The organism is Streptomyces sp. CB03234, from assembly GCF_001905885.1.
Classification (GTDB): Bacteria; Actinomycetota; Actinomycetes; order Streptomycetales; family Streptomycetaceae; genus Streptomyces.
This window is the reverse complement of record NZ_LIYH01000001.1, coordinates 456,881-498,163: the sequence shown is the minus strand read 5'-3', so window position 1 is coordinate 498,163 and position 41,283 is coordinate 456,881. Positions and strand designations below refer to the sequence as shown.

Genomic DNA, 41,283 nt, shown 5'->3' with positions numbered 1-41,283 from the left:
TCGCGAAGAGCGGCTCGTCCCGGTGCCGGAACACGGAGACGATCTCCACCTCATGCCGTCCGGCGAGCTCCTCGGCAAGGTTCAGCGTGGTGCGGATGGTGCCGCCGATGCCGTAGATGGTGTGGATGAGGAAGGAGACCTTCATCAACGCTCCGTTCAAGTCAGCCGGGGCGCCTGCGGCCCCACCCCCACGGAGAAGACGGTGATCCTTGGCCACAGGTTGTCCGGCTGGAGCGACGTAAACGGTATTTCTTACGCTTTTTCGACGCGCGCCCCTTCCCGAAACCGGGGCCCAGCCCCGGGCCCCCTGGCGGGGGCTGACGCCCCACGCACCGGGACGCGGCAATTTCGCGCGGCGGGGCGTCTGGGACCGGTGCTTTGTCCCCCACCCCGCCCCTTCCCGAAACCGGGGCTCCGCCCCGGACCCCCTAGGAGTTGTACGTGGGGGCTGACGCCCCCACACCCCCAGCGCGGCGGCTTCGCGCCGCGCGGTGGCCGAGCGCCGGGGGTTCGCCCCGCCGCGTCCCGGTACCGGGGCGCCGCGACGCACGTGCACGGGGCCTCGGCTCGCCCCCGAGGGGGGACGCGCAGTGGGGCGTGTTCTGGGCGTAAAATGACTGAGCTTGCGAAGGAGAGCCCAGGACACGCCCCACGGAGCGGACCCCAACGGCACGCCCCCGCGCACGGGCGCACCCCGCCGGAGCGGCGACCGGCCCGGGGCGTGGGCCTGGAGCAGGCCACAGCACGCCCCCGCACACGGGCAACCCCGCAGGGCACGCCCCCGCGCACGGGCATCCCCGCAGGGCGCACCCCACCGGGACGGTGACCGCACCCAGAAGCGGCGAGCCGCGCGGAACACGGGCCCGCCCCGAGGGCCACGCCCCCACCGGCGCGGCAATCGCCCAGGAGGCGCGCCACGCCGCGCCGGGCGCCCCGCAGGGCACGCCCCCGAAGGGCACGCCCCCATGGGGGCAAACCCCACGCCACCCCGCCGGACGGCGACCGGAAGCGCGCACGGGGTGCGCCGACAGACGGGGGCGGGGGATCAGAAGGGCTCGAAGCCCTCGAACTCGCGCTGGGCCTCGTCCCGCTCCGCCTCGCGGTCCTTGCGGCGCTGTGCCGCAGGACGCGGGGCCTCCATGCGGTGGTCCTCGCCCCGGCGGCCGAGCATCTCCGCGCCCGCCATCATCGTGGGCTCCCAGTCGAAGACGACCGCGTCCTCCTCGGGGCCGATGGCCACGCCGTCGCCCGCGCGGGCTCCGGCCTTCATCAGCGCGTCCTCGACGCCGAGGCGGTTGAGGCGGTCCGCCAGGTAGCCGACGGCCTCGTCGTTGTTGAAGTCCGTCTGGCGCACCCAGCGCTCCGGCTTCTCGCCGCGCACGCGGAAGAGGCCGTCCTCCTCCTGCGTGACCGTGAAGCCCGCGTCGTCGACCGCCTTCGGGCGGATGACGATCCGGGTCGCCTCCTCCTTCGGCTTGGCGGCCCGCGCCTTGGCGACGATCTCGGCCAGCGCGAAGGACAGCTCCTTCAGGCCCAGGTGGGCGACGGCCGAGACCTCGAAGACGCGGTAGCCGCGCGCCTCCAGGTCCGGACGGATCATCTCCGCGAGGTCCTTGCCGTCCGGGATGTCGATCTTATTGAGGACGACGATCCGGGGACGGTCGTCGAGGCCGCCGTACTGCTTGAGCTCCTCCTCGATGACGTCCAGGTCGGTGACCGGGTCACGGTCGGACTCCAGCGTCGCCGTGTCCAGGACGTGCACGAGGACCGAGCAGCGCTCCACGTGCCGCAGGAACTCCAGGCCCAGCCCACGCCCCTGGCTGGCGCCCGGGATGAGCCCCGGCACGTCCGCGATCGTGTAGACGGTCGAGCCGGCCGTGACCACACCGAGGTTCGGCACCAGCGTCGTGAACGGATAGTCCGCGATCTTCGGCTTGGCGGCGGACAGTACGGAGATCAGCGAGGACTTGCCGGCGCTGGGGTAGCCCACCAGGGCCACGTCCGCGACCGTCTTCAGCTCCAGGACGATGTCGCCGGACCGTCCCGGCTCGCCCAGCAGCGCGAAGCCCGGCGCCTTGCGGCGGGCCGAGGCCAGCGCCGCGTTGCCGAGCCCGCCGCGGCCGCCCTCGGCGGCGACGTACGACGTGCCGTGCCCGACCATGTCGGCCAGCACGTCGCCGTTCTTGTCGAGGACGACCGTGCCGTCCGGCACCGGCAGGACCAGGTCCTGGCCGTCCTTGCCGGAGCGGTTGCCGCCCTCGCCGGGCTTGCCGTTGGTGGCCTTGCGGTGCGGGGAGTGGTGGTAGTCCAGCAGGGTGGTGATCGACTGGTCCACGACCAGGATCACATCGCCGCCACGGCCGCCGTTGCCCCCGTCGGGGCCGCCGAGCGGCTTGAACTTCTCCCGGTGAACGGAGGCACAGCCGTGGCCTCCGTTACCCGCGGCGACATGCAGCTCGACGCGGTCCACGAAGGTGGTCATGTCCTGTGCCTCCAGTTACGTAGGAAATGTCTTCGGTGCAACAAGCGAAAGGCGGACCCGCTTCCCGTACGGGAAGTGAGGTCCGCCTCCGCGAAAGTGGCTTAGGCAGCCGGAACGATGTTCACGACCTTGCGGCCACGGAAGGTGCCGAACTGCACCGCACCGGCCTGCAGCGCGAACAGCGTGTCGTCGCCGCCACGCCCGACGCCCGAGCCGGGGTGGAAGTGGGTGCCACGCTGGCGGACCAGGATCTCACCGGCGTTGACGACCTGACCGCCGAAGCGCTTCACGCCGAGCCGCTGAGCGTTGGAGTCGCGACCGTTCCGGGTGGACGATGCGCCCTTCTTGTGTGCCATGTCTCCTCAGTCCCTTACTTCGCAGCCGTGGGGATCGCCGTGACCTTGATCGCCGTGTACTGCTGGCGGTGGCCCTGACGACGGCGGTAGCCGGTCTTGTTCTTGTAGCGCAGGATGTCGATCTTGGCGCCCTTGTGGTGGTCCACGACCTCGGCCTGGACCTTGATGCCGGCCAGCACCCACGGGTCGCTGGTCACAGCGTCGCCGTCGACAACGAGCAGGGTCGAGAGCTCGACCGTGTCGCCAACCTTGGCAGTGGAAATCTTGTCAACCTCAACGATGTCGCCGACAGCAACCTTGTGCTGGCGACCACCGCTGCGCACGATGGCGTACACGCGGATCTCTCTCTCGCTCGGAACGGAAACCCCTGATGCCAGCCGCTCGCACGGGCCGGCGGGCCCGTGACTGTTCCGGAAGGATGAGCGGCCTCTCCCGACCAGGCGGGAGGGAGGTGCTCAGGAGCTGGCGCGCATGGAAACACGCCGACGGTCAAGGTTACGGGCCCCGCTTGCGGGGGTCAAACCAGCCCGTCCGGACCGCGCCGGGGCCACCGCCCGTATGCTCACCGGGCAAGCCGCACACCGGAAGGCAGAGCACAGTGAACTACAGGGTCCAGCCCACCGCGCAGGTCGCCGACACCGCCGAGATCGGCGCCGGGAGCAGCGTCTGGGAGCTCGCGCAGATCCGCGAGGACGCGAAGCTCGGCGAGGGCTGCGTGATCGGCCGCGGTGCGTACGTCGGCACGGGCGTGCGCATGGGCGACAACTGCAAGCTCCAGAACTACTCCCTGGTCTACGAGCCGGCCGAGCTCGGCGACGGTGTCTTCATCGGCCCCGCCGTCGTCCTCACCAACGACCACAACCCGCGCTCCGTCGACCCCGACTTCAAGCAGAAGCGCGGCGGCGACTGGGAGGCCGTGGGCGTGAAGATCGCCGACGGCGCCTCGATCGGCGCGCGCTCGGTGTGCGTGGCACCGCTGGAGATCGGCCGCTGGGCGATGGTGGCCGCGGGCGCGGTCGTCACCAAGGACGTCCCGGACTTCGCGCTGGTCGTGGGCGTTCCGGCACGGCGGATCGGCTGGGTCGGCCGGGCCGGCGTACGGCTGGTGGAGCGGGCCGGCGAGCCGGGTGTGTGGGAGTGCCCGAAGACGGGTGAGCTGTACGTGGAGAAGGACGGCGCCCTCACCGAGCGCGCCGCCTGACGTCCCCGGGGCTACGTCACCACGGCCCGCACCCGGCAGACGGCCGGGTGGGGCCGTGCAGGGTCGCCCCCGCAGAGGATGGGCGGCGACGTACGGTCACCGAGCCGGTCGGGGCCCCGCCGGCCGCGAGGAGGCGAGCCCGGAGGGGCCCCGCCCCCGCAAACGGCCCGCAGGCCCCGCGCTCACACCCGCGCCCACGCCTCCAGGGCCAGTCCCGGTTCCGGCTTCTGGCGGGCGACGCGCAGGGTGCCGTCCGTGCCGAAGGCGGCCATGACGACCCGGCCGCGGCCGTCGAGCGCGAGCGCGGGTGCGCCCACGCACGGTTCGCCGGTGAGCGTCCAGGTGGCGCCGAGCGCCTCGTCCTCCGTCGGGTAGGCGGCGAGCGCGGGGCGGCCGGTGGCGGCGTCCCGGCGGGCCATGATCGTGCAGTCGTGGCCGTCCACGGCGGTACGGAGGGTGGCGACCGGGCCGGTGCCCGCGCCGGAGCCGAGGACGGACGGTGCCTTGTCGGAGGGGCGCCAGGACCGGACCGTACCGTCGTCGGCGTCGTGCCAGAAGTGGGTGACGCGGCCCGCGCCGGTGCGCTCCGAGGAGAGGGAGCCCGCCTCGGCCCTGGCCGGGATGTCCTCGGCGCGCTGGAACTTCACGCCCTTGGTCTCCTGCGTCCAGCGCAGGACGTGCTCGGCCGTCGGCGCGACCAACTCCATCAGCCCGTCGGTGGTGATCGACGCCGTGATGGTGTGATCGCCGACGATCCCGCTGCCCTTGAGGTCGGCCCACTTGTTCCACTTGCCCGACGGCACCGAGGAGCGCCCGCAGATCCCGCCGCCCACATTGCGTACGAAGACGTGCAGCGAGCCGTCGGAGTCGATGACCGCCGCGGGCAGGCCGATCCGCGCGGCGAGCGCCGGGTCGTTCGGGTACGGGTTGCCGACCACGGCCCAGTCGCGTACCGCCAGGCCCGACTGGTACTGGAGCGCGAAGACCACGTCGGTGGCGGGGGTGCCGTCCGCGAGGCGGGTGCGGCGCAGCGACACGAGGTGGACGTAGCCGTCGGGACCCTGGGCTATGGAGAGGTGCGGCACGATGTCCGGCGCCGGGATGGTCTCCGGGCCGGTCCACTCGGGGCCGCCCGGGTGCTTCTCGGTCCAGCGCAGCACGGCACCCTCGACCGGGGCGTACGCCGTGAGGCGGCCGTCCTTGCCGCGCACCAGCCAGTCGGTGGTGGCCGGCAGGGAGGCGTCGGGGAGCGGGGCACCGCCCGTGGCGGCGCTACGGCGCGCAGGGGCGTCCGCAGGACGCTTGGATTTCCGCGCGGACCACACCGCCATGGCTCACCGCCGACCTTCCCCTGAACAGTTCAAACAGTGCAAACAGTTCACGCACAGTTCCCCCAAGCTTGCGCGACGATAGCATTCTGGCGCGTGTTCCCCAGTCCCCCGAAAGGCCCACGCGGCCGCCGGCGCGTGGGACCCTCGTAGCGTGCTCACTCTCCTCGTCGTCGATGCCGCGAACGTCGTCGGATCGGTGCCCGACGGCTGGTGGCGGGACCGCCGCGGAGCCGCCGAGCGGCTGCGTGACCGGCTCGTCCCGTACGCCTCGGGCGGGGTCGCCGGGCATCCGGGCCCGCTGGACGTCGTGCTCGTCGTGGAGGGGCAGGCCCGGGGCGTGGAGCCGGTACCGGGGGTACGGGTCGACGCGGCGCCCGGCAGCGGCGACGACCGGATCGTGGAGCTGGCGGGCGAGGCGGCCGAGGCGGGGCGTACGTGCCTCGTGGTGACGGCCGACCGGGAGCTGCGCCGGCGCGTGGCCGCGCACGGTGCCGAGAGCCTCGGCCCCCGCTCCGTACGGCCCTGAGACCCCGTCCGCACCGCCGCGAAACCTCGCCGTCAACTGTTCATGGAATCGTTATCCCGGCCGTTCAGCGCTGCGCACGCACCTTCTGACCATGTCTGACCACGGCCGTCGGACCGTGCCGTTCCACCCCGTGCTCCGGCCGCGGGCCTGGTCATCCCGGCCATTGCCTACGATGGCACGGCACGCCTCCCTCATTGACCTGTCCCAGTAGAAGAAGAGTGCTCAGTGAAAGTCATCAGCATCGTCGGCGCACGTCCCCAATTGGTGAAGCTCGCCCCCATCGCGGCCGCGTTCGCCGAGACGGAGCACGAGCACTTCATCGTGCACACCGGGCAGCACTACGACGCCGACCTCTCCGACGTCTTCTTCGACGGTCTCGGCATCCCTGACCCGGACGTCCACCTGGGTGTCGGATCCGGCAGCCACGGCGTCCAGACCGGTGCCGTGCTCTCCGCGCTGGACCCGGTCCTGGAGCGCGAGAAGCCGGACTGGGTGCTGGTCTACGGCGACACCAACTCCACCATCGCCGGTGCCCTTTCGGCCGTGAAGATGCACCTGCCGGTCGCCCACCTGGAGGCGGGTCTGCGCTCCTTCAACCGGCGCATGCCGGAGGAGCACAACCGCGTCCTGACCGACCACTGCGCCGACGTCCTGCTCGCCCCGACCGAGGAGGCCATGCGCCACCTCGCCGACGAGGGCCTGAAGGACCGTGCCGTACTGGCCGGTGACGTGATGGTCGACATCTGCCTGAAGATCCGGGACGACGTCCTGGCGGGCAAGCACCCCGCGCCGGCGCTGCCCGAGGGCATCGACCCGTCGAAGCCGTTCCTGCTGGCCACGCTGCACCGGCCGGACAACACCGACGACCCGGAGCGCCTGCGCGCGATCATCGACTCGCTGGCCGGCCTGCCGGTCCCCGTCGCGCTGCTCGCCCACCCGCGTCTGGTCTCGCGTGCCCAGGCGCACGACATCGAGCTGAACACCGGCTCCGTGCACGTCGGCCGTCCGCTGCCGTACGCCGGTCTGGTCGCCGCCGTGCTGGCCTCGGCCGGTGTGGTCACCGACTCGGGCGGCCTGCAGAAGGAAGCGTTCCTGCTGGAGCGCATCACCACCACCATCCGTCCCGAGACCGAGTGGGTGGAAACCGTCGACACGGGCTGGAACGTCCTTGTTCCCGATCCGCACACGCTGCCGGCCGACGAGTGGGCCGCCACCGTGACCCGTGCGGTGCCCACGGCCGACCCGGGCACCCCGTACGGCGACGGACAGGCCGCCCGCAACGTTGTCCGGATCATGGAAGAGTGGAAGGGAGGCAGCCGGCACGCGTGACCGGAAACGTCCTCTCACGAGGCACTTATCCGTACATGTCACCGTGCTAGCGTCACCGGTTATGTCAGCGTCTCCCAGGTCCGGGCTGCCCGCGGCAGGCAAGCGGCCCCATGTGATCTACCTCGCCATCGGTTTCCCGCCCGCGGCCAAGAGCTGCGCGTACCGCATGCGCGAGACCGCGAACCAGTTCATCAACCAGGGCTGGGACGTCACCGTCGTCACCATCGCGCAGGAGTCGTGGGAAAGGGACTCCGGCGTCGACCTCACCCTTCTGGAGCAGGTCGACCCGAAGATCAGGATCGTCGAACTGCCGTTGGTGCGCGAGGACCTGGAGACGGACATCCGTCTGTACAGCGAGGAGCGCGCACTCAACCCGAACGGATGGGTGACGCGGCTGCGCCGTCGCCAGATGGAGCCGTTCCCCGAGCCCAACTTCGGTGAGTGGCGCGAGGATCTGGAGCAGGCCGTGCTCCGTATCCACGGCGAGCACCCGGCCGACCTGCTGCTCGCCAGCTGCGTCCCCTACGTCAACCTCGCCGCGGCGTGGAAGCTGTGGGAGGAGGCGAAGGTCCCGTACGCGGTGGACTTCCGCGACGGCTGGTCCATCGACGTCATCGACGGCGTTGAGGCGTTCTCCCGCGACTCCGCCGAGGGCCGCTGGGAGCAGAAGATCCTCGACAACGCGCTGTCCCTGTGGGTCGTCAACGACCCTATCGCGGAGCACTACCGCACCCGCTACCCCGACTTCGCCGACCGCGTCCACGTCGTGCGCAACGGCTACGACGCCGACAGCTCGCCCGGCAAGGCGCACCGCGCCAACCCCGAGGCGGGGCTCGCCTTCGGCTACCTCGGCACCGTCAACTTCACGGTCCCGCACCTGGAGACCGTGCTCAACGCCTGGCGCGCCGCCCGCGCGAAGGAGCCGCTGCTGGCCAACGCCACCTTCGAGGTGCGCGGCCACATCGGCAACGGCTCCGGCCGCGAGGCCAACCGGCACGCCGAGGTCCTCAAGCAGGCCGAGGTCGACGGCGTACGCTTCGGCGGCCCCGCCGCCAAGGCCGAGGTGGCGTCCATCTACGCCCGCTGGGACGCGATGGTCCTCATCCTCATCGGCGGCCGTTACGTCACCTCCGGCAAGGTGTACGAGTACATGGCGACCGGCCTGCCGATCGTCTCGGCGCACGTCGTCGAGCACGACGCCTCCAACGTGCTGCGCGGCCACCCGCTGTGGACGGGTGCCGTCGGCATCGACGAGGAGGGCCTGACCGAGTCGTTCATCAAGGCCGCGCACATGGCGGTGGAGACGAGCGACGAGGTCCACGCCGAAGCCATGGCGCACGCCGACCAGTTCACCCGCGAGGCGCTGATGACCTCCGCCGTGAAGCAGCTGATCGACGACTACGCCGCGCTCAGGCCGGACAGCACGGACGCGGCTTCCCTCGCCGAGAACCAGATCGCCGCCGGAGGACCGTCCCTGTGACCAACGTCCTGTTCATCGCCAGCGTCCGGCCCCAGCTGGGCGTGTTCGCCGACTCGGTGCGCAAGTTCCGCGCCGCGGGCGCGAAGACGTTCCTCGCCGGTACGTTCCACCTCGAGCCGGTCGCCGAGGAACTCGCCGCCATGGAGCTGGACGGCACGCACCAGCTCCCGCGCAACCTCAACGTCCGCAGCGCGGCGCTGCGCCGCAAGGCCCGTATGGCGCCGGGCGGCATGAAGGTGTGGATGCAGGCCCAGCGGGACAGCCGGCTGCGCAGGCAGGCCCGCACGGCGGACATCCTGGTGGCGCTCGACGCGGGCGCCGTCTACACGGTGTGGCGCCTCGCGCAGTACTACCGGATCGAGGAGGCCCACTTCGGCCTGGCGCCGGCGCTGAAGGCCGTCGACCGGGTCAAGGAGAAGGGCTCCACCGGCGGCCGGGGCGTCCTGCCGCCGCTGGACGTCGTCAAGCAGAACGTACGCCGCTCCGTGGACGGCCTGCCGGCCGCCGTCATGCGGCGCGCCACCGCCCGCCCGGTGATGCGCTCCACGGTGGGTGCCCGGATGTGGCGTACGGCCGTCACGGCGCCCGGCGTGCCGCCCAAGGTGCGCATCGCGACGTCCCGGTACGTGGCCGAGGGCATGCAGTGGGCGGGCCGCACCAGTGGCGCCGCCCTGGCGCTCGCCGCCGCCGCGTCGAAGATCTCCGACCTGGGGCTCAAGGCGCAGCTGCTGGACGAGGCCGTGATGAAGGAGCTCGGCAAGGGGCTGAACCCGCGCGACCTCGACAAGGCGGTCGCCGCCCAGCTGGCGCACGCCGACGCCCAGTTCGCGGACGGCAACCACGAGAAGGCGTCCTTCGCGCTGGACCGTGCGCTGTTCCTGGGCTTCCACCGGGTGCTGCACATCGACCAGCTGTCCTCCCCGCTGGCCAAGGACGCGCAGGGCTTCGTCAAGCCGCTGTACCGCTCCAAGGTCATGGACGTGCTCAGCCGCCCGCAGGGGCGGAAGACCCCGGCCGCGCCGGCGCCCAAGGACCGGCCGCTGCGGCTGCTGGTCACCACCAGCGCCAACGACAACTTCCTGCACCACATCCTGGACCGGTACGGCAACCACGAGGGCGTGGAGCTGCGCTACCTGGACCTGGCGGCGCAGAAGGCGCTCAAGCGGATCGCGTGGGCGGGCCGCCGGGTGCTGGAGGACCGCCTGGCCGGCGGCACCAGCAGCTACCAGGAGGAAGTCGAGCGGCTGATGCGGCCGTACCTGGACTGGGCGGACACCGTCTTCCTGGACTGGTCGGTCGGCCCGGCGGCGATGCTGACGACGATCGACCCGGGCGACACCCGGATCGTCGTACGCCTGCACAGCTACGAGGCGTTCACGCGCTGGCCGCACATGACGGACTTCTCGCGGATCGACGACCTGGTCTACGTCGCCCCGCACGTCAAGGACCTCGTCGAGTCGCTGGTGCCGATGCTGCGCGGTGACAGCGCGCCGCGTGCTCACCTCATCGACAACGCCATGGACCTGTCGGGCTTCGCCCGCCCGAAGCCGGCGGAGGCCCGCTTCAACCTGGGCCTGGTGGGCATCAGCCAGGTCGCCAAGGACCCGATGTGGGCCGTGGACGTGCTGCGGCGGGTGCGGGAGCAGGACGAGCGCTACCGGCTGCTGCTGGTGGGCGGCGACATGAACCCGAAGACCAGCCGGGCGACCCGCGACTACCGGCGCCAGTTCGAGAAGGAGATCGCCCCGCTCGTCGAGGAAGGTGTCGTGCTGCGGCTCGGCCCGACCGACGACGTGCCGTCGGCGCTCACCGACATCGGTGTGATCCTGTCCTCGTCGGTGCGTGAGGGCTGCCACGTGGGCCTGATGGAGGGCGCGGCGAGCGCCGCCGTCCCCGTCGCCCGTGACTGGCCGTTCTACGCGGGCAAGCCGAACAGCGCCCGCACGCTGTACCCGGAGGGCTGGGTCGTCGGCTCCACGGAGGAGGCCGCTCAGCGGATCCTGGAGACGACGGCGAGCGAGGAGGCGTGGCAGAACGCCGGGAAGCTGGCGTCGGAGTACGCGCTGTCGGCGTGGGACTGGCCGGTCGTGAGCAAGGCCTTCGACAAGCTGTTCCTCGAAGACCGCTAGGCGGTACGACGGAAGGGCCCCGGGAGCGATCCCGGGGCCCTTCTTTCGTACGTACGGTGCTTACGGGTGGCGCAGCTGCCAGCCCGCCCACGCGGACTCGACCATCTCCCGCACGCCGTACCGCGCGCTCCAGCCCAGCTCCTCGGCGATGCGGTCGGCGGAGGCCACCACCCGGGCCGGGTCGCCGGGGCGGCGGTCGGTGACGAGCGGCTCGATGTCGGTGCGGCCGGTGACGTCCTGGATGATGCCGACCATCTCGGTGACGGAGACGCCCTCGCCGCGCCCGATGTTCAGGACCAGCGAGGCGTCCGGGTCGGCGGCCAGCCGGCGGGCGGCGGCGACGTGCGCGGAGGCGATGTCCTCGACGTGGATGTAGTCGCGGATGCAGGTGCCGTCGGGCGTCGGGTAGTCGTCGCCGAAGATCCGCGGCTGCTCGCCGGCCGTGAGGCGTTCGAAGACCATCGGTACGAGGTTGAAGACACCGTCGTCGCCCAGTTCGGGCGTGGCGGCACCCGCCACGTTGAAGTACCGCAGCGACGCGGTCGCCATGCCGTACGTCCGGCCCGTGGCCGTGACCAGCCACTCGCCGGCCAGCTTGGTCTCGCCGTACGGGTTGATGGGCGCGCACGGGGTGGCCTCGGTGACCAGGTCCACGTCGGGCATGCCGTACACGGCGGCCGACGACGAGAACAGGAACCGGGTCACCCCGGCCTCCACGGCGCCCTCCAGGAGCGTACGGAGGCCCTCGACGTTCTCGCGGTAGTAGTGCAGCGGCTTGGCGACCGACTCGGCGACCTGCTTCTTGCCCGCGATGTGCACGATGCCGGTGACGGCGTGCTCACGCAGGACGCGGTCGACGACGTCACGGTCCAGGACGGTGCCGACCTCCAGGGGGACGCCGTCGGGGAGCCGCTCGGCGCGGCCCGTGCTCAGGTCGTCGAGGACGACGATCCGCTCGCCGCCCTCGGCCATCGCCTTCACGACGTGGGAGCCGATGAATCCGGCGCCGCCAGTAATCAACCAGGTCATGGGGAAACCTTCTGCGCGTCGGCCCCGCCCCGCGGGTGTGCGGGGCAGGGCCACGGTCGGGTCGTGCGGTGCTGCGGGGGTGCTCAGCCGCCGATGACGACGCGGCGGACGCCCTCCCAGCGGGCCGGGTCCGTGGTGCGGCGGCCGTCGACCAGGACGGTGACGTCCGGCAGGTCGGAGGCGGCCAGCTCGCGGTACTCGGCGTGGTCGGCCTGGAGGATCGCGGCGGTGACCTTCTCGCCCTGGTGGGGGGTGAGGCCGTGCGCGGCGAGCTCCTCGGCCGTGTACATCGGGTCGGAGACGTACGGGACGGCGCCCCGGGCCTTGAGGGCCTCGACGGTGCCGAAGACGCCGGAGAACGCGGTCTCCTTGACGCCACCGCGGTAGGCGGCGCCGAGCACGAGCACGTTCACGTCCTTGAGGTCGCCGTAGGCGGCGGCCAGCAGGTCGACGGCGTACTCGGGCATCGCGGCGTTGGCCTCGCGGGCCGAACGCACGACGGTCGCCTCCGGGTCGTTCCACAGGTACATCCGCGGGTAGATCGGGATGCAGTGGCCGCCGACGGCGATGCCCGGCTGGTGGATGTGGCTGTAGGGCTGGGAGTTGCAGGCCTCGATGACCTTCAGGACGTCGATGCCCTGCTTGTCGGCGAACCGGGCGAACTGGTTGGCCAGACCGATGTTGACGTCGCGGTACGTGGTCTCGGCGAGCTTGGCCAGCTCGGAGGCCTCGGCGGTGCCCAGGTCCCACACGCCGTTGGCGCGCGGCAGGTCGTCACGCTCGTCGAAGTCGAGGACCTGCTCGTAGAACTCGACGCCGTGCTTGGCCGACGCCTCGTCGATGCCGCCGACGAGCTTGGGGTAGCGGCGCAGGTCGGCGAAGACGCGGCCGGTGAGGACGCGCTCCGGGGAGAAGACCAGGTGGAAGTCCTCGCCCGCCTTCAGGCCGGAGCCCTCCTCCAGCATCGGCGCCCAGCGGGTGCGGGTGGTGCCGACCGGAAGGGTGGTCTCGTAGGAGACGAGGGTGCCCGGCTTGAGGCCCTTGGCGATGGCCTTCGTCGCGGAGTCCATCCAGCCGAAGTCGGGGGTGCCCTCGGCGTCCACGAACAGCGGGACGACGACCACGACGGCCTCGGACTGGGCGACGGCGGCCGCGGTGTCGGTGGTCGCGGACAGCAGACCGGCGTCGACGGTCTGCTTCAGCAGCCGGTCCAGGTCGTGCTCGCCGGGGAAGGGCTCGGTGCCGGCGTTGACCAGCTCGACGACCTTCTCGTTGACGTCGGCGCCGATGACCTTGTGGCCCTTGGCGGCGAACTGCACGGCGAGCGGCAGGCCGATCTTGCCGAGCGCGACTACACAGATATTCATCGGGTCAGTTTCCTCTTCACACGGGACATCAGTTGACGCAGTCGCTTGCCCACGCCGCGCGAGGGCTCCCAGAGCGGAGCCGTGGTGATCACCAGCCGCCCCTTGGGGTTGGCGTTGGCGGAGATCCGGTACGGGATCACCTCGCGCCAGCGCCGCGCCAGGGGCAGCGGCACGCCACGGACCGGCACGGGAATCTCGTACGTCGAGCCTGCCACGTCGGCGTACACACGCACACCGAGCTTGGCGCTCTTGGCTTTGACCGGAATACGGGCGGTGAGCAGGGTGCCCTCCCCGTCCTCGGTCGGCTTGCGGGTGAACTCCCCCACCGCCGCGGGCAGTTCGTGTCCTGCGGGGAGCCTGCGGGCGCCGGGCTTGTCGGCGCTCTTGGGCATGGCCTTGGTGGCGAGCCTCACGACGGCGGAGCCGGTCTCGCCGGTCAGCCCGAGCCGTACCGTCAGGTCGACGGCCATGTCGTCGCCGTTCTGGTCCCACTCGGCCGCGACCAGTGACGTGACCTCGGCCAGCCGGCCGGGGACGGCCTCGCCGATCACCTCGTACACCCGGTCGGGCAGCCCCACGGCCGGGTCGCGGAAGCCGGGGTAGCGGACGAACGCCCGCCCGTCCTCCAGCAGCAGCGGCGGCGAGCCGTGCGCGGCCTCGTCCTCGATGGCCCGTACGAGTTCCTCGACGGCACCCCGCTGGGCGAGCGCAATCCGCACCCGCCGCTTGACGTCCATCGCGTCGCGCAGCGCCTCGGTGAAGTACTCGTCCGCCAGCTTCGCGATGCCCGCGCACACCTCGGTCCGGGTGGCCGCGTCGAGCGCGGGGAAGTCGTCCTGGATGAGCTTGGCGAGCTCCCAGGTGAAGTGGCGCTTGAGGACCGCGTCACGCTGCGGGCCCGCCTCGATCAGCGAGGCCGCGAAGTGCATGATCCGCTCGGTGCAGCGCAGCCGGGACAGGTGGTTGGCCCGGTAGGTGATGTTGCTGGCGTCACCGCGCTTGACCGCGTAGTAGTACGTGTAGTCCGCGAGGACCGAGATCTTCGCGGCCCGTACGCACGCCTCCAGGGTGAACGGCTGGTCGGAGCCGACCGGCAGGTCCTCGGGGAAGCGCAAGCAGTACTTCTCCACCAGCTCGCGGCGGAAGAGCTTGGTGTTGGCCAGCGTGAACGGCAGCGCCGAGTCGTACAGCGAGATGTCCGGGTCGCTCTTCTTGAACAGCGCCTGGTGGACGTAACGGCCGTTGGTGCCCACCATCTTGCCGACGACGACGTCGGAGCCGTGCTTGTCGGCACAGGCCACCATGCGCTCCAGGGCCTCTTTGCCCAGGTAGTCGTCGGAGCCGATGAAGTAGACGTAACGACCGGTGGCCAGCTCCAGGGCCCGGTTGCTCGGAGCAGCCGGGCCACCGGAGTTGGCCTGATGGATCACCTTGACAGTGTTCGGGTACTTCTCCGCGAAGCGGTCCAGTTCCCGGCCACTGTCGTCGGTCGAGCCGTCGTCGACGGCCACGACCTCGAGCCGGTCCAGCCCGATGCTCTGCCCCACCAGCGAGTTCAGACACTCGGTGAGGTACGGCATCGTGTTGTACACGGCTACCACGACGGTGACATCGGGTGTGGTCAACTGGCCACGTCCTCCGGGGTGAGCCGCACGGTGACACCGCGGTCGGCGGAGTCGATGACGGCCGCGGCCACCTCCACCGTACGCAGACCCTGGCGCAGCGTGCAGATGTCGTCGGACTTGCCGAGGACCGCGTCCCGGAACAGCTCGTGCTCGACGAGGAGCGGCTCGCGCTTGGGGATGGCGTAACGGATCATGTCGCCCTCGGAGACACCGCGGAAGGCGCGCAGCGCCTCCCACTCGGTGGCGACGGCGGCGTTGGAGTAGAACGTGAGGTCGGCGGTGAGGGTGTCGGCGATGAAGCAGCCCTTCTCGCCGGTGACCGACGTGAAGCGTTCCTTCAGCGGGCTCAGCCAGTTGACCAGGTGGTTGACCATCGTGCCGTCGGAGAGCTGGCCGACGGCGGAGACCATGTCCTCGTGCGGGCGGCCCGACTTGGACACCGTGTGCGCGGCGATCGACGTGTACTGCTGGCCGGTGACCCAGCCCGTCAGGTCGATGTCGTGGGTGGCGAGGTCCTTGACCACGCCGACGTCCGCGATGCGGTGCGGGAAGGGGCCCTGACGGCGGGTGACGACCTGGTACACGTCGCCCAGCTCGCCGGCCTCCAGGCGGGAGCGGAGGCTGCGCAGCGCCGGGTTGCACCGCTCGATGTGACCGACACCGGCGACCAGGCCGCCCGTCTCGAACGCCTCGACGAGGCGGCGGGCGCCGTCGACGGTGTCGGCGACCGGCTTCTCGATCAGCGCGTGGACGCCGGCGCCGGCCAGCTTCAGGCCGACTTCCTCGTGCAGCGCGGTCGGGCAGGCGACGACGGCGTAGTCGATGCCCAGCGAGATCAGTTCCTCGACGGTGGACAGGACGGGTGCGCCCTGCGCCCAGCCGTTCTTGTCGCCCATCGGGTCGACGACGCCGACGAGGCTCACACCGTCCAGCCCGGCCAGTACGCGGGCGTGGTGGCGTCCCATCGAGCCGAGGCCGATCAGGCCGGCCCGCAGTCCAGCAGCAGTCACAGGTTCTCTCCCAGCGCGTTCACGGCGGTGACGATGCGCTCAAGGTCGTTCTGGGTCAGCGAGGGGTGCACGGGCAGCGAGACGACCTCGGCGGCGGCCTTCTCCGTCTCGGGCAGGTCCCAGTTGCGGCCCGCCTTCTGGTCCGGCTCCCAGTACGGCTTCAGCCGGTGGATCGGGGTCGGGTAGTAGACGGCGTTGCCGACGCCCGCCTCGGTGAGCTTCGCCATGGCGGCGTCACGGTCACCGCCCTGCACCCGGATCGTGTACTGGTGGTAGATGTGGCGCGCGCCCTCGGCGACGATCGGCGTCACGATGCCCGGCGCGGTGATGTGCTCGCTCAGGTACGCGGCGTTGGCGATGCGCGTCTCGGTCCAGCCGTGCAGCTTGGACAGCTGTACGCGGCCGACGGCGGCGGCGACATCGGTCATGCGCATGTTGGCGCCGACGATCTCGTTGGCGTACCGCTGCTCCATGCCCTGGTTGCGCAGCAGGCGCAGGGTGCGGGCGGTCTCGGCGTCCGCGGTGGAGATCATGCCGCCCTCGAGGGAGTGCATGTTCTTCGTCGGGTAGAAGCTGAACGTGCCGCCGGAGCCGAAGGCGCCGACCGGGGTGCCGTTGAGGGCCGCGGCGTGCGCCTGGCAGGCGTCCTCGACGACCGCGAGCTTGTGCTTGTCGGCGATGGCCATGATCTTGTCCATGGCGGCCGGGTTGCCGTAGATGTGCACCGGCATGATCGCGGCGGTACGCGGAGTGATGGCGGCCTCGACGGCGGCCGGGTCGATGTTGAAGCTGTCGGCCTCGATGTCGACGAAGACGACGTCGGCGCCGACGAGGCGGACCGCGTTCGCCGAGGCGGCGAACGAGAAGGACGGGACGATCACCTCGTCACCCGGGCCGATGTTCAGCGCCATCAGAAGGAGGTGCAGCGCCGACGTACCGGAGTTGACGGCGACGCAGTGGCGGCCGTCGACCAGCTCGGAGAATCCCTCCTCGAAGGCGGCCACTTCGGGGCCCTGTACGACGCGGCCCGTGCGCAGTACGCGTACCGCGGCCTCGATCTCTTCTTCACCGATGACCGGGCGGGCAGCGGGGATGGGCTGCTCGTTGATGCTCGGCATGGACGTCCTCCTTGAACACCGCAAGAGCTCTTTGTGGCAGAGGTCTGAAGGGTGTTGCGGAGGCTAACAAGGCCGCGCTTACCCCTCCGGCGCGATGCCGACGCCCTACCGAGGAATGCTGGGACCGGTCTGTCCCGGAACCGGGTCGGTCACCGACCGTAGTCTTCGGGCGGGGCCCGCCCACGGCAGCGACCGGCGTCACATTATCAGGAATTTCCTAGTCAATTTCGGGGCCGTTAACCGTCGGAGGCATCGATTCCGAAACGAAATCCCGGGTTCCGCCCCGGCTAATCCGGGGCGTAACGGGGAACGTTCAATCGGCGCTCACCAACTGTTCAGCAGTCAGCTTGCCATCCGTCGGCCCGGTCGCCGTGACCGCTGTCACGGCGACCGGGCTGGCCGGCTGCCTACTGCTCGGCCGCGACGGTCTTCTTCGACGCCGACTTGGCGGTCTTCGCCGCCTTTGTCGTCTTTGCCGCCGACGTGGTGGCCGCCGCCTTCTTGGCGGTCGTCTTCTTCGCCGCGGTCGTCTTCTTGGCGGCCGTCTTCTTGGTGGCCGCCTTCTTCGCCGTGGCCTTCTTGGCCGTCTTGCGAGCCGCGGCCTTCTTGACCGGCGCCTCCTCGGTCCCGGCGGCCTCCGCCTCCGGGGCCTCGGTCGCCGGTGATTCGGTCGCCGGGGCCTCGGTCGCCGGTGATTCGGTCGCCGGGGCCTCTTCGGGCTTGGGCTCCACCGGGGAGCCGCTGCTCACGACGATGACCGCGGCTTCCGCCGCGCCCGCGGGGGAGGCAGCGGGAGCGGTGACCTTGCGGACCACCCGGCGGCGCGCACGCGGCGGGGCGGCCACGGGGGCCTCCGCGGCGACCGGCTGGACCGGCTCGGGCTGAACCGGCTCCGCCTGGACGGCCTCGGGCTGCGGCTCCGGTTCCCTGACGGGCTCCGGCTGGACCGGCTCCGGCTCGGCCGGAACGGTCACGGGCGCGGGCGCCGCCTCCTCGGCCTCCACCGGCTTGGGCGGACCCGCCGGGGCGGTCGCCTTGCGGGTGGCACGGCGCCGGGTGCGGCCCTTGGGGGCCTCGGGGGCGGCCGTCTCCTCGGCCGGGGCGGCGAGCGCCGGAACGGCCTGCACCTCGACGGCCTCGGGGGCCACCTCGGCGACCCCGAGGTGCGGCTCGGGCTCCACGGCCGCCTTCGGCGCACCGGCCGGAGCCGTCGCCTTGCGGGACGCCCGGCGGCGCGAACGGCCACGGCCCGCGGCCGCCTCTGCCTCCGCGACGCTGGAGTACAGCTCCTCGTCCGGACGGAACGGCTCCTCCACCGCCACCGGGGCGGCGACCTCCGCCGCCACCTCGGCCTCGGTCTCGACCTCGGCCTCGGCCTCCTCGGCCTCCGCCTCGATGCCGGCCGTCTCCAGCTCCGCCTCCGCCTCGGCGGCGCGGGCGCGCTTCTTGGCGCGCTTGCCACCGTTGCCGCCGCCACCCGCGGTGGTCGGCTGCTCCATGTGCACGATCACGCCACGGCCGTTGCAGTGGACGCAGGTCTCGGAGAAGGACTCCAGCAGCCCCTGGCCCACCCGCTTGCGGGTCATCTGGACCAGACCCAGCGAGGTGACCTCGGCGACCTGGTGCTTCGTACGGTCCCGGCCCAGGCACTCCAGCAGGCGCCGCAGCACCAGGTCCCGGTTGGACTCCAGCACCATGTCGATGAAGTCGATGACGACGATGCCGCCCAGGTCGCGCAGCCGCAGCTGGCGCACGATCTCCTCGGCCGCCTCCAGGTTGTTCCTGGTGACGGTCTCCTCCAGGTTGCCGCCCTGGCCGGTGAACTTGCCGGTGTTGACGTCGACCACGACCATCGCCTCGGTCTTGTCGATCACCAGCGAACCGCCGGACGGCAGCCAGACCTTGCGGTCCAGCGCCTTCATCAGCTGCTCGTCGATCCGGTACGTCGCGAAGACGTCGACCTCCGACGTCCAGCGCTGGAGCCGGTCCGACAGGTCGGGCGCGACGTGCGACACGTACCCGTGGATGGTCTTCCACGCCTCGTCGCCGCTGACGATCACCTTCGAGAAGTCCTCGTTGAAGATGTCGCGGACGACCCGGACGGTCATGTCGGGCTCACCGTAGAGAAGGGTCGGAGCGTTGCCGTTCTTCGCCTTCTTCTGGATCTCCTCCCACTGCGCCTGCAGACGCTCGACGTCACGGCGCAGCTCGTCCTCGCTCGCGCCCTCGGCGGCGGTGCGCACGATGACGCCCGCGTCCTCGGGGACGATCTTCTTGAGGATGGTCTTCAGCCGGGCGCGCTCGGTGTCGGGCAGCTTGCGGCTGATACCGGTCATCGAGCCCTCGGGCACGTACACCAGGTAGCGGCCGGGCAGCGAGACCTGGCTGGTGAGGCGGGCGCCCTTGTGGCCGATCGGGTCCTTCGTCACCTGGACGAGGACGGACTGGCCGGACTTGAGCGCGGTCTCGATACGGCGCGGCCCGTTGGCCATGCCGAGCGCCTCGAAGTTGACCTCACCGGCGTACAGGACGGCGTTGCGGCCCTTGCCGATGTCGACGAACGCGGCCTCCATGGACGGCAGCACGTTCTGGACCTTGCCCAGGTAGACGTTGCCGACGTAGCTGGTGGCCTGCTCCTTGTTGACGTAGTGCTCGACGAGCACGTTGTCCTCGAGGACGCCGATCTGGGTGCGCTCGCCGCTCTGGCGGACGACCATCACGCGCTCGACCGCCTCGCGGCGGGCCAGGAACTCGGCCTCGGTGATGATCGGGACGCGTCGGCGGCCCTGCTCGCGGCCCTCGCGGCGGCGCTGCTTCTTCGCCTCCAGACGGGTCGAGCCCTTGATGGACTGCACCTCGTCGGACGGCTCGGCCTTCTCACGGGCCGGGCGCGGCTCGCGGACCTTGACGACCGTACGGACGCCGTCCTCCTCGGCGGCGGCCTCCGGCTCGACGCCCGCGTCACCGCTGCGGCGGCGACGGCGACGGCGGCGGCGCGAGCTGCTGGTACCGGCGGCGGACGGGGTGCCGGCCTCGTGCTCCTCTGCCTCCTCGTCCTGCTCCTCTTCCTCCGCCTCCTGCTCGGCGGCCTCCTCCTCGGCGTGGGCGGCCTCCTCCTCGGCCTCCTCGGCCTCGGTGGCCTCACCACGGCGGCGACGGCGGCCACCGCGACGGCGGCGGCGCGACGGACGGTCACCGAACTCGTCGGTCTCCTCGCCCTCGGCGGCCTCCGCCTCGGCCTCGGGCTCCTCCTCCTCGGCCTCGGCCTCGGGCTCCGGTGCGGCGCGCACCGGCTCGGCCTCGACGACCGGCTCGGCGGGCTCGCCACGGCGACGGCGGCGGCGACGGCCACCGGTCTCGGGCTGCTCGGCGACCTCGGCGGGCGCCGGGGCGGCGACGGCCTCGGTGACCTCCGGGGCCTCCTCCTGCTCGGCTGCCTCGGCGGCGGCCGCCGCGGCGGCGGTCTCCGGGGTCTGGAACATCGGCTCCGTGAAGACCGGCGCCTGGAAGACCGGCACGGCGGGCCGCGCGGCACGGCGGCCACGGGACTGCTCGGGCTTCTTCACCGGCTCGGCGGTGAACTGCGGGGAGGTGGCGCGGCGCCGCGTACGGCCACGCGAGGCGGCCTCCTCGGCGGCGGCGACCTCGGCCCCGGCCTCGTCGGAGGAGATCTGCGCGACGGTGTCGGCCGGCAGGCTCTCGCCCGCCTCGGCGACGTCCGCCTCGTCCTCGGCCTGGGCCTGCGGCTGGGCCTCCGCCTGGGCCTGCGGCTGCGGCGCGCCGGCGGGCGCGGTCGCCTTGCGGGTGGCGCGGCGGCGGGTACGGCGCGGGGCGCCCTCGGGCTCCTCCGTCGGCTCCTCGGTGACCGGCGCCTCGGCGGCCGGGGCCTCCACAGCCTGCGGCTCCTCGGCGACCTGCGGGGCACCCGCCGGAGCGGTCGCCTTACGGGTGGCACGGCGGCGCGGACGCGCCGGAGCCGCCTCGGGCTCCTCCGCGACCGGCGCCTCGGCGGCCTGCGCCTCCACAGCCTGCGGCTCCTCGGCGACCTGCGGGGCACCCGCCGGAGCGGTCGCCTTACGGGTGGCACGGCGGCGCGGACGCGCCGGAGCCGCCTCGGGCTCCTCCGCGACCGGCGCCTCGGCGGCCTGCGGCTCCTCGGTGACCGGCGCCTCGGCGGTGGCCTTACGGGTGGCGCGGCGGCGCGCGGGGGCGGCCGGGGCTTCGGCGGCCCCGGGCTCCTCGACGGAGACCTCCGCGGCCTCGGGCGCGCCCGCCGGAGCGGTCGCCTTGCGGGTCGCGCGGCGGCGCTGGCGCGCCGGAGCGGGCTCGGGGGCGTCCGCCGGCGCCTCGGCGAGGGAGGCGACGTCGGCCACCTCGGCGGCGGGCGTCTCGACGACGACCTCGACCACCTCGGCGGCCTCGCCGGCGGCGGCGGTGACCGGCGGGCCCGCCGGTCGGGACGCGGCCCGGCGACGGCGGCGCGGCGGCAGCGTGTCGCTGGGCGAGTTGTTCTCTTCGTTGTGGTTACCGGCGGTGGTGCCGGTTTCGTTCGGCTCGAGCATGCGGGCGGTTCTCCCGTCACGCTCCCGGGCGCCGCGTCTGGCGCGGCGCCGCACGGGAGCTGAATGTCTGGCTCGCCGGTTCCCTACGCGTTGTACGTACGGCCTGGCGAAAGTCTCCTGTGGGTGTACGCGGCCCGACCCAGGTGGCTCCCGAGTGCCAGGGCTGCGCTACAACGACCGCCCTACGCGGAACCCGCACCTGTCGGCTCCGGGGCGGCGGCGAGTCCGGCGGCCTTTTGTGGGGCGGCCGTGACTGCCTCGCGGTCGGGCGCGAGCGGGTCGGTCACCGTGCCGGACTCCTCGTCGAAGAGCCCCTGCGCCAGCCTGGTCACCGCTGCGGGGACCGGCGGCGCCAGGTCGGCCACAGCTCGGAGACCGGACAGGACGTCGTCGGGTCGTACGGCAGGTGTCACGTGCCGAACAACCAGCCGCAGTATCGCACAGGGGCCCTGCCCGGGCCTATCAGCCGGGGCGGGACCGGCCTCCAGGCCCGCCACGGCGACCCGTGCGTCGAAGGTGCGCATCCCGTTCTTCGTCTTGCGCCGCACCTCGACGGCGTCGGCGGCGAGGAAGGCGGCGACGGCGCGCTCGGCGTCCGCCACCTCCACGCCCTCCAGCCGCAGCTCCCAGACGGAGGCGGTCAGCCGGTCGGCGAGACCCGGTGTGCGGGCCTCGACGGCGTCGGTGATGTCGAGCCCGTCCGGCAGCGACTCGTCGAGCAGCTCGCGCAGCTTGTGCGGGTCACGCGGCTCGGTGAGCGCGATCTCCAGGTACTCGGCCTCGGAGCCCGTGCCGGTGGGTGCGGCATTGGCGTACGAGACCTTGGGGTGCGGCGTGAAGCCCGCCGAGTACGCCATGGGCACCTCGGCGCGCCGCAGCGCACGCTCGAACGCGCGCTGGAAGTCGCGGTGGCTGGTGAACCGGAGGCGGCCGCGCTTGGTGTAGCGCAGGCGGATGCGCTGCACTGCCGGTGCGGGCGGCGGGCCTTCGGGCTGTCGCTTGCCCAGTGGTTCTTCTCCTCGGTGCGGGGCGGGCGCGGTGGCGCTCCGCCCACGAAAATACGGGCGGCTCCCGGGGGTCCCGCCCGGCTCACCCCCGCTTTCGCGGGGAGATCTCGGGTGCGGGCGCCACGCCAGGTGCAGTCGTTGTACTACCCAGACTACGCGCCGGAGCCCGTACCGGTTCCCGAGGCCACCTCACCTGGCCCGCCCGCGTAGCTCGCGACCAGCGCGCGGGCGGGCCGGGGTGAGGGTGTCAGTGGATGGAGCCAGGCTCCGCGAGCCACTGTGTGTTCAGCCCGATGTGCTCGCCGATGGTCTCGAAGTCACGGTCGTAGTGCAGCACCGTGAGTCGGTTGCTCATGGCGGTGTGGGCGACGAGCAGGTCCACGACACCCGCGGAGCGCCCGCATCCCGCCTCCGCCAGGGTCTCCTGCAAGTCCAGAATCGCCGACCAGGCGTCATCCGGGATGGCACACCACGTGTAGAGCTCCCCGAAGGCCGTGCGCATCTCGTGGTAGTGAGCGGCCGACTTCGCGGAGTACAGCGCTTCCGCCTCGGTGGCCGCGCACATGCCGATCCGCCCGGCACTGAGTGCGGACCGCCACATCGCGAGTGGTTCCGGACGCATGATCCGGTGCGCCGCCGACGTATCGATCAGGAAGCCGGCACCTCGGATGTCCCCCACGTCTTGCGCACCTCCTCCTTGAACCCCGGCTCACGGCCCTTGTCGAAGGCGCCTTCTTCGTCCAGCTTGATGAGCTTCTCGATGGCCCGCTCGCGCCGGACGCGTGCCCCTATTTCTTCGAGAGCCGCGTTGACCGTGTCCTTCTTGGTTTTGGTGCCAAGAGCCTCGGCAGCGAGCGCCAGGGCTTCCTCGTTGATGTCGATCACGGTCTTGGCCATCACATGACCTCCCTCGAAGCATCGGGTACACACCCGAGAACGCCTCAAGGATATCCAAGGCGAGGACGAACAGAAACCTGCCACTTTCCCTTGAACATACAAGCCCCTCACCGATCCCGGTGAGGGGCTTGTGGACAGAACAGTGGGCCGACCGTCACTTCACGACGGTCAGTGGCAGCAGCTTCTTGCCGGTCGGGCCGATCTGGATGTGGGTGTCCATCTGCGGGCAGACGCCGCAGTCGAAGCACGGCGTCCAGCGGCAGTCCTCGACCTCGGTCTCGTCGAGCGCGTCCTGCCAGTCCTCCCAGAGCCAGTCCTTGTCGAGACCGGAGTCCAGGTGGTCCCAGGGCAGGACCTCCTCGTACGTACGCTCGCGGGTGGTGTACCAGTCGACGTCCACGCCGAACTCGGGCAGCGTCTTCTCCGCGCACGCCATCCAGCGGTCGTAACTGAAGTGCTCACGCCAGCCGTCGAAGCGGCCGCCGTCCTCGTAGACGGCGCGGATGACGGCGCCCACGCGGCGGTCGCCGCGCGAGAGGAGGCCCTCGACGATGCCGGGCTTGCCGTCGTGGTAGCGGAAGCCGATGGAGCGGCCGTACTTCTTGTCGCCGCGGATCTTGTCGCGGAGCTTCTCCAGGCGGGCGTCGGTCTCCTCGGCGGAGAGCTGCGGGGCCCACTGGAAGGGGGTGTGCGGCTTGGGTACGAAGCCGCCGATGGAGACGGTGCAGCGGATGTCGTTCTGCCCGGACACCTTGCGGCCCTCGGCGATGACGTTGGCCGCCATGTCGGCGATCTGGAGGACGTCGTCGTCGGTCTCGGTCGGCAGGCCGCACATGAAGTACAGCTTCACCTGGCGCCAGCCGTTGCCGTACGCCGTGGAGACCGTACGGATCAGGTCCTCCTCCGAGACCATCTTGTTGATGACCTTGCGCATGCGCTCGGAGCCGCCCTCGGGGGCGAAGGTGAGGCCGGACCGACGGCCGTTCCTGGTCAGCTCGTTGGCGAGGTCGACGTTGAAGGCGTCCACCCGGGTGGAGGGCAGGGAGAGGCCGATCTTGTCGTCCTCGTACCGGTCCGCCAGGCCCTTGGCGATGTCGCCGATCTCGGAGTGGTCGGCGGAGGAGAGGGAGAGGAGGCCGACCTCCTCGAAGCCGGTGGCCTTGAGGCCCTTCTCCACCATGTCGCCGATGCCGGTGATGCTTCGCTCCCGCACGGGGCGCGTGATCATGCCGGCCTGGCAGAAGCGGCAGCCGCGGGTGCAGCCGCGGAAGATCTCGACGGACATCCGCTCGTGGACGGTCTCGGCGAGCGGGACGAGCGGCTGCTTGGGGTAGGGCCACTCGTCGAGGTCCATGACGGTGTGCTTGGACACGCGCCACGGGACGCCCGACTTGTTCGGTACGACGCGGGCGATGCGGCCGTCGGGGAGGTACTCGACGTCGTAGAAGGCCGGGATGTAGACGGAGCCGGTCCTGGCGAGGCGGAAGAGGACCTCCTCGCGCCCGCCGGGGCGGCCCTCCGCCTTCCAGGCGCGGATGATCTCGGTCATGTCGAGCACGGCCTGCTCGCCGTCACCGATGATCGCGGCGTCGATGAAGTCGGCGATCGGCTCGGGGTTGAAGGCCGCGTGGCCGCCCGCGAGCACGATCGGGTCGTCGAGCGTGCGGTCCGCCGCGTTCAGCGGGATGCCCGCCAGGTCGAGCGCCGCGAGCATGTTGGTGTAGCCCAGCTCGGTGGAGAAGCTCAGCCCGAAGACGTCGAAGGCCTTCACGGGCCGGTGGCTGTCCACGGTGAACTGCGGCACGCCGTGCTCGCGCATCAGCGCTTCCAGGTCGGGCCACACACTGTACGTGCGCTCCGCGAGCACACCCTCGCGCTCGTTGAGTACCTCGTACAGGATCATGACGCCCTGGTTGGGCAGCCCCACCTCGTAGGCGTCGGGGTACATCAGCGCCCAGCGGACGTCGCAGGACTCCCAGGGCTTGACCGTGGAGTTCAGCTCACCGCCGACGTACTGAATGGGCTTCTGCACGTGCGGGAGCAGAGCTTCGAGCTGTGGGAAGACCGACTCGGACATCTCGAACCTTCGTGAGCTGGCAGGGGGCGACTCTCAAGCGTAACGCGATTGCGAGTCGCCTCAGCACGGCGATCGAAGGGCCCCCGCGGCAGCGGGGGTCTTCGAGCGGGCACTCGTGCGGTCACACCCCCAGCTTCCCCGGCCGGGAGGCCCTCGCCCACACCTCCGGCAGCTCCCGCTCGCGCTCGGCCGCCCGCGCCTCCTCCTGGCCGTACAGCAGGCCCCAGGTGAAGGCGGTCTCCCCTGCCGCGTGGGCCTTGATGGCGAGGTCCCGGAGGGTGTCGCGGGCGACGACGCTGTCCTGGTGGTCGCCGAGGACCTTCTGCACGGCCTTGACCCGCTTGACGAACCGCTTCGCGGGCTTGCCGAGCACGGGCGCGGCGGCCTCGGCGGCGTACCGGGCGCGTTTGGCGGCCTTGCGGGCCTCGTGCATGGCCACGTCACGGTCGTGGCCGGCGGGCAGGGCGAGCGCGCGGTCGATGCGGGCGGCGAGCCGCTCGTGGTCCTTCAGGATCGCCCGGGGCAGCACGGCGGTGGCGTCCTTCCCGGCGGCGGGGCGCAGCGGCGGGTCGGCGAGCAGGGCGTCGAGGGAGTCCAGGATGGCGGTGTAGCGCTCGCTGTCGAGGACGGCGAGGGTGCGGCCGCGTGATCCGGCGCGGCCGGCGCCGGCCCAGGCGCGGAGGCGGCCGCGGACCGGGCCGAGGAGCAGCGTGACGGGCAGGGCGTCGATGCGGGCGGTGAGCCGCTCGGCGAGGACCTCCTGGTCGCGGTCGACGCCGAGTTCGCGGGCCAGCCACTTCAGCTCGTCGGCGACCGGGCCGGTGGCGGCCGGGTCCAGGATCTTCTTGTACGTGCGGAAGGCGCTGCGCAGGCGGCGGGTGGCGACGCGCATCCGGTGGACGGAGTCGGGCAGGTCACGGCGTACGGCCGCGTCGTAGGTGACCAGCTCGCCGGCCTGTTCGCGCAGGTGGGCGAGGATGCGGGCGCCGACGGTGCCGTCCGGCTCCGGGGGCCCCGCCGGCCGCCATCCGGTGTCGGTGAGCGCCTTGGCCAGCTTGGACGCCGAACCGGAGGGCTTCAGGCCCTTCTTGCGCAGCCGTTTGTGCACGGCGTCGAGGAACGCGGGATCGCCGCCGTCGGCGAGCTCCACCTCGATCTCGGTCCACTCGACGGTGCCGCCGTCCCCGCCCGCGAGGCGCTCCGCGCGGACCGTGTCGGTGCTCGCCTCGGCGAGCAGGGCGCCCTTGGCGTCGACGAGGTGGCGTACGTCGCGGTGGGAGCGGAGCCGTACCAGGGGGACGAGCGCGGCGCCCCGGGTCCTGGCGTGGACCAGTGCCGCCAGCGAGCGCGGCACGTCGTCCTCCAGCGGGGCGCGGATCTCGTCGCGTGTCCCGGGCGCGACGGGCAGCTTCAGGTGCCAGCCGGCGTCGTCGCCTCCGGTGCGGCGGCGCAGCGTGATGGACGCGGCGGCCAGGCGGAGGTCCTCGGTGTCGTAGTAGACGGCGTCCAGCTCGGCGACGCCCTTGTCGACGACGGCCGCGACGCCCCGTAGGCCGGTGAGATCCGGGAGGCGGGTCTCGGGGCCGGCTTCGTACTTCCGCTCGATCTCGCGCTTCGTGTCCGCCATCATTCGCTTCCGGATACCCCGTGGTACCCGGTCTATGCGGCCAGTGGCCGTTGCACTCTGATCGACTGGAGCAGTCCGATCGCCACCCAGACCGCGAACATCGACGATCCTCCGTACGACACGAACGGCAGCGGCAGACCCGCGACGGGCATGATGCCGAGCGTCATGCCGATGTTCTCGAAGGACTGGAACGCGAACCAGGCGATGATCCCGGCGGCGACGATCGTGCCGTACAGCTCGGTCGTTTCGCGGGCGATCCGGCAGGCGCGCCACAGCACGACGCCGAGCAGCGCGATGATCGTGGCCCCGCCGATGAAGCCGAGTTCCTCGCCGGCGACGGTGAAGATGAAGTCGGTCTGCTGCTCGGGGACGAACTGCCCGGTGGTCTGGTGGCCGTTGAACAGCCCCGCCCCGTACAGCCCGCCGGAACCGATGGCGATGCGCGCCTGGTTGGTGTTGTAGCCGGCGCCCGCCGGGTCCAGTTCGGGGTTGGCGAAGGCGGCGAACCGGTTGATCTGGTACTGGTCGAGCACGCCGAGCGCGGCGACGGCCACCGCGCCGATGATGCCCGCGCCGATGAGCCCGAAGATCCACCGGTTGGAGGCGCCGGAGGCGAGCAGCACGCCCAGCACGATGACGACCATGACCATCACCGAGCCGAGGTCGGGCATCAGCATGACGATGACCATCGGTACGACGGCGATGACGAGGGACTTGGCGACCGTGCGGTGGTCGGGGTGGACCTGGTCGCCGGCGTCGACCTTGGCGGCCAGCAGCATCGCCATGCCCAGGATGATCGTGATCTTCACGAACTCGGAGGGCTGGAGCGAGAACCCGCCGCCGATCACGATCCACGCGTGCGCGCCGTTGATGGTCGCGCCGAGCGGGGTGAGGACGAGCAGGACGAGCACCACCGACAGTCCGTACAGCACCGGCACCGCGCCGCGCAGGGTGCGGTGGCCGAGCCAGATGGTGCCGACCATCAGGGCGATGCCGATGCCGGTGTTGAGGACGTGACGGAAGAGGAAGTAGTACGGGTCGCCCTGGTTGAGCTCGGTGCGGTTGCGGGTGGCGGACCACACCAGGAGCGAGCCGAGGAAGGACAGCGCGATCGAGGAGAACAGCAGCGGCCAGTCGAGCCGGCGCACCATCGAGTCGCGGGCGGTGAGCCTGGCCCAGGCGCCGCGGTCGGGCGCGTAGCGGGAGACGGAGAAGTTGTTGGTTCCGGCCATCGTGGGTCAGTCCCTCCAGACCGGGGGCGGACCCGCGAGCTGCTGCTCCCCGTCGCCCTGCTGGGCCGGGTCGACCTTCTGGGAGTCGGGGTCGTACGGCTTGACGACCGGCGCGTCGATGGTGCCGTCCGGCTGGATCTTGGGCAGCTCCTTCTGCGGCTGGGGCAGCAGGGCACGCTTGAGGTCCTGGTTGCCCGCGTCGTCGAGGCCGTAGAGGGCGTCGTAGATGTTGCGTACGGCGGGGCCCGAGGCGCCGGAGCCCGTACCGCCCTGGGAGATCGTCATGACGATCGTGTACTCGTCGGTGTAGGTCGCGAACCACGAGGTGGTCTGCTTGCCGTAGACCTGGGCGGTGCCGGTCTTGGCCCGCATCGGGATCTTGTCCTGCGGCCAGCCGCCGAACCGCCAGGCGGCGGTGCCGCCGGGCTCGACGACGGAGCGCAGGCCCTTGTCGAGGTCCCGAATGGTCTCGGCGTCGACCGGCAGCCTGCCGTGGGGCCTGGGCTTGATCTCCTCGATCCGCTTGCCGTCGGGGCTGATCACGGCCTTGCCGATGGTGGGCTTGTAGAGGGTGCCGCCGTTGCTGATGGCGGCGTAGGCGGTGGCCAGCTGGACGGGGGTGATGAGGACGTCACCCTGGCCGATGGCGAAGTTGATGCTGTCGAAGGCCTTCAGCTGGTTGCCTTCGAGGCAGCTCTCGTAGGCGATCTGCTCGACGTAGCTGCCGCCCTTCTTGCCCTGCTTGCACCAGGAGTCCTTGTTGGCCTCCCAGAAGGACTGCTTCCAGTGGCGGTCGGGGATGCGGCCCTTGACCTCGTTGGGCAGGTCGATGCCGGTCTCGGAGCCGAACCCGAAGTCGTGCGCGGTCCGGTAGAACCAGTCGTTGGCGTTCTTCTTCGGCTTGAGGCCGCCGTCGCGCTGCCACTCCTCGTGGCCGAGGCGGTAGAAGACGGTGTTGCAGGAGAACTTCAGGGCGTCGCCGAGGGAGATGGGGCCGTGCCCCTTGGACTCGAAGTTCGCGAAGCTCCGGCCGCCGAGGCTGTAGGAGCTGCTGCAGTTGTAGCGGCCGTCGAAGGGGTTGCCGGCCCGCACGGCCGCGCTCGCCGACACCACCTTGAACACGGAGCCGGCCGGTGCCTGGCCCTGGATGGCCCGGTTGAGCAGCGGGTAGTTGGACTTCTTGTCGGTGAGCTGGGCGTATTCCTTGCCGGAGATGCCGCCGATCCAGACGTTGGGGTCGTAGTCGGGCTGGGAGGCCATCGCGACGACACGGCCGGTCTTGGACTCCATGACGACGACGGCGCCCGCGTCCGCCTTGTACGGGCGGCCGGTGATCTTGTCGGTCTCCTTCCGGACGGTCTTCATCGCCTGGTGGAGCTCGTACTCGGCGACCGCCTGCACGCGCGCGTCGATGGACGTGACGACGTTGGAGCCGGGCCTGCCCGGGTCGCTCTCCGCTTCGCCGAGGACCCGGCCCAGGTTGTCGACCTCGTAGCGGGTCACCCCGGCCTTGCCGCGCAGCGCCTTGTCGTACGTACGCTCCAGGCCGGAGCGGCCGACCATGTCGGAGCGGAGGAACGGCGAGTCGCTGTCCTTGGCCTCCTCGATCTCCTCGTCGGTGACGGGCGAGAGGTAGCCGAGGACCTGGGCGGTGCGGGCGCCGCCGGGCGCGGTGTAGCGGCGTACGGCGGTGGGTTCGGCGGTGATGCCGGGGAAGTCCTCGGCGCGCTCGCGGATCTGGAGGGCCTGCTGGGTGGTGGCCTCGTCGGTGACGGGGATCGGCTGGAAGGGCGAGCCGTTCCAGCAGGGCTGGGGCGTCTCGGAGTCGCAGAGGCGGACCTTGTCCATGACGTCCTTGGGCTTCATGCCCAGGACGCCGGCCAGCCGGGTCAGGACGCCCTTGCCGTCGTCCTTCATCTTCAGCAGCTCGGTACGGGACGCGGAGACGACGAGGCGGGTCTCGTTGTCGGCGAGGGGGACGCCCCGGGCGTCGAGGATGGAGCCGCGCACGGCGGGCTGGACGACCTGCTGGACGTGGTTGTTCTTCGCCTCGTCGGTGTACTCCTTGCCCTGCCGGATCTGCAGGTACCAGAGGCGGCCGCCGAGGGTGAGGAGCAGCGAGAAGACCAGGACCTGGATGACGATGAGCCGGATCTGGACCCTGGGGGTCCGGCCGGTCTCGGGGATGTTGCTCATGACGCGGTTGCCCCCTCGGTCACAGTCGCTTGACGCCCTTGATGCGCCCGGCCCGTGCCGCCCTGTTGCGGGCGGCCTTCATGCGCAGTACGCCGCGCTGCTCGCCGATCCTGAGGCCGGTGCCGTTCGCCATGAACCCCGAGGCGACGTCGGTGCCGGCGCTCGTGGACTCGGCGAGGGGATCGTTCTCGGCGCGTCTGGCGAGGGCCATGATCAGCGGGACGGTGAACGGCGCGAGGAGCAGGTCGTAGATCACGGCGGTGATCAGCAGGGAGACCAGGCCGACGTGGCGGGCGGCGGTGTCGCCGACGAGGGCGCCGACACCCGCGTACAGCAGGGTCGAGCCGACGGCCGCGACGACCACCATGACCATGGGCCCGGTGGCGGAGCGCAGCTGGCCGTTCTCCGGCTTGGCGAGGCCGACGAGGTAGCCGATGACGCACAGGACCAGGGCGTACCGCCCGGCGGCGTGGTCGGCGGGCGGGGCGAGGTCGGCGAGGAGGCCGGCGCCGAAGCCGATGAGGGCGCCGCTGACGTGCCCGTACACCAGGGAGAGGCCGACGACCACGAGGAGGAGGATGTCGGGGACGGCGCCGGGCAGCTGGAGCCGGGCCAGGATCGAGACCTGGACGACGAGGGCGACGACGACGAGGGTCGTGGACAGCAGGATCCGGTTGAAGCGCATGGTCTTACTCCACCCCCGGTTCGTCGGCCGGTCCGCTCGGCGGGCCGCTGGGCGCCCCGGTCGGGGACGGGGTCACCGTGACGGTGACGGTCGGCTCCGGCGTGGGCTTGGGCGGCAGGACGGTGTCGCGCGGGTCGGTGCGCGGGGCCTGGACGACGACGCCGACGATGTCGAGCTTGCTGAAGCCGACGTACGGGCGTACGAAGATGTTCCGCGTGAGGTTGCCGGTGGAGGGGTCCACGCGGATCACCTCGCCGACCGGGACGCCCGGCACGAACGGCTTGTCGGCCCGCGAGCCGAAGGTGACCAGCCGGTCGCCGGGCTTGACCTTGGCCTTGCCGTTGAGGAGCTGCACGGACAGCGGGCGGTCGCCCTGACCGGTGGCGAAGCCCAGCTCGTCGGACCTCTCCATGCGGGTGCCGACGGTGAAGTCCGGGTCGCTGGCCAGGAGCACGGTGGCGGTGCTGGGGCCGACGGTGGTGACGCGGCCGACGAGCCCGTCCCCGTTGATGACCGTCATGTCCCGCTTGATGCCGTCGTTGGAGCCGGCGTCGATGGTGACCGTCCACGAGAAGCCCTGGGCGGCTCCTATGGCGATGACCTCGGCCGCCTTGATGCCGTACTGGCCGGCGCCGGCCTTCTTCAGCAGGTTGTCGAGTTCGCGCACGCGGCTGCGGTTGCGGTCGTCGCTGCCGAGTTTCGCCTTGAGCGCGGCGTTCTCCCGCTCCAGCTGCGCGACGCGGTTGTGGCGGTCGCCCGAGTCCCGTACGGCCGCGATGGCGTTGCCGACCGGATTGACGGCGGACGCGACGCTGTTCTCCACCGGGCCGAAGACAGTGGCGGCTGCCCGTCGGGCGCCGTCGACGGGTGACTCCTCACCGCCGCGGATGTCCACCGTGATCAGCGCGAACGCGATGGCTACCAGCAGCACCAGGAGCAGCCGGCTCTCTCGTGTGTCCCTCACGTGGGGCGGCCGTGCCTTCCTCGTAGGAATGATTGTGCCGTTATACCAACCGGGTCAACCGGATCAACGATCAGCCGTACGGGTCTGGCAGCACCCGTACGGCTGACCTTTGGGGTTGTGCTATCTGCGCGGCTGGGCGTCCAGCACCTGCTGGAGCGCCTCGAACTCCTCGACGCACTTGCCGGAGCCGAGCGCCACCGAGTCCAGCGGGTCCTCGGCGATGTGGATCGGCATGCCGGTCTCCCGGCGCAGCCGCTCGTCGAGGCCGCGCAGCAGGGCGCCGCCGCCGGTGAGGACGATGCCCCGGTCCATCACGTCGCCGGACAGCTCCGGCGGGCACTTGTCGAGGGTCGTCTTCACCGCGTCGACGATCGCGTTGACCGGCTCCTCGATGGCCTTACGGACCTCGGCGGCCGAGATGACGACCGTCTTGGGCAGCCCGGAGACCAGGTCCCGGCCGCGGATCTCGGTGTGCTCGTCGGTGTCGAGGTCGTACGCCGAACCGATGGTGATCTTGATCTGTTCGGCGGTCCGCTCACCGAGGAGGAGGCTGTACTCCTTCTTGATGTGCTGGATGATCGCGTTGTCCAGCTCGTCACCAGCCACCCGGATGGACTGTGCCGTGACGATTCCGCCGAGCGAGATGACGGCGACCTCGGTGGTGCCGCCACCGATGTCGACGACCATGTTGCCGGTGGCCTCGTGGACCGGGAGGCCGGAGCCGATGGCGGCGGCCATGGGCTCCTCGATGATGTGCACCTGGCGGGCGCCCGCCTGGGTGGACGCTTCGATGACGGCGCGGCGCTCGACGCCGGTGATACCGGAAGGCACACAGACGACGACCCGCGGGCGGGCGAGGTAGCGGCGCTTGTGGATCTTGAGGATGAAGTAGCGGAGCATGCGCTCCGTGATCTCGAAGTCGGCGATCACGCCGTCCTTCAGCGGCCGGACGGCCACGATGTTGCCGGGAGTCCGGCCGATCATCTTCTTCGCTTCGGCGCCGACCGCCAGGATGCCGCCGGTGTTGGTGTTGATCGCGACGACGGACGGCTCGTTGAGGACGATGCCGCGACCCCTCACGTACACCAGCGTGTTGGCGGTCCCGAGGTCGACAGCCATGTCACGGCCGATGAACGACATTGAGTTCCCCTTGTTTCCCATGAGGATGCGTCGGGCCTTCCCAATTAGAGCGTTGACGGCTTCTCAGGTCGGCGAGGTGGGTGGTGTGGCGAGGAGATTCACATCGTAGTCCCGCCTGCGCGGACACGGCGCGGTGGCCCGCCTCTGTATGAGTGATGACGAAGTGTCGGAGCGATGCGTTCCCGATCGTGGCGTTCATATGCCGAAGGGCGACCGAAATTCCATCGGTCGCCCCAGGTCATGAGCGCTGTATGGCTGACAGCCGGTCAGGAAATGCCGGGGAAGAAAATCTTCAGTTCCCGAATGGCTGACTCCTCGGAGTCCGAGGCGTGGATCAGGTTCTCCCGGACGATGGTGCCGAAATCACCACGGATGGACCCGGGCGCTGCGGCGATCGGGTCGGTCGGCCCCGCCATCTGGCGTACACCCTCGATGACCCGCTCACCCTCGACCACCAGCGCGACGACCGGCCCGGACGACATGAACGCCACCAGCGGCTCGTAGAACGGCTTGCCCTTGTGCTCGCCGTAGTGCTGCTCCAGCGTCTCCTGGTCCAGGTGGCGCAGCTCCAGCGCGGTGATGGCCCAGCCGGCCTTGCGCTCGATACGACCGATGATCTCGCCGATCAGGCCACGGCGTACGGCGTCGGGCTTGAGAAGGACGAGCGTGCGCTGGCTCATGTGTTGCGGCTCCTTGCAGGCATACGTGTGCGGTGAGCAGAGGCTACAGGGGCCATACGGCGGTACGGCACCGGGTCCCGCGTTGCCGTCGCGGCGCGGCCCACCCACACGGGACGCCCCCGCGCGGGCCGGCCTCCCCGGTACGACGCGCCCCCGCGGGGCCAGCCCCTGCCGGGCCAGCTCGCCGGTACGGCCCGTGCCGGGCGTGCCCTTCGGGGTCGGCCATGCGCGTACGCGTGCCGTTGGGGTCCGACCCGGGGGTGTGGGGGCGCCGGCCCCCACCCGGGAACCCCGGGCGCAGCCACCGGTTACTGCGGCTGGGCCGCCCACTTGGCCTTGGCTTCGTCGATCTTGCGGCCGAAGTGGACCGACGCCCACCACAGCCCCGCGAACACCGCGCCCAGGAAGAACATCACCGGCACGACGAAACCGCTCACGATCAGCGCCACCTGCAGCGCCCAGCCGAGCTGTATCCCACCCGGTCGGGTGATCAGCCCGCAGAGCAGGACGCTCAGCGCCATGAGGACACCGCACACCGTCCAGACCGTGCCCATCGTCAGGCTGTCGTCCTTCATGGCCACCAGCCCGGCGAAACCGATCACGAAGAACTCGCCGATCAGCGTGGACGCGCAGAGCGTACGCATCAGAAACCTCAGCCCTTCCCCAACAGCAGCCGGGCCTCGCCGACCGTGATCACCGAACCCGTCACGAGGACGCCCGCGCCCGCGAACTCGTCCTCCTCCTCCGCCAGCGTGATCGCCGCCTCCAGCGCGTCGTCGAGGCGGGGCTCGACCACCACCCGGTCGTCGCCGAAGACCTCGACGGCGATCGCGGCCAGCTCGTCCGCGTCCATCGCGCGATGGCTGGAGTTCCGCGTGACGACGACCTCCGCGAAGATCGGCTCGAACGCCTCCAGCAGGCCCCGGACGTCCTTGTCGCCGCTCGTGCCGACGACACCGACCAGCCGGGAGAAGCCGAACGCCTCGCTGATGGCCCCGGCCGCGGCCCGCGCGCCCGCCGGGTTGTGCGCGGCGTCCAGCACCACGGTCGGGCTGCGCCGCACCACCTCCAGGCGGCCCGGCGAGACCACCGAGGCGAACGCCTGGCGGATCCGGTCCACGTCCAGCGTGCGGGCCTCCTGGGCGCCCACGCCGAAGAACGCCTCCACGGCCGCCAGCGCCACCGCCGCGTTGTGCGCCTGGTGCGCGCCGTACAGCGGCAGGAAGATCTCCTCGTACTCGCCGCCCAGCCCGCGCAGCGTCAGCAGTTGGCCGCCCACCGCGACCTCGCGCGAGACGACGCCGAACTCCATGCCCTCGCGGGCCACCGTCGCGTCGGCCTCGACGGCCTTCTTCAGCATCACCTGCGCCGCGTCCACCGGCTGCTGCGCCAGGATGACGGTGGCGCCCTGCTTGATGATCCCGGCCTTCTCGCCGGCGATCTCGCCGGGCGTGGTGCCGAGGCGGTCCGTGTGGTCCAGGTCGATGGGGGTGACGACGGCGACGTCACCGTCGATCACGTTCGTCGCGTCCCAGGTGCCGCCCATGCCGACCTCGACGACCGCCACGTCGACGGGCGCGTCGGCGAACGCCGCGTACGCCATACCGGTGAGGACCTCGAAGAAGGACAGCCGGTACTCCTGGGAGGTGTCGACCATCTCCACGTACGGCTTGATGTCCTGGTACGTCTCGATGAACCGCTCGGCGCTGATCGGCGCGCCGTCCAGGCTGATCCGCTCGGTGATCGACTGGACGTGCGGCGAGGTGTACCGCCCGGTGCGCAGGTCGAACGCGCCCAGCAGCGCCTCGATCATCCGGGCCGTGGACGTCTTGCCGTTGGTGCCGGTGATGTGGATCGAGGGGTACGCGCGCTGCGGCTCGCCCAGCACGTCCATCAGCGCCGCGATCCGCGTCACCGACGGGTCCAGCTTGGTCTCGCCCCAGCGGGTGGCGAGCTCCTGCTCCACCTCCCGCAGCGCCTTGTCCACCTCCGGGTCGGTGGGCCGCGCGGGCACGGCCTCGGTGGCGGGGGGCGGACCGGCCTGCGCACGCAACGTACGGCTGCCGGCCTCGATCACCGCCAGGTCGGGGTCTCGGTCGGTCTCGGCTTCCACGATCTCGTCGAAGTCGTCGCTGTCGCTGGACGGGGGCTGCTCACTCACAGGGCCAGTCTACGGAGCACCACCGACAACGCGGATGCGGCGGGGGTGCGGGGCACGCGGCCCCACTCCCCCGCCGTACGGCTCACGCCTCGGGCAGGTTCGCCAGCTGGTTCTCGATACGGGCGATGTCCTCGTCCGCCTTCGCCAGGCGCGTACGGATCTTCTCGACGACCTGGTCCGGCGCCTTGGCGAGGAACGCCTCGTTGCCGAGCTTGGCGTGGGCCTGCTGGCGCTCCTTCTCGGCGGCGGCCAGGTCCTTCGCGAGGCGCTTGCGCTCCGCCGCCACGTCGATGGTGCCCGACAGGTCGAGCGCGACCGTGGCGCCCGCGACCGGCAGGGAGGCGGTGGCGTGGAAGCCCTCGCCCTCCGGCTGGAGGCGCAGCAGCTGGCGGATGGCGGCCTCGTGCGGGGCCAGCGCCGTGCCGGCCGTGTCCAGGCGGGCGGGGACCTTCTGGCCGTCCTTGAGGCCCTGGTCCTTGCGGAAGCGGCGGACCTCGGTGACGACCCGCTGGACCAGCTCGATCTCACGCTCGGCGGCCTCGTCGCGGAAGCCGGAGTCGGCCGGCCAGTCGGCGATGACGAGCGATTCCTGGCCCGTGAGGGAGGTCCACAGCGTCTCGGTGACGAACGGGGCCACCGGGTGCAGCAGCCGCAGCGTCACGTCCAGGACCTCGCCCAGGACGCGGGCCGACACCTTGGCGGGCTCGCCGCCGCCGAAGAACGTGGTCTTCGACAGCTCGACGTACCAGTCGAAGACCTCGTCCCACGCGAAGTGGTAGAGCGCGTCCGAGAGCTTCGCGAACTGGAAGTCCTCGTAGTACGCGTCGACTTCGGCGACCGTGGCGTTCAGCCGCGACAGGATCCACCGGTCGGTGGCGGACATCTGGGACGGGTCGGGCAGCGGGCCCTGGACCGTCGCGCCGTTCATCAGCGCGAAGCGGGTGGCGTTCCAGATCTTGTTGGTGAAGTTGCGGGACGCCTGGACCCAGTCCTCGCCGATCGGGACGTCGGTGCCGGGGTTGGCGCCGCGGGCGAGGGTGAAGCGGACGGCGTCGGAGCCGTACGCGTCCATCCAGTCCAGCGGGTCGACGACGTTGCCGAAGGACTTCGACATCTTCTTGCCGCGCTCGTCACGGACCAGGCCGGTCAGGGCGATGGTCTTGAACGGGACTTCGCCGTCCATGGCGTACAGGCCGAACATCATCATCCGGGCGACCCAGAAGAAGATGATGTCGTGGCCGGTGAGCAGGACGTCGGTCGGATAGAACTTCTTGAGGTCGGCGGTCTGCTCCGGCCAGCCCAGCGTGGAGAACGGCCACAGGCCGGAGGAGAACCAGGTGTCCAGGACGTCGGTGTCCTGCGTCCAGCCCTCCCCGGTGGGAGCCTCGTCGTCCGGTCCGACGCAGACGACCTCGCCGTCCGGCCCGTACCAGACCGGGATGCGGTGGCCCCACCACAGCTGGCGCGAGATGCACCAGTCGTGCATGTTGTCGACCCAGTCGAAGTACCGCTTCGACATGTCCTCCGGGTGGATCTTCACCCGGCCGTCGCGGACCGCGTCACCGGCGGCCTGGGCGAGCGGGCCCACCTTGACCCACCACTGCATCGACAGGCGCGGCTCGATGGTGGTCTTGCAGCGCGAGCAGTGGCCGACGGAGTGCACGTACGGCCGCTTCTCGGCGACGATCCGGCCCTGCGAACGCAGCGCGCCGACGACGGCGCTGCGCGCCTCGAACCGGTCCAGGCCCTGGAAGGGGCCGTGGACGGTGATGACGCCGCGCTCGTCCATGATGGTCAGGGATTCCAGGCCGTGGCGCTGGCCGATCGCGAAGTCGTTCGGGTCGTGCGCCGGGGTCACCTTGACGGCGCCGGTGCCGAACTCCGGGTCGACGTGCGTGTCGGCGACGACGGGGATCGTACGGTCGGTCAGCGGCAGCTTGATGCGCTTGCCGACGAGGTGCTGGTACCGCTCGTCGTGGGGGTGGACGGCGACGGCGGTGTCACCGAGCATCGTCTCGGCGCGGGTGGTCGCGACGACGAGGGTCTCGTCGCCCTCGCCGTACTGGATGGAGACGAGCTCGCCGTCGTCCTCCTGGTACTCCACCTCGATGTCCGAGATGGCGGTGAGGCAGCGCGGGCACCAGTTGATGATGCGCTCGGCCCGGTAGATCAGCTCGTCGTCGTAGAGCTTCTTGAAGATGGTCTGGACGGCCTTGGACAGGCCCTCGTCCATGGTGAACCGCTCACGCGACCAGTCGACGCCGTCGCCGAGGCGGCGCATCTGGCCGAGGATCTTGCCGCCGTACTCCTCCTTCCACTGCCAGACGCGCTCGACGAACTCCTCGCGGCCCAGGTCGTGCCGGGACTTGCCCTCCTCGGCGAGCTGCTGCTCGACCTTGTTCTGGGTGGCGATACCGGCGTGGTCCATGCCGGGCAGCCACAACGCCTCGTAGCCCTGCATCCGCTTGCGGCGGGTGAGGGCGTCCATGAGCGTGTGCTGGAAGGCGTGGCCCAGGTGGAGGCTGCCGGTGACGTTCGGCGGCGGGATGACGATGGTGTACGGGGGCTTCTCGCTCTTCGCGTCGGCCGTGAAGTAACCGCGCTCTACCCAGCGCTCGTACAGCTTCCCCTCTACCTCGGCCGGCGCGTACTGGGTCGGCAGTTCGGGGACGGATGCTGGCTGCTGCTGAGTGTTCTCGGTCACGGGCCCAGTTTAGAGGTGTCACAGGCGCGTACTGAAACGGGATTGTTCGGTAACGGTTGTGCCCCCCGCCGTCCCGCGCGGCATGGGTTTCGGCCAGGATGTGAGGAACGCATAAGCATTCGGATGGGGGATCCCCTTAATGAGTTACAACCAGCCGGGCCCGTACGGCGGACAGCCCCAGCAGCCCGGACCGTACGGTCAGCCGGGTCCTTACGGCCAGCAGCCGCAGGCGCCCCAGCCCGGCTACGGCTACCCCCAGCAGGCCCCGCCCCCGCAGGGCGTGCCGCAGCAGGGTTACGGCTACCCGCAGCAGCCCGGCCCCTACGGCCAGCCCCCGCAGCAGCCCCCTTACGGCGCCGGCCCCGGCGCCTACCCCCCGCCCCCGCCGCCGGCCCCGAAGAAGAAGACGGGCTGGGTCATCGGCGCGGTCGCGGTGGTCGCGGTGCTCGGCGTGGGCGCGTACTTCGTGTTCGGGGGCGGCGCGGGCGCCGACATCGCGGACGACGGCCCGCACAAGCTGGTGACGCCGGAGACGGTGCTGACGGAGTACAAGAAGGACCCGAACAACACGGGTGACGGCATGACCAAGGACGACCTCAAGGACGCGGAGAAGTGGGGCGTCAAGAACGCCACGTCCGTCGGCGCCGCGTGGCAGGTCAAGAACGAAAGCAACCCGCTCGCGGGCAAGATGCTCAACTTCCAGGGCGTGTACGGAGAGATCGCGGACCCGGAGAAGGTCATCGACGCGATGTTCGCTTACATGCAGGAGGAGTCCAAGAAGGAAGCCGACGGACCGCAGATGATCGGCAGCCCGAAGGCCTACGAGCCGGCCGAGCTGTCGGGCGCCGTCCTGAAGTGCCAGGAGGCAGTGGTCAAGGCCGAGGAGGGCTCCACCGACCCCGGGCCGAAGGAGATGCGCATGCAGATGTGCGTCTGGGGTGACCACAGCACGCTCGGCTGGACGTTGCCGATGAACATGGCGGACCTCATGACCGGCAAGGCCACGTCGGCGGACGAGGCTGCGAGCCTCACCGCCAAGCTCCGCAAGGAAGTCCGCGTCAAGGCCTGACGGGCCGCGACACGAAAGGGCGCCCGGCCGGTTCGAGGAACCGGGCGGGCGCCCTTTCGTGTGCGTATGCGCTACGCGGACTTCTCGTGGCGGCCCGGGTCCTTGACGACCCTGGGGACCAGCGTGGGGTTGACGTTGTTGTGGACGACGTCCTCGGTGATGACGACGCGGGCCACGTCCTTGCGGGAGGGGACCTCGTACATCACGGACATGAGGACCTCTTCCATGATGGCGCGCAGGCCGCGCGCGCCCGTGCCGCGGAGGATGGCCTGGTCGGCGATGGCCTCCAGGGCGGGGCGGTCGAAGTCCAGTTCCACGCCGTCGAGTTCGAAGAGGCGCTGGTACTGCTTGACCAGCGCGTTGCGGGGCTCGACGAGGATCTTCAGGAGGGCCTCGCGGTCCAGGTTGTGGACCGAGGTGATGACCGGGAGGCGGCCGATGAACTCGGGGATCATCCCGAACTTCACCAGGTCCTCCGGCATGACCTCCTGGAACTGGTCGCTCGCCTCGATCTCCCGCTTCGAGCGGATCGTCGCGCCGAAGCCGATGCCCTTCGCGCCCGCCCGGGATTCGATGATCTTCTCCAGGCCGGCGAACGCACCACCCACGATGAACAGCACGTTCGTCGTGTCGATCTGGATGAACTCCTGGTGCGGGTGCTTACGGCCGCCCTGCGGGGGGACCGAGGCGGTGGTGCCCTCGAGGATTTTGAGGAGGGCCTGCTGGACGCCCTCGCCCGACACATCCCGTGTAATCGACGGATTTTCGCTCTTACGGGCGACCTTGTCGATCTCGTCGATGTAGATGATGCCCGTCTCGGCCTTCTTGACGTCGTAGTCGGCGGCCTGGATGAGCTTCAGCAGGATGTTCTCGACGTCCTCGCCCACATACCCGGCCTCCGTCAGCGCCGTCGCGTCGGCGATGGCGAACGGGACGTTGAGCATCCGGGCCAGGGTCTGGGCCAGGAGGGTCTTGCCGGAGCCCGTGGGGCCCAGCAACAGGATGTTGGACTTGGCGAGTTCGATCGCGTCGTCACGGCCCGCGCCGCCGCCGTTCTCGCCGGCCTGGACGCGCTTGTAGTGGTTGTACACCGCCACGGAGAGGGCCTTCTTGGCCGGCTCCTGGCCGACGACGTACCCCTCCAGGAACTCGTAGATCTCGCGCGGCTTGGGGAGTTCCTCCCAGCGGACCTCGCTCGTCTCCGCGAGCTCCTCTTCGATGATCTCGTTGCAGAGGTCGATGCACTCGTCGCAGATGTACACACCGGGGCCTGCGATGAGCTTCTTCACCTGCTTCTGG

General features: G+C 71.0%; 31 protein-coding genes and 1 pseudogene (1 of these 32 running past the window's edge). 6 read left to right on the top strand and 26 right to left on the bottom strand.

Features of this window, described 5'->3' with window-relative positions; translation table 11 throughout:
- From AMK26_RS37560 to rplU, 4 genes and pseudogenes are all read right to left on the bottom strand, one after another.
- Positions 1-145 (bottom strand): annotated as a pseudogene (locus AMK26_RS37560) (glycosyltransferase family 4 protein); the annotation flags it as partial.
- 900 nt (positions 146-1,045) lie between these two features.
- The gene (gene obgE, locus AMK26_RS02205) at positions 1,046-2,482 is read right to left on the bottom strand and encodes a GTPase ObgE (RefSeq protein ID WP_073751259.1); all 1,437 of its coding nucleotides are present in this window, start codon (positions 2,480-2,482) and stop codon (positions 1,046-1,048) included.
- 101 nt (positions 2,483-2,583) lie between these two features.
- Positions 2,584-2,838 carry a 50S ribosomal protein L27 gene (gene rpmA, locus AMK26_RS02200; RefSeq protein WP_073751257.1) on the bottom strand — a complete coding sequence of 85 codons (255 nt, stop codon included), beginning with the start codon at positions 2,836-2,838 and terminating at the stop codon, positions 2,584-2,586.
- 14 nt (positions 2,839-2,852) lie between these two features.
- Positions 2,853-3,173, bottom strand: coding sequence for a 50S ribosomal protein L21 (gene rplU / locus AMK26_RS02195; RefSeq protein ID WP_017944922.1), 321 nt, complete (start codon positions 3,171-3,173; stop codon positions 2,853-2,855).
- Positions 3,174-3,436: 263 nt separating this feature from the next.
- On the opposite strand from rplU, the gene AMK26_RS02190 reads away from it, so the two are divergent.
- Positions 3,437-4,039, top strand: coding sequence for an acyltransferase (locus AMK26_RS02190; protein ID WP_073751255.1), 603 nt, complete (start codon positions 3,437-3,439; stop codon positions 4,037-4,039).
- 182 nt (positions 4,040-4,221) lie between these two features.
- Here the strand turns inward: AMK26_RS02190 and AMK26_RS02185 are convergent, their stop codons facing one another.
- Complete coding sequence (locus tag AMK26_RS02185) at positions 4,222-5,370, bottom strand: hypothetical protein (protein ID WP_073751253.1); 1,149 nt, start codon at positions 5,368-5,370, stop codon at positions 4,222-4,224.
- 151 nt (positions 5,371-5,521) lie between these two features.
- On the opposite strand from AMK26_RS02185, the gene AMK26_RS02180 reads away from it, so the two are divergent.
- The 4 genes from AMK26_RS02180 (at position 5,522) to AMK26_RS02165 (ending at position 10,834) form a co-directional block, all read left to right on the top strand.
- Complete coding sequence (locus tag AMK26_RS02180) at positions 5,522-5,896, top strand: NTP pyrophosphohydrolase (protein ID WP_073751251.1); 375 nt, start codon at positions 5,522-5,524, stop codon at positions 5,894-5,896.
- Positions 5,897-6,121: 225 nt separating this feature from the next.
- Positions 6,122-7,225: a non-hydrolyzing UDP-N-acetylglucosamine 2-epimerase gene (gene wecB, locus AMK26_RS02175; protein WP_073751249.1), complete on the top strand. Its 1,104-nt coding sequence runs from the start codon at positions 6,122-6,124 to the stop codon at positions 7,223-7,225.
- Positions 7,226-7,337: 112 nt separating this feature from the next.
- Positions 7,338-8,705 (top strand): glycosyltransferase, encoded by a 1,368-nt coding sequence (locus AMK26_RS02170; RefSeq protein ID WP_073751247.1) that lies wholly within the window; start codon positions 7,338-7,340, stop codon positions 8,703-8,705.
- Positions 8,702-10,834, top strand: coding sequence for a glycosyltransferase family 1 protein (locus AMK26_RS02165; protein WP_073751245.1), 2,133 nt, complete (start codon positions 8,702-8,704; stop codon positions 10,832-10,834). Before AMK26_RS02170 ends, AMK26_RS02165 begins: the two co-directional genes overlap by 4 nt.
- A 60-nt stretch (positions 10,835-10,894) precedes the next feature.
- On the opposite strand, the gene galE is transcribed toward AMK26_RS02165, so the two are convergent.
- The 20 genes from galE to AMK26_RS02065 all read right to left on the bottom strand — a co-directional run bounded on the left by galE (position 10,895) and on the right by AMK26_RS02065 (position 38,915).
- A complete protein-coding gene (gene galE / locus AMK26_RS02160; RefSeq protein ID WP_073751243.1) occupies positions 10,895-11,863 on the bottom strand; it encodes a UDP-glucose 4-epimerase GalE in 969 nt (322 codons plus the stop codon).
- An 83-nt stretch (positions 11,864-11,946) separates the two neighbouring features.
- Complete coding sequence (locus AMK26_RS02155) at positions 11,947-13,230, bottom strand: nucleotide sugar dehydrogenase (RefSeq protein ID WP_073751241.1); 1,284 nt, start codon at positions 13,228-13,230, stop codon at positions 11,947-11,949.
- On the bottom strand, positions 13,227-14,855 hold the full coding sequence (locus AMK26_RS02150; protein WP_073751239.1) for a glycosyltransferase family 2 protein: 1,629 nt from the start codon (positions 14,853-14,855) through the stop codon (positions 13,227-13,229). Before AMK26_RS02150 ends, AMK26_RS02155 begins: the two co-directional genes overlap by 4 nt.
- On the bottom strand, positions 14,852-15,865 hold the full coding sequence (locus AMK26_RS02145) for a Gfo/Idh/MocA family protein (RefSeq protein ID WP_073751237.1): 1,014 nt from the start codon (positions 15,863-15,865) through the stop codon (positions 14,852-14,854). Before AMK26_RS02145 ends, AMK26_RS02150 begins: the two co-directional genes overlap by 4 nt.
- Positions 15,862-16,983, bottom strand: a complete 1,122-nt coding sequence (locus AMK26_RS02140) for a DegT/DnrJ/EryC1/StrS family aminotransferase (RefSeq protein WP_073751235.1) — start codon at positions 16,981-16,983, stop codon at positions 15,862-15,864. Before AMK26_RS02140 ends, AMK26_RS02145 begins: the two co-directional genes overlap by 4 nt.
- A 407-nt stretch (positions 16,984-17,390) precedes the next feature.
- Complete coding sequence (locus tag AMK26_RS02135) at positions 17,391-21,545, bottom strand: Rne/Rng family ribonuclease (protein WP_073751233.1); 4,155 nt, start codon at positions 21,543-21,545, stop codon at positions 17,391-17,393.
- A 182-nt stretch (positions 21,546-21,727) separates the two neighbouring features.
- On the bottom strand, positions 21,728-22,510 hold the full coding sequence (locus AMK26_RS02130; protein WP_073751231.1) for a TIGR03936 family radical SAM-associated protein: 783 nt from the start codon (positions 22,508-22,510) through the stop codon (positions 21,728-21,730).
- A 289-nt stretch (positions 22,511-22,799) separates the two neighbouring features.
- Positions 22,800-23,231 carry a PIN domain nuclease gene (locus AMK26_RS02125; protein WP_079277407.1) on the bottom strand — a complete coding sequence of 144 codons (432 nt, stop codon included), beginning with the start codon at positions 23,229-23,231 and terminating at the stop codon, positions 22,800-22,802.
- A complete protein-coding gene (locus AMK26_RS02120; RefSeq protein ID WP_073751229.1) occupies positions 23,201-23,449 on the bottom strand; it encodes a type II toxin-antitoxin system VapB family antitoxin in 249 nt (82 codons plus the stop codon). Before AMK26_RS02120 ends, AMK26_RS02125 begins: the two co-directional genes overlap by 31 nt.
- A 154-nt stretch (positions 23,450-23,603) precedes the next feature.
- Positions 23,604-25,526 (bottom strand): TIGR03960 family B12-binding radical SAM protein, encoded by a 1,923-nt coding sequence (locus AMK26_RS02115; RefSeq protein WP_073751227.1) that lies wholly within the window; start codon positions 25,524-25,526, stop codon positions 23,604-23,606.
- 121 nt (positions 25,527-25,647) lie between these two features.
- On the bottom strand, positions 25,648-27,153 hold the full coding sequence (locus AMK26_RS02110) for a CYTH and CHAD domain-containing protein (protein ID WP_073752948.1): 1,506 nt from the start codon (positions 27,151-27,153) through the stop codon (positions 25,648-25,650).
- A gap of 32 nt (positions 27,154-27,185) precedes the next feature.
- Positions 27,186-28,385 carry a rod shape-determining protein RodA gene (gene rodA, locus AMK26_RS02105; RefSeq protein ID WP_073751225.1) on the bottom strand — a complete coding sequence of 400 codons (1,200 nt, stop codon included), beginning with the start codon at positions 28,383-28,385 and terminating at the stop codon, positions 27,186-27,188.
- 6 nt (positions 28,386-28,391) lie between these two features.
- Positions 28,392-30,581: a penicillin-binding protein 2 gene (gene mrdA, locus AMK26_RS02100; protein ID WP_073751223.1), complete on the bottom strand. Its 2,190-nt coding sequence runs from the start codon at positions 30,579-30,581 to the stop codon at positions 28,392-28,394.
- A gap of 19 nt (positions 30,582-30,600) precedes the next feature.
- Positions 30,601-31,266 (bottom strand): rod shape-determining protein MreD, encoded by a 666-nt coding sequence (gene mreD / locus AMK26_RS02095; protein ID WP_073751221.1) that lies wholly within the window; start codon positions 31,264-31,266, stop codon positions 30,601-30,603.
- 4 nt (positions 31,267-31,270) lie between these two features.
- On the bottom strand, positions 31,271-32,230 hold the full coding sequence (gene mreC, locus AMK26_RS02090) for a rod shape-determining protein MreC (protein ID WP_073751219.1): 960 nt from the start codon (positions 32,228-32,230) through the stop codon (positions 31,271-31,273).
- Between the two features lie 120 nt (positions 32,231-32,350).
- Entirely contained in the window at positions 32,351-33,370 is a 1,020-nt protein-coding gene (locus tag AMK26_RS02085; RefSeq protein ID WP_073751217.1) for a rod shape-determining protein, read from the bottom strand.
- 266 nt (positions 33,371-33,636) lie between these two features.
- Positions 33,637-34,050 carry a nucleoside-diphosphate kinase gene (gene ndk / locus AMK26_RS02080; protein WP_073751215.1) on the bottom strand — a complete coding sequence of 138 codons (414 nt, stop codon included), beginning with the start codon at positions 34,048-34,050 and terminating at the stop codon, positions 33,637-33,639.
- A gap of 308 nt (positions 34,051-34,358) precedes the next feature.
- Positions 34,359-34,694: a DUF4233 domain-containing protein gene (locus AMK26_RS02075; protein ID WP_073751213.1), complete on the bottom strand. Its 336-nt coding sequence runs from the start codon at positions 34,692-34,694 to the stop codon at positions 34,359-34,361.
- An 8-nt stretch (positions 34,695-34,702) separates the two neighbouring features.
- On the bottom strand, positions 34,703-36,211 hold the full coding sequence (gene folC / locus AMK26_RS02070) for a bifunctional tetrahydrofolate synthase/dihydrofolate synthase (protein ID WP_073751211.1): 1,509 nt from the start codon (positions 36,209-36,211) through the stop codon (positions 34,703-34,705).
- Between the two features lie 82 nt (positions 36,212-36,293).
- Positions 36,294-38,915 carry a valine--tRNA ligase gene (locus tag AMK26_RS02065; protein ID WP_073751209.1) on the bottom strand — a complete coding sequence of 874 codons (2,622 nt, stop codon included), beginning with the start codon at positions 38,913-38,915 and terminating at the stop codon, positions 36,294-36,296.
- 139 nt (positions 38,916-39,054) lie between these two features.
- On the opposite strand from AMK26_RS02065, the gene AMK26_RS02060 reads away from it, so the two are divergent.
- A complete protein-coding gene (locus AMK26_RS02060) occupies positions 39,055-39,984 on the top strand; it encodes a hypothetical protein (RefSeq protein WP_073751207.1) in 930 nt (309 codons plus the stop codon).
- Between the two features lie 71 nt (positions 39,985-40,055).
- Here the strand turns inward: AMK26_RS02060 and clpX are convergent, their stop codons facing one another.
- Positions 40,056-41,283, bottom strand: the 3' portion of a protein-coding gene (gene clpX / locus AMK26_RS02055; protein WP_073751205.1) for an ATP-dependent Clp protease ATP-binding subunit ClpX. 56 nt of this gene lie beyond the right edge of the window; the window shows 1,228 of its 1,284 coding nt (coding positions 57-1,284); its start codon lies beyond the right edge, outside the window — the gene reads right to left on this strand; it ends in the stop codon at positions 40,056-40,058.

What these genes read in the sequence shown, in the direction of transcription:
- obgE (WP_073751259.1), bottom strand. Translation starts at nt 2,482, where the DNA reads ATGACCACCTTCGTGGACCGCGTCGAGCTGCATGTCGCCGCGGGTAAC.
- rpmA (WP_073751257.1), bottom strand. Translation starts at nt 2,838, where the DNA reads ATGGCACACAAGAAGGGCGCATCGTCCACCCGGAACGGTCGCGACTCC.
- AMK26_RS02185 (WP_073751253.1), bottom strand. Translation starts at nt 5,370, where the DNA reads ATGGCGGTGTGGTCCGCGCGGAAATCCAAGCGTCCTGCGGACGCCCCT.
- galE (WP_073751243.1), bottom strand. Translation starts at nt 11,863, where the DNA reads ATGACCTGGTTGATTACTGGCGGCGCCGGATTCATCGGCTCCCACGTC.
- AMK26_RS02155 (WP_073751241.1), bottom strand. Translation starts at nt 13,230, where the DNA reads ATGAATATCTGTGTAGTCGCGCTCGGCAAGATCGGCCTGCCGCTCGCC.
- AMK26_RS02140 (WP_073751235.1), bottom strand. Translation starts at nt 16,983, where the DNA reads ATGCCGAGCATCAACGAGCAGCCCATCCCCGCTGCCCGCCCGGTCATC.
- AMK26_RS02135 (WP_073751233.1), bottom strand. Translation starts at nt 21,545, where the DNA reads ATGCTCGAGCCGAACGAAACCGGCACCACCGCCGGTAACCACAACGAA.
- AMK26_RS02120 (WP_073751229.1), bottom strand. Translation starts at nt 23,449, where the DNA reads ATGGCCAAGACCGTGATCGACATCAACGAGGAAGCCCTGGCGCTCGCT.
- AMK26_RS02115 (WP_073751227.1), bottom strand. Translation starts at nt 25,526, where the DNA reads ATGTCCGAGTCGGTCTTCCCACAGCTCGAAGCTCTGCTCCCGCACGTG.
- AMK26_RS02110 (WP_073752948.1), bottom strand. Translation starts at nt 27,153, where the DNA reads ATGGCGGACACGAAGCGCGAGATCGAGCGGAAGTACGAAGCCGGCCCC.
- rodA (WP_073751225.1), bottom strand. Translation starts at nt 28,385, where the DNA reads ATGGCCGGAACCAACAACTTCTCCGTCTCCCGCTACGCGCCCGACCGC.
- mrdA (WP_073751223.1), bottom strand. Translation starts at nt 30,581, where the DNA reads ATGAGCAACATCCCCGAGACCGGCCGGACCCCCAGGGTCCAGATCCGG.
- mreD (WP_073751221.1), bottom strand. Translation starts at nt 31,266, where the DNA reads ATGCGCTTCAACCGGATCCTGCTGTCCACGACCCTCGTCGTCGTCGCC.
- AMK26_RS02085 (WP_073751217.1), bottom strand. Translation starts at nt 33,370, where the DNA reads ATGTCGTTCATCGGCCGTGACATGGCTGTCGACCTCGGGACCGCCAAC.
- ndk (WP_073751215.1), bottom strand. Translation starts at nt 34,050, where the DNA reads ATGAGCCAGCGCACGCTCGTCCTTCTCAAGCCCGACGCCGTACGCCGT.
- AMK26_RS02075 (WP_073751213.1), bottom strand. Translation starts at nt 34,694, where the DNA reads ATGCGTACGCTCTGCGCGTCCACGCTGATCGGCGAGTTCTTCGTGATC.
- AMK26_RS02060 (WP_073751207.1), top strand. Translation starts at nt 39,055, where the DNA reads ATGAGTTACAACCAGCCGGGCCCGTACGGCGGACAGCCCCAGCAGCCC.